General features: G+C 70.0%; 55 protein-coding genes (1 of these 55 running past the window's edge). 26 read left to right on the top strand and 29 right to left on the bottom strand.

The window, feature by feature from the left end:
- From ACFWZ5_RS06900 to ACFWZ5_RS06890, 3 genes are all read left to right on the top strand, one after another.
- Positions 1-1,661 carry the 3' portion of an ABC-F family ATP-binding cassette domain-containing protein gene (locus ACFWZ5_RS06900; RefSeq protein ID WP_384785062.1) on the top strand. It extends 82 nt beyond the left edge of the window, so 1,661 of the gene's 1,743 nt are visible here — the last part of the coding sequence; its start codon lies off the left edge, out of view; it ends in the stop codon at positions 1,659-1,661.
- Positions 1,662-1,703: 42 nt separating this feature from the next.
- Positions 1,704-2,273: a CGNR zinc finger domain-containing protein gene (locus ACFWZ5_RS06895; protein WP_384785065.1), complete on the top strand. Its 570-nt coding sequence runs from the start codon at positions 1,704-1,706 to the stop codon at positions 2,271-2,273.
- Between the two features lie 179 nt (positions 2,274-2,452).
- A complete protein-coding gene (locus tag ACFWZ5_RS06890) occupies positions 2,453-3,013 on the top strand; it encodes a hypothetical protein (RefSeq protein ID WP_384785068.1) in 561 nt (186 codons plus the stop codon).
- A gap of 24 nt (positions 3,014-3,037) precedes the next feature.
- Here the strand turns inward: ACFWZ5_RS06890 and ACFWZ5_RS06885 are convergent, their stop codons facing one another.
- Positions 3,038-3,604: a GNAT family N-acetyltransferase gene (locus tag ACFWZ5_RS06885; protein ID WP_384785071.1), complete on the bottom strand. Its 567-nt coding sequence runs from the start codon at positions 3,602-3,604 to the stop codon at positions 3,038-3,040.
- 58 nt (positions 3,605-3,662) lie between these two features.
- Here ACFWZ5_RS06885 and ACFWZ5_RS06880 point away from each other — a divergent pair, with 58 nt between their 5' ends.
- The gene (locus tag ACFWZ5_RS06880; protein WP_384785074.1) at positions 3,663-4,250 is read left to right on the top strand and encodes a DUF6309 family protein; all 588 of its coding nucleotides are present in this window, start codon (positions 3,663-3,665) and stop codon (positions 4,248-4,250) included.
- Here the strand turns inward: ACFWZ5_RS06880 and ACFWZ5_RS06875 are convergent.
- The 7 genes from ACFWZ5_RS06875 to ACFWZ5_RS06845 form a co-directional block, all read right to left on the bottom strand.
- Positions 4,227-4,682 (bottom strand): hypothetical protein, encoded by a 456-nt coding sequence (locus tag ACFWZ5_RS06875; RefSeq protein WP_384785078.1) that lies wholly within the window; start codon positions 4,680-4,682, stop codon positions 4,227-4,229. The two genes, ACFWZ5_RS06880 and ACFWZ5_RS06875, sit on opposite strands and share 24 nt — an antisense overlap.
- A 61-nt stretch (positions 4,683-4,743) precedes the next feature.
- Positions 4,744-5,274, bottom strand: a complete 531-nt coding sequence (locus ACFWZ5_RS06870) for a TetR/AcrR family transcriptional regulator (protein ID WP_384785081.1) — start codon at positions 5,272-5,274, stop codon at positions 4,744-4,746.
- Entirely contained in the window at positions 5,274-5,462 is a 189-nt protein-coding gene (locus tag ACFWZ5_RS06865; protein ID WP_384785084.1) for a DUF5708 family protein, read from the bottom strand. Before ACFWZ5_RS06865 ends, ACFWZ5_RS06870 begins: the two co-directional genes overlap by 1 nt.
- Positions 5,463-5,560: 98 nt before the next feature.
- Positions 5,561-6,334, bottom strand: coding sequence for a polysaccharide deacetylase family protein (locus tag ACFWZ5_RS06860; RefSeq protein WP_384785087.1), 774 nt, complete (start codon positions 6,332-6,334; stop codon positions 5,561-5,563).
- A 307-nt stretch (positions 6,335-6,641) separates the two neighbouring features.
- Entirely contained in the window at positions 6,642-7,916 is a 1,275-nt protein-coding gene (locus ACFWZ5_RS06855; protein WP_384785090.1) for an MFS transporter, read from the bottom strand.
- A 90-nt stretch (positions 7,917-8,006) separates the two neighbouring features.
- Positions 8,007-8,555 carry a carboxymuconolactone decarboxylase family protein gene (locus ACFWZ5_RS06850; protein WP_384785093.1) on the bottom strand — a complete coding sequence of 183 codons (549 nt, stop codon included), beginning with the start codon at positions 8,553-8,555 and terminating at the stop codon, positions 8,007-8,009.
- Positions 8,556-8,604: 49 nt separating this feature from the next.
- On the bottom strand, positions 8,605-9,543 hold the full coding sequence (locus ACFWZ5_RS06845; protein WP_384785096.1) for a hypothetical protein: 939 nt from the start codon (positions 9,541-9,543) through the stop codon (positions 8,605-8,607).
- A 308-nt stretch (positions 9,544-9,851) separates the two neighbouring features.
- Here ACFWZ5_RS06845 and ACFWZ5_RS06840 point away from each other — a divergent pair, with 308 nt between their 5' ends.
- Positions 9,852-10,613 (top strand): hypothetical protein, encoded by a 762-nt coding sequence (locus ACFWZ5_RS06840; RefSeq protein ID WP_384785099.1) that lies wholly within the window; start codon positions 9,852-9,854, stop codon positions 10,611-10,613.
- A 203-nt stretch (positions 10,614-10,816) separates the two neighbouring features.
- Here ACFWZ5_RS06840 and ACFWZ5_RS06835 read toward each other — a convergent pair whose 3' ends face one another.
- The 3 genes from ACFWZ5_RS06835 to ACFWZ5_RS06825 all read right to left on the bottom strand — a co-directional run bounded on the left by ACFWZ5_RS06835 (position 10,817) and on the right by ACFWZ5_RS06825 (position 13,816).
- Positions 10,817-11,986 carry an NAD(P)/FAD-dependent oxidoreductase gene (locus ACFWZ5_RS06835; RefSeq protein WP_384785440.1) on the bottom strand — a complete coding sequence of 390 codons (1,170 nt, stop codon included), beginning with the start codon at positions 11,984-11,986 and terminating at the stop codon, positions 10,817-10,819.
- 388 nt (positions 11,987-12,374) lie between these two features.
- On the bottom strand, positions 12,375-13,565 hold the full coding sequence (locus tag ACFWZ5_RS06830; RefSeq protein WP_384785443.1) for a MalY/PatB family protein: 1,191 nt from the start codon (positions 13,563-13,565) through the stop codon (positions 12,375-12,377).
- Between the two features lie 128 nt (positions 13,566-13,693).
- Positions 13,694-13,816 (bottom strand): hypothetical protein, encoded by a 123-nt coding sequence (locus tag ACFWZ5_RS06825; protein WP_384785102.1) that lies wholly within the window; start codon positions 13,814-13,816, stop codon positions 13,694-13,696.
- 53 nt (positions 13,817-13,869) lie between these two features.
- Here ACFWZ5_RS06825 and ACFWZ5_RS06820 point away from each other — a divergent pair, with 53 nt between their 5' ends.
- Both ACFWZ5_RS06820 and ACFWZ5_RS06815 read left to right on the top strand, forming a co-directional pair.
- Positions 13,870-14,994, top strand: a complete 1,125-nt coding sequence (locus ACFWZ5_RS06820) for an alpha/beta hydrolase (protein WP_384785105.1) — start codon at positions 13,870-13,872, stop codon at positions 14,992-14,994.
- A 65-nt stretch (positions 14,995-15,059) separates the two neighbouring features.
- Positions 15,060-15,872, top strand: a complete 813-nt coding sequence (locus ACFWZ5_RS06815) for an SAM-dependent methyltransferase (protein ID WP_384785108.1) — start codon at positions 15,060-15,062, stop codon at positions 15,870-15,872.
- Here the strand turns inward: ACFWZ5_RS06815 and ACFWZ5_RS06810 are convergent.
- The 5 genes from ACFWZ5_RS06810 to ACFWZ5_RS06790 form a co-directional block, all read right to left on the bottom strand.
- Positions 15,860-16,576 (bottom strand): haloacid dehalogenase type II, encoded by a 717-nt coding sequence (locus tag ACFWZ5_RS06810; protein ID WP_384785111.1) that lies wholly within the window; start codon positions 16,574-16,576, stop codon positions 15,860-15,862. The two genes, ACFWZ5_RS06815 and ACFWZ5_RS06810, sit on opposite strands and share 13 nt — an antisense overlap.
- Before the next feature lie 223 nt (positions 16,577-16,799).
- Positions 16,800-18,719: a molecular chaperone HtpG gene (htpG, locus tag ACFWZ5_RS06805; RefSeq protein WP_384785114.1), complete on the bottom strand. Its 1,920-nt coding sequence runs from the start codon at positions 18,717-18,719 to the stop codon at positions 16,800-16,802.
- A gap of 134 nt (positions 18,720-18,853) precedes the next feature.
- Positions 18,854-19,495: a nucleotidyltransferase domain-containing protein gene (locus ACFWZ5_RS06800; protein ID WP_384785117.1), complete on the bottom strand. Its 642-nt coding sequence runs from the start codon at positions 19,493-19,495 to the stop codon at positions 18,854-18,856.
- Between the two features lie 9 nt (positions 19,496-19,504).
- Positions 19,505-20,617: an ABC transporter substrate-binding protein gene (locus tag ACFWZ5_RS06795; protein WP_384785446.1), complete on the bottom strand. Its 1,113-nt coding sequence runs from the start codon at positions 20,615-20,617 to the stop codon at positions 19,505-19,507.
- A gap of 135 nt (positions 20,618-20,752) precedes the next feature.
- The gene (locus ACFWZ5_RS06790; RefSeq protein ID WP_384785120.1) at positions 20,753-21,424 is read right to left on the bottom strand and encodes a MerR family transcriptional regulator; all 672 of its coding nucleotides are present in this window, start codon (positions 21,422-21,424) and stop codon (positions 20,753-20,755) included.
- 178 nt (positions 21,425-21,602) lie between these two features.
- Between ACFWZ5_RS06790 and ACFWZ5_RS06785 the strand changes: the two genes are divergently transcribed.
- Both ACFWZ5_RS06785 and ACFWZ5_RS06780 read left to right on the top strand, forming a co-directional pair.
- Positions 21,603-23,069, top strand: coding sequence for a YhgE/Pip domain-containing protein (locus ACFWZ5_RS06785; protein ID WP_384785123.1), 1,467 nt, complete (start codon positions 21,603-21,605; stop codon positions 23,067-23,069).
- 358 nt (positions 23,070-23,427) lie between these two features.
- Entirely contained in the window at positions 23,428-23,661 is a 234-nt protein-coding gene (locus ACFWZ5_RS06780; protein ID WP_384785126.1) for a hypothetical protein, read from the top strand.
- 148 nt (positions 23,662-23,809) lie between these two features.
- On the opposite strand, the gene ACFWZ5_RS06775 is transcribed toward ACFWZ5_RS06780, so the two are convergent.
- Together ACFWZ5_RS06775 and ACFWZ5_RS06770 are read right to left on the bottom strand one after the other, a co-directional pair.
- Positions 23,810-24,811, bottom strand: a complete 1,002-nt coding sequence (locus ACFWZ5_RS06775) for an IS5 family transposase (protein WP_384785129.1) — start codon at positions 24,809-24,811, stop codon at positions 23,810-23,812.
- A 77-nt stretch (positions 24,812-24,888) separates the two neighbouring features.
- Positions 24,889-25,500 (bottom strand): GTP-binding protein, encoded by a 612-nt coding sequence (locus ACFWZ5_RS06770; RefSeq protein ID WP_384785132.1) that lies wholly within the window; start codon positions 25,498-25,500, stop codon positions 24,889-24,891.
- Positions 25,501-25,908: 408 nt separating this feature from the next.
- On the opposite strand from ACFWZ5_RS06770, the gene ACFWZ5_RS06765 reads away from it, so the two are divergent.
- The gene (locus ACFWZ5_RS06765) at positions 25,909-26,658 is read left to right on the top strand and encodes a transposase family protein (RefSeq protein WP_384785135.1); all 750 of its coding nucleotides are present in this window, start codon (positions 25,909-25,911) and stop codon (positions 26,656-26,658) included.
- On the opposite strand, the gene ACFWZ5_RS06760 is transcribed toward ACFWZ5_RS06765, so the two are convergent.
- Positions 26,636-27,157 carry a hypothetical protein gene (locus ACFWZ5_RS06760; protein WP_384785138.1) on the bottom strand — a complete coding sequence of 174 codons (522 nt, stop codon included), beginning with the start codon at positions 27,155-27,157 and terminating at the stop codon, positions 26,636-26,638. The genes ACFWZ5_RS06765 and ACFWZ5_RS06760 overlap by 23 nt on opposite strands.
- Positions 27,158-28,230: 1,073 nt before the next feature.
- On the opposite strand from ACFWZ5_RS06760, the gene ACFWZ5_RS06755 reads away from it, so the two are divergent.
- Both ACFWZ5_RS06755 and ACFWZ5_RS06750 read left to right on the top strand, forming a co-directional pair.
- Entirely contained in the window at positions 28,231-30,192 is a 1,962-nt protein-coding gene (locus tag ACFWZ5_RS06755; protein WP_384785141.1) for a trypsin-like serine peptidase, read from the top strand.
- Between the two features lie 106 nt (positions 30,193-30,298).
- The gene (locus ACFWZ5_RS06750) at positions 30,299-30,874 is read left to right on the top strand and encodes a hypothetical protein (RefSeq protein ID WP_384785144.1); all 576 of its coding nucleotides are present in this window, start codon (positions 30,299-30,301) and stop codon (positions 30,872-30,874) included.
- Between the two features lie 491 nt (positions 30,875-31,365).
- Here the strand turns inward: ACFWZ5_RS06750 and ACFWZ5_RS06745 are convergent, their stop codons facing one another.
- Both ACFWZ5_RS06745 and ACFWZ5_RS06740 read right to left on the bottom strand, forming a co-directional pair.
- Entirely contained in the window at positions 31,366-32,637 is a 1,272-nt protein-coding gene (locus ACFWZ5_RS06745; protein ID WP_384785147.1) for a hypothetical protein, read from the bottom strand.
- Positions 32,638-32,791: 154 nt separating this feature from the next.
- Positions 32,792-33,421, bottom strand: a complete 630-nt coding sequence (locus tag ACFWZ5_RS06740) for a TetR/AcrR family transcriptional regulator (RefSeq protein WP_384785150.1) — start codon at positions 33,419-33,421, stop codon at positions 32,792-32,794.
- A gap of 88 nt (positions 33,422-33,509) precedes the next feature.
- On the opposite strand from ACFWZ5_RS06740, the gene ACFWZ5_RS06735 reads away from it, so the two are divergent.
- The gene (locus tag ACFWZ5_RS06735; protein ID WP_384785153.1) at positions 33,510-33,941 is read left to right on the top strand and encodes a DUF4345 domain-containing protein; all 432 of its coding nucleotides are present in this window, start codon (positions 33,510-33,512) and stop codon (positions 33,939-33,941) included.
- On the opposite strand, the gene ACFWZ5_RS06730 is transcribed toward ACFWZ5_RS06735, so the two are convergent.
- From ACFWZ5_RS06730 to ACFWZ5_RS06710, 5 genes are all read right to left on the bottom strand, one after another.
- Positions 33,933-34,772, bottom strand: coding sequence for an endonuclease/exonuclease/phosphatase family protein (locus ACFWZ5_RS06730; RefSeq protein WP_384785156.1), 840 nt, complete (start codon positions 34,770-34,772; stop codon positions 33,933-33,935). The genes ACFWZ5_RS06735 and ACFWZ5_RS06730 overlap by 9 nt on opposite strands.
- A gap of 212 nt (positions 34,773-34,984) precedes the next feature.
- Entirely contained in the window at positions 34,985-35,884 is a 900-nt protein-coding gene (locus tag ACFWZ5_RS06725) for a GNAT family N-acetyltransferase (RefSeq protein WP_384785159.1), read from the bottom strand.
- Between the two features lie 202 nt (positions 35,885-36,086).
- Positions 36,087-37,319 (bottom strand): FAD-dependent monooxygenase, encoded by a 1,233-nt coding sequence (locus tag ACFWZ5_RS06720; RefSeq protein WP_384785162.1) that lies wholly within the window; start codon positions 37,317-37,319, stop codon positions 36,087-36,089.
- Between the two features lie 70 nt (positions 37,320-37,389).
- A complete protein-coding gene (locus ACFWZ5_RS06715) occupies positions 37,390-38,493 on the bottom strand; it encodes an NAD(P)/FAD-dependent oxidoreductase (protein WP_384785165.1) in 1,104 nt (367 codons plus the stop codon).
- 247 nt (positions 38,494-38,740) lie between these two features.
- Positions 38,741-39,301: a hypothetical protein gene (locus ACFWZ5_RS06710; RefSeq protein ID WP_384890495.1), complete on the bottom strand. Its 561-nt coding sequence runs from the start codon at positions 39,299-39,301 to the stop codon at positions 38,741-38,743.
- Positions 39,302-39,339: 38 nt separating this feature from the next.
- Between ACFWZ5_RS06710 and ACFWZ5_RS06705 the strand changes: the two genes are divergently transcribed.
- The 8 genes from ACFWZ5_RS06705 to ACFWZ5_RS06670 all read left to right on the top strand — a co-directional run bounded on the left by ACFWZ5_RS06705 (position 39,340) and on the right by ACFWZ5_RS06670 (position 49,788).
- Positions 39,340-41,313, top strand: coding sequence for a GTP-binding protein (locus ACFWZ5_RS06705; protein ID WP_384785170.1), 1,974 nt, complete (start codon positions 39,340-39,342; stop codon positions 41,311-41,313).
- A 251-nt stretch (positions 41,314-41,564) separates the two neighbouring features.
- Positions 41,565-42,107, top strand: coding sequence for a hypothetical protein (locus ACFWZ5_RS06700; protein WP_384785173.1), 543 nt, complete (start codon positions 41,565-41,567; stop codon positions 42,105-42,107).
- A gap of 19 nt (positions 42,108-42,126) precedes the next feature.
- A complete protein-coding gene (locus tag ACFWZ5_RS06695; RefSeq protein WP_384785176.1) occupies positions 42,127-43,626 on the top strand; it encodes a hypothetical protein in 1,500 nt (499 codons plus the stop codon).
- Positions 43,627-43,644: 18 nt separating this feature from the next.
- Entirely contained in the window at positions 43,645-44,109 is a 465-nt protein-coding gene (locus ACFWZ5_RS06690) for a peptidase inhibitor family I36 protein (RefSeq protein ID WP_384785180.1), read from the top strand.
- Between the two features lie 198 nt (positions 44,110-44,307).
- Positions 44,308-46,011 carry an amidohydrolase gene (locus tag ACFWZ5_RS06685; RefSeq protein ID WP_384785184.1) on the top strand — a complete coding sequence of 568 codons (1,704 nt, stop codon included), beginning with the start codon at positions 44,308-44,310 and terminating at the stop codon, positions 46,009-46,011.
- A gap of 31 nt (positions 46,012-46,042) precedes the next feature.
- A complete protein-coding gene (locus ACFWZ5_RS06680; RefSeq protein ID WP_384785189.1) occupies positions 46,043-46,807 on the top strand; it encodes a response regulator transcription factor in 765 nt (254 codons plus the stop codon).
- A gap of 93 nt (positions 46,808-46,900) precedes the next feature.
- Positions 46,901-47,938 (top strand): aliphatic amidase, encoded by a 1,038-nt coding sequence (locus tag ACFWZ5_RS06675; RefSeq protein WP_384785192.1) that lies wholly within the window; start codon positions 46,901-46,903, stop codon positions 47,936-47,938.
- A 389-nt stretch (positions 47,939-48,327) separates the two neighbouring features.
- A complete protein-coding gene (locus ACFWZ5_RS06670) occupies positions 48,328-49,788 on the top strand; it encodes an APC family permease (protein WP_384785195.1) in 1,461 nt (486 codons plus the stop codon).
- On the opposite strand, the gene ACFWZ5_RS06665 is transcribed toward ACFWZ5_RS06670, so the two are convergent.
- Positions 49,755-50,285: an HD domain-containing protein gene (locus ACFWZ5_RS06665; protein WP_384785199.1), complete on the bottom strand. Its 531-nt coding sequence runs from the start codon at positions 50,283-50,285 to the stop codon at positions 49,755-49,757. The genes ACFWZ5_RS06670 and ACFWZ5_RS06665 overlap by 34 nt on opposite strands.
- 46 nt (positions 50,286-50,331) lie before the next feature.
- The gene (locus ACFWZ5_RS06660) at positions 50,332-51,219 is read right to left on the bottom strand and encodes a LysR family transcriptional regulator (protein WP_384785202.1); all 888 of its coding nucleotides are present in this window, start codon (positions 51,217-51,219) and stop codon (positions 50,332-50,334) included.
- 197 nt (positions 51,220-51,416) lie between these two features.
- On the opposite strand from ACFWZ5_RS06660, the gene ACFWZ5_RS06655 reads away from it, so the two are divergent.
- The 5 genes from ACFWZ5_RS06655 (at position 51,417) to ACFWZ5_RS06635 (ending at position 55,017) form a co-directional block, all read left to right on the top strand.
- Positions 51,417-51,806, top strand: coding sequence for a VOC family protein (locus ACFWZ5_RS06655; RefSeq protein WP_384785205.1), 390 nt, complete (start codon positions 51,417-51,419; stop codon positions 51,804-51,806).
- Positions 51,807-51,907: 101 nt separating this feature from the next.
- Positions 51,908-53,026, top strand: a complete 1,119-nt coding sequence (locus ACFWZ5_RS06650) for a polyprenyl synthetase family protein (protein ID WP_384785208.1) — start codon at positions 51,908-51,910, stop codon at positions 53,024-53,026.
- 91 nt (positions 53,027-53,117) lie between these two features.
- Positions 53,118-53,771 carry an ABC transporter ATP-binding protein gene (locus tag ACFWZ5_RS06645; RefSeq protein WP_384785211.1) on the top strand — a complete coding sequence of 218 codons (654 nt, stop codon included), beginning with the start codon at positions 53,118-53,120 and terminating at the stop codon, positions 53,769-53,771.
- A complete protein-coding gene (locus ACFWZ5_RS06640) occupies positions 53,768-54,577 on the top strand; it encodes an ABC transporter permease (RefSeq protein ID WP_384785214.1) in 810 nt (269 codons plus the stop codon). Before ACFWZ5_RS06645 ends, ACFWZ5_RS06640 begins: the two co-directional genes overlap by 4 nt.
- The gene (locus tag ACFWZ5_RS06635) at positions 54,574-55,017 is read left to right on the top strand and encodes an SRPBCC family protein (protein ID WP_384785217.1); all 444 of its coding nucleotides are present in this window, start codon (positions 54,574-54,576) and stop codon (positions 55,015-55,017) included. The genes ACFWZ5_RS06640 and ACFWZ5_RS06635 overlap by 4 nt, the downstream gene beginning before the upstream one ends.
- A 34-nt stretch (positions 55,018-55,051) precedes the next feature.
- Here ACFWZ5_RS06635 and ACFWZ5_RS06630 read toward each other — a convergent pair.
- A partial coding sequence (locus tag ACFWZ5_RS06630) for a Clp protease N-terminal domain-containing protein (protein ID WP_384890493.1) occupies positions 55,052-55,397 on the bottom strand: 346 nt, incomplete at its 5' end.

The raw sequence follows: 55,397 nt of genomic DNA, 5'->3' as shown, positions 1-55,397 counted from the left end.
ACGGCGTCTCCCTGACCGCGTCCCCCGGCCACCGCATCGGTCTGATCGGGGAGAACGGCGTCGGCAAGTCCACCCTGCTCAGGCTCCTCGCCGGTGCGGACGAGCCGGACGCCGGGAGCGTGTCGCGCCCCGCCGACCTCGGTCTTCTGCACCAAGAGATGCCCTTCGACGCGCAATCGACCATCGCTGCGGTGCTCGACGACGCGCTGCGCGAGGCCCGCGCCGACCTCACGGAGCTCGAACGGCTCAGCGAGGAGCTCGCCCTCGTCCCCGAAGACGCCCCCGGCCACCAGGAACTCCTCGACGCCTACGGCAGGCACCTCGAACAGGCCCAGGACCGCGAGTCCTGGGACGCCGACCGCCGCGCGGCCCTGGTCCTCGACGGCCTCGGCCTGGGCGCGCTCGGGCACGACCGCACGCTCGGCTCACTGTCCGGCGGGCAGCGCGGTCGCCTCGCCCTGGCCGCGCTGCTCGTCCGGCGGCCGTCGGCGCTGCTCCTCGACGAGCCGACCAACCACCTCGACGACGGCGCCGCCGCCTTCCTGGAACAGCAGGTCCGCGACCTGCCCGGAACCGTGGTGGCCGCCAGCCACGACCGGGCCTTCCTCGACGCCGTCTGCACCGACCTGATCGACCTCGACCCCGCGGTGGCAGGACCGGTCCGCTACGGCGGCAACTACAGCGCCTACGTGAGCGAGAAGCGCGCCGAGCGGGCGCGCTGGGAACGCCGGTACGCCGAGGAGCAGGCGGAGTTGGCGCAGCTACGGCACGCGGCGAGCGTGACCGCGCACCTGGTCGCGCCGGACCGGGGACCGCGCGACAACGAGAAGATGGGCTACGGCCACCGGGCGGGCCGGGTGCAGAACCAGATCTCCCGCCGGGTCCGCAATGCCGCACGGCGCCTTGAGGAACTGACGCGCGCCCAGATCGCCGAGCCGCCGCGCCCGCTGCGGTTCGCGGCCGAGGCACTGGCCGCGGGAGCGGAGGAAGACGCGCCGGTCACGGGTGCGGAGGACGGCTCACTGGCTACGGGCACGGCGGCGGGCGCGCTGGCCACGGGAGCGGAGGACGGCTCACTGGCTACGAGCACGGCGGCGGGCGCGCTGCCCCTGGTCTCGCTGCGGGACGTACGAGTGCCGGGGCGCCTCGCCCTCGCCGCTCTGGACGTGTCGGCCACCGACCGCCTGCTGGTCACCGGCGGCAACGGGGCGGGCAAGTCGACGCTGCTCGCCGTGCTCGCCGGACATCTCGCCGCCGAGGGCATGGTGCGCAGACGGCACCGTCTGACGGTGGGGCTGCTCACCCAGGACACCGTGTTCGACCGGCCCGACCGCACGGTCCGTGACACCTACGAGCTGTCGCTGGGGCCCGCGCGGGCCGAGCGGACACCGCTGAGCTCGCTCGGCCTGATGCACGCGGGAGACCTGGACACACCCGTGGGCCGACTCTCCGTCGGGCAGCGCCGACGGCTCGCGCTGGCCCTCCTGGCGGCCCACCCGCCCCAACTGCTGCTGCTCGACGAGCCCACCAACCATCTCTCCCCGCGCCTGTGCGACGAACTGGAGGAGGCCCTGGGCAGCGGTCCGGGCGCGATCGTCCTCGCGAGCCATGACCGCTGGCTGCGCCGACGGTGGCGGGGACGCGAGCTCCGGCTGGGGTGACGATTCTTGTGCCCCCTGACAGTCACCTGTCAGGATGGTGATGTGAACCTCGACCACGTCTTCGTCTGCGGGCATCCGGCGCTCGACTTCGCGGCCACGCTCCGTGCGCGCCGCTCGACCCGGTTCGAGATGTTCGTGACGCCGGAGCGGCTGAACGCCTGGTATCTGGAGTCCGGGATCGTGGACACGATCACCCCCGGCGACGAGGACGACGTCCGGGCGGCGACGACCGTCCGCGAGGCCCTCTACCGGCTACTCACCAACCGCCGCCTCGGCGAGGAGTTCGACCGCGAGGCGCTCGCCGTCCTCAACGGCGCCGCACGCCGGACTCCCGTGACGCCTCAGCTCTCCGTCACCGGGCGGCACAATGAGGCGACCCCCGGTCAGGCCCTGGCGACCGTCGCCCGGCTGGCCGTCGAACTGCTCAGCGGCCCGGACGTCCCGCTCCTGAAGGAGTGCGGCAACCCGGAGTGCACGCGCGTCTACGTCGACCGCTCCCGCGGCATGCGGCGCCAGTGGTGCGGCATGGAGTCCTGCGGCAACAAGATCAAGGCTGCGGCCTACCGCGCGCGGAAGAGGACCGCGCCCATCACACACACGTCGTCGCTGTGAGGCCATCCCACGACATGTCGTGACGTTTCACATGTGCCCCGTCCGTGCCGGGGCACATGTGCGTTTATGGTGATGAGTAAACATGTTCGACGGGCCGTCCGGCGTCGACACCCTCCTGCACGTGGCCCTCGGCGTGGGTACCATGCGCAGCATCATCCATATCGAGGGAGTGAACGGTTGTGAGCAGCCAATCAGCCGCCAAGCTCCGGTCGCGGTACGTGGAACAGGTCGCGTCGGAACTGGAGGAGAACCGCAGGCGTCAGGAGGAGCTTGCGCAGCAGATGGAGCTGCTGAAGCAGGAGGAAACCCTCCTGACGGACATACTCACCCTCGCCGAGCGGTACGAAGGTTTCGCGGACGCCTCGCGCCTGCCGGAGCAGGCACAGGACACTGCCGCGGTCACGAAGACGAATCGCCGAAGCGGCACCGCTGCGACGGCGCGGGCTTCGGTGCCGAGCGGGACGGCTCCTACAGAGGCCGCACCGAAGCGCGGCGCCAAGGGCAAATCAAGCCAACCTCTCCTCGGGGACCTGCTGTTGACCCTGCTCAACGGCCATGACGAGCCGCGTCTGGCGAAGGAACTCCGGGACGAGCTCATCGAGAAGCACCCGAGTCGCAATCCGACACCTCAGGTGGTGCGGAACACCCTTGAGTCCCTGGTCGCCAAGGGCCGCATCGAGCGCCACAAGCAGCAGCGGTCAGTCATGTACACCGTCGTGGACTCGCCCGACGCCGACTGAGGCTCCCGCTCGCCGAAGAGCCGATCACGCAGTGCGGACTCCATGCCACTGCTCCTGGGTGATCGCGTACTCGACCGCGCGCAGGTCGGTACCCGGCGGGAAGTCATCGGCGTCCGCCTCGAAGTCGCGTACGTGCTGCAGGCCGAGAGCGGTCAGCGTGGCCAGCGATGCGGTGTTGGCCGCCGTCGCCATGGCGCTGATCCGGGTCAGTCCGAGGTCCTCGAACCCGTGCCGGAGCAGCTCGCGCGCCGCCTCGCTGCCGAGCCCTTGCCGCCAGAAGCGCCGCAGGATCTTGAATCCGAGCTCGGCCTGCCCTGGCACCGGTTCCTCGTCGGCGGCTCCCGTCGGCCGCAGGATCCAGTACCCGACGAAGTGTGCCTCGGCGAACCCGGCCCAGTACCCCAGCCCAGCGGCCCGGTCCGCGTCCGCGAGGTTCCCGCGCAGCGCCGCCTCCACCTGCTCGCGGCTGCGGGCACCGCCCAGGTGACGCATCACCTCGGGGTCGGCATCCAGCTCCAGCTGATATTCCAGATGCTCGTCGGACAGCGGGGCCAGATGGAGCCGCTCGGTACGCAGGATCACTTGGGACATGGCGCCAAGCATCTCAAACAGCAAGATGAAAACAAACATACGGTGGAAGACTGCGCGGATGCAGATCATCGGCCCGATCCCCTTCGACGAGGTGCGTGCCCGCTTCCGCCGGGACCACCCCGCCACCCGCGCCCACGCGGCCAACACCAACCAGAGCACGGACAGTGTGCTGCGCCTGGCCGACGCGACCTTCGGCACATGGTCGGCGATCCGGCTGTCCCGCGCTGACATCCGCTCGGTGCTGCTGCCCTGGCACCTCAGCGAGGGCGGCGGCCGCGAACTCGTCCCGCGCACCGGCCTCACGGTCGGCCAGGCGGCGGATCTGCTGCGCGCACACGAAGCGGAGTTCACGGCGGCCAACCCCGTCTGCACCGCCAAACTCACCCTGTTCCGCACCGCCCCGATCACGTCCATCTACCTCACCACGCGCCCGGTGCCGCACGACCACTACGCGGGCCTGCCCACCGACGACGCCTTGGTCCATCTCGACGGACTGCACCGCCTGCTCGCCTGGGAACTGGCCGGTCGCCTTCCCTCACGCGAGGAGCTGACCGCCTGCATAGCCGGTGACCTCACCCCGCGCACCGCCGGCAACGCCGCGCACCGGCCTCACAGAACGAGCTCAGGCGTAGTAGGTCTCGAATGAGCCGATCCACCAGGCCGCCAGCGGCAGAACGCACACCTGCACACCAGCCGTGATCCAGCACCGGCACAAGGCAGCGATCCCGAACGTCCACCATGCCGTCGTACGCAGCGCGCTCACCACCCCGGCCTGATATCCCTGCCCGCTGGGATCCATCATGCCGGGGTAGCCCATCCAGTCCTCAGTGAAGATGCCGTCCGCCCCGAACACAATGGCCCCCGACATCAGCCACAGGTCGACCAGGACGGCCAGCCCGGCAAGCGCCCTGTCGAAGCGCAGATACGCGGGCGTCGGCACCAGCAGCCGTACGGCCGCGGGTCCGTGGTCGCGCACCCAGGCCTGCGGCCAGATGCGAACCAGCACAACAACGGCGAACACCAACGCACCGGCGGCAGCTACCCACCCACCCATGAAGAACAGTCCGAAAAACAGCATCAAAAACCCCACGACGAGCCAGATGACGCACCGACTGGATCGGTTCCATCACGGAAGGGGTTCAACGGCCCGTCATGGACACTTCGGGAAGCGTGGCGAGGAACGGCAGGACCGTGCGGTCGACCAGTGTCCGGCGCTGCGGGCGTGGCAGCACGAGGCACTGCACGGTCACCCCGTCGATGAGGGCGAAGAGTTGGGCTGCCTGTTGTTCGCTGAGGCCGGTGTCGGTGAACCATTGGCGCAGGTCCTGGTCGAGCGTTGCGGATTCCTGCTGCAGGACGGGGTCCGCGGCGGAGGCCGCCGCGTAGGCGAGCCAGACCCGGGCGCGCCGCTCCCGCCGCTCGTCGAGCGGCAGCCACTGCTCGACGAGTTCCCGCAGGGTCGAGGGCTTCGCCGTCCTGATATCGGCCACGAACTGCTCGCCCGCGTAGTCGAATCCCGCGCGGACCAGTTCACTCTTGGTTCGGTAGTAGTACTGCACCTGGGACGGGGAGACGTTCGCCGCGGCGGCGACCGTTCGTACGCTGAGTGCGTCGATGCCGCGCTCGGCCAGGATGTCGAGCACGGCGTCGAGCAGATGGGTGCCGCGCATCAGCGGCCTTGCGAGCGCATCGCCCAGCCCGTCGCGCCCAGTTCGACCACGCCGAGGGCCGCCAGGACGAACCCGGTCTGCCGCAGACCGATGACCGGAGTCTCGGTGTCGCGGAAGACCACGTACAGCACCAGCCCTCCGGCGAGCATGGCGAAGCCCACCACGAGCGACCACAGGTTCTTGCTCATCTCCACCCCTCTGTACAGTCGTACTGCACAACTGCACTGTACGACTGTATTGCATGCAGGTACAGAGACGAGCCTTCGGTCCGGTGCTGCAGGCAGGCTCAGCGCACGGGGAAGCCGAAGGTGTAGCCCTGCTGCTTGAGCTGGGGCAGGAGTCGGCGCAGGGCCTCGACGGTCTGGGTGCGGTCGCCGCCCGCGTCGTGGAACAGGACGGTCGGTCCGTCCGGCAGCTCCCGCTCGACGGTGGCGACGATGGTGTCCGTGCCGGGGCGCTCGAAGTCCTTGGAGTCCACGTTCCAGCCCAGCGGGCGCATGCCACGGGAGGCGGCGAGCTTGCGGCTGTAGGGGGTGAAGGCTCCGCCGGGCGCCCGGTAGTACATCGGCCGTACGCCCCCGGACGCCTTGGTGATCATGCGTTCGGCGTCGCGTATCTGCTGTGACTGGTAGGCCTGGGGCTGCTTGTCCATGGCGGTGTTGTGCGACACCGAGTGGTTGCACAGCCGGTGCCCGGCCTCGACCACCTTCTTCACGAGGTCCGGGTGGGCCTCGGCCTGCGTGCCCACCATGCAGAACGTGGCCTTCACTCGGTACTGGCGCAGCAGGTCGAGGACTTGAGGGGTCCACTTGGGGTCGGGGCCGTCGTCGATGGTGAGGTTGACGCCGCGCTTGCCCTTGTCCGAGGCGTGCGCGATGGTCTCCGAGACCGGCTTGAGCTTGCCGCCCGGCGCGGCAGGCGCGGTTGCCTTGGGTGACGAGTCGTCAACGTCACCGGCCTGCGCGGTCCACACCGAGGCACCGGTGGCAAGCACCGTCACCCCCAGCGCCGCCCCGACCATCTTGCCGTACCAACCCCGCCCGCCACCGTGCCGTGCCATGTCCGCCCCCTTCGCCCTGTCCCTCACACATCCCCGGCCCCCTTGGGGCCACCCAGCAGGACGGGGGACGGCTCACCAGGGATGCCTCCGTTACGGATCACGGACAATTCCGAGAAGGTTCACGGACAACTCACCGCGGCCAGCGGCCGAAACCATGCCAATTGACCTGATCCCGATCCCGATCCCGCCACCGCCACCGGCACCGGCACCGGCACCGGCACCGGCACCGGCACCGGACGAGTACCGGTCTCGCGCGAGAAGGCCGTGACCGCCGCCCGCGCAGAGCGGAGCGGCGGTACGTGGCACGTCACGCGGCCTTCGACAGGGTGGACCGGTCCTTGCTGGGCGTGTGCCAGGCGGAGGTCGTGAGTCCGGTCGTGGTTCCTCGTCCGTCGCGGCGCGGCCAGAGGAGGAGGGCACCGATCGCTCCCGCTGCGGCAAGGGCCGCAAGGACGGACCAGGCAACGGTGAAGCCTGCGTTGGTGCCGAGCCAGCCCGCGATCGGATAGGTGATCAGCCAGGCCAGGTGCGACAGGGAGAACTGGGCCGCGAACGCCTCGGGGATCTCGTTCCGTGTGACGGAGGCGCGCAGGACCTTGCCGGTCGGCGTGATGATCAGCGCCATGCCGACGCCGATCACGGTCCAGATGACCGCCGTGCCGGTCCAGGTGGTGAGGCCGGTCGCGATGAGCGTCACCGCGGCGGTCGTGCCACCGACGAGGACTCCGGCTCCGGTCATCATCACGGTGCGGGCAGCGACCCGGTCGAGAACGCGGGGCAGGGCGAGGGCGGACAGGAGGGTGCCGGTGCCGGAGGCGGCGAGCATCAAGGCGACGTACGACTGTGAGCCGCCGAGCTCGTCACGTACGTAGTTGACGGTGTTGACGACGACGATCGAACCTGCCGCCGCGACCACGAGGTTGAGCGCCATGATGCCGCGCAGGCGTGGGGTCGTGAGGAAGGTCCTGATGCCCGCTGCCGCCTTGTCCCATGCCTTGGTGTGGGTGCTGGGGCGGGCGTCCGGGATGTGGGTGGCCAGGACGAGCAGGGCGGAGATGAGGAATCCGGCGGAGGTGCCGAGGAACAGCCAGTCGAAGCTCATGAACGTCAGGGCGACGGCTGCGAGGACGGGGCTGAGCAGGCTCTCCATGGTGGAGGCGACCTGGGAGGCGGACAGGGCACGGGTGTAGTCGGACTCGTCGGTGACGATGTCGGGGATGACGGCCTGGAACGTCGGGGTGAACGCCGCGGAGGCGGCCTGGAGCAGGCCGATCAGGACGTAGATGTGCCAGACCTCGCTGACCAGCGGCAGTGCCAGGACCACCGCACCGCGGACCACGTCGAGGAGGACCAGGAGGGTTCTCCTCGGGAGCCGGTCGACGTACGCGGCGGCCAGCGGGGCGATGACGACGTACATGACCATCTTGATGGTCAGGGCGGTGCCGAGGACCATGCCGGCGCGCGGGCCCGCGAGGTCGTAGGCGAGCAGCCCGAGGGCCACTGTGGTGAGTCCCGTGCCGAACAGGGCGATGACCTGGGCACCGAACAGGCGGCGGTAGTCGCGGATGGCGAACAGAGACATGACGGGTTCCTTCCGTGTCCATGTCCATGTGGCGGGGCACGGCCCCGGGGTGAGGGCCGTGCCCCGCGCGTACAGGCGGGGGTGTCTTCTCTACGCACCGGTGTCGCTCCCCGCGGTGAGGCCGGCCCCCGGTGTGAGGCCGGCGAGCAGATTGAAGGCGCCGGTGAGGATGTTGAGTGCGACGACGCCGACGACGTCGGCTATCGCGCGGTCGCTGTAGCCGTGCTCGCGCAGCGCGCCGACCTGTTCGTCGGTGATCGACGTCGGCTCGCGATAGACCTGGAGGGCGAGGGTGATGATCGCCGCGATCGCGGGATCGGCCGAGGTGCCCGCGTGGGCCCGCTCGATCTCTTCCTCGTCCACCCCCAGGGCGCGGGCGGCACGGACATGTGCGTCGAGGCAGAGCCCGCATCCCTGGAGGGCCTGGACGGCGATGGAGATCCGTTCGCTGATCCTGCGGTCGAGTTTGGCTCGTCCCATGGCCCGGCTGAGCTGGAGGTAGCCGCCCAGTACGGCCGGTGAGTGCGCCATCGTGGAGACCATGTCACCGATCTGGCCATGGCGGGAGACCAGGTCGGCGAGGAGGTCGCGCGAGGCGCCGACCGCCGTGTCGGGCGTGAGTCGGGTCAGGCGGGGCATGACGCTCCTTCCGGTGTGGGGTACGTACTGGGTCGGCGTCCCTAGACGGTCAGTGGTGTGCGTGGTGGCCGTGGTGGTGGCCGCCGTCGTGATGGTTCGTGTGCTCGGATGCGGCCTGGGGTGCCGCGTCCGCTCGCGGGGTGGTCCGCACCGTGAACTCGGCCGTCCGGACGACGTCGTTGTGCTGGAAGTCCAGGTACAGGCGGTAGGTGCCGGCCGAAGGCGCGGCCGCTATGAAGGTGATCTCGGGTCCCGGTGCGGTGGTGCCGTCGCCGGGCTCGCCCTCCGGGTGGACGTGGAGGTAGCCCAGGTCGCCGACCCGCAGGGCCACCAGGTGTCCGTACGCGGCCAGGTAGGGCTGGAGGTCGGTGACGGGGCTGCCGTTCCGGCTGACGGTGAGGGTCAGTTGCTTCGCCTCACCGGGCACGAGTTCGCCGTCGAGCGCGACGGTGTACTCGCCGATCTGCGCGATCCCGGTGGCCTCGGGGAGCGGCCGCGGGTCGTACGGCCCGGCGACCGCGACGTCGATGCCCAGCGTCATGGTGCCGTCGTGGCCGACCGGGTGGATGTCGGTGAAGAATCTCCAGTCCCCCGGCTCCAGGGCCAGTTCGACGCTCCAGGTGCCCTTCTCGTCCCGCACCGGGTGCACGTGCTGGAACCCGGCCGTGTCGCGCCGGACGGCGATGAAGTGCAGCTCCTTCTCGTGCTCGGCCACGAACTCGGTCACCGCCTGCCCGTCGGGTCCCGTCACGCGGAAGCTGATCGGCTGTACGCCGGCGGTGAGGATCGTCGAATCGAGCTCAAGGGTGTAGCCGTTCTCGGAGACCGACAGGCCACCGGGCCGGGCCCCACCGTGACCTTCATGACCTCCGTGACCACCGTGCCCCCCATGACCACCGTGGCCGTTGTGACCACCATGGTTGCTGTGGCCGCCGTGGCCGTCGTGGTTCCCGTGGCTGCCCTGGTCGTGACCCGCGTGAATCGACATGACATCCCCATTCGTATAGTGCGCCTTCCGGCGCCGCCCGTTCGGGCTAACGATCAGAACCATATACCCCCGGGGGGTACTCCGGCTACCTCGACGGGTGAAATCTTCCGAGGGGCCCTGCCGAAGTGGCTTCGGTGACCGACTGGCCGGTGCATGCCTCAGGTCTCGCACGCACGAGGCGAAGATCCTCTGATGCCCGATCGTGATCCACAGGCGCACAACCCCATATGGACCCCGGCTGTCTGAAAGGCGCCGGAGGAGGACCCTCCGGCGCCTTTCGGTACAGACATACGGAGATCGGAGATCAGGTGGGCAGGAAAGTCTGGAGAGCTGTCGTGGCCGGTGGCGCGGCGGCGGTGTTCACAGGCGTGGCCGCGGTGCCGGCCGGGGCGGCCGAGGGCGGGGTCTCCTTCACCCGCGTCCAGGTGAACGGCGGCAAGCCGATCGTGATCGGGGTGTCCGAGGTCGCGGCGCCCGCCTCCTTCCGGATGGCGACCACCCACAAGTGGAAGTGGCCGGCGGTGTTCCTGTACCGCGGCAATACGAGTGACCGACTGTGGCACGCCATCGAAACGAGCGACTGCCACGAGGTGAGCTCGGGCGTCTGCGACTTCAACGAGACGATGTACTTCGACCCCTCTGTGTGGGACATGCGCAACAGCGAGGCCGGAGCCTGGAAGGTCGCGGCCGAGGTGTCCTTCAAGGGCGGCGGCGGTGACACGGACGGCAAGGGCCTGACCGTCTACGTCAAGCGCAACTCCCGCCTGAGTGTGAACGCCGCGCCCGAGCCGGTGGCCAAGGGCAAGACCATCACCGTGACCGGCAAGGTCACGCGGGCCAACTGGGAGACGAAGAAGTACGCCTCCTACGGAAGCCGCCTGGTGAGCCTGCAGTTCAAGCCCGGCGGAGCCACCTCCTACACCACGGTGAAGAAGGTTCGCGCCAATGGCTCGGGCGCTCTCAGGACGACCGTGAAGGCGTCCAAGACGGGCGCGTGGCGCTGGGCGTACTACGGCAACACCACCACCGGGCCGTCGACTTCGGCCGCGGACAACGTCGTGGTGCGGTAGGAATCCGTCTTCGCGCCTTCAAGCGCTGGTCGATCCCTGTGTCGGTGTCTTGCCCGGGACACCAGGTGTGAATGTCCCGCCCGGGACACTAGCGACGCACCGCTGAAGGCCCGGTCACGGAAACGCCGTGACCGGGCCCCAGGGCCAGCTGCCGCACACGGCACCGACCACCGCCCGTTCCGGTATCGGCAGACGATACGGAATCAGTTCAGGCCGAAGAAGGCGGTGCCCGGGACGGCGCCCGCGTAGACGCCGAGGAACTCGGTGACGCGCTCGGGGTCGGTCCGGGCCGCGTGGAGGGTCTTGAGGAATTCGGTGGACGGCGCGCAGGCAGCGAAGGCCGCGTTGGCCAGGAAGGCGTCCCAGGTCGTCTCGTCGCGTTCGCGGACGTAGGCGGCGGTGGCCGCGTCAAGGGCCGCGGCCCCCTCCCCCAGTGCCGCAATGACGTACCGGGCCAGAGCATCGGCCTGGGTGAAAGCGCTGGTCATGCCGTGCGCGCAGGCCGGATCACGGACCAGGCCCGCGTCACCCACCAGCGCCCAACCGGGGCCGGCCGACCGCCGGTAGTGGTTGGCCAGGTCACCCGCCCCGACAAGGCGTCCATCGCGTCTACCACCCATGACACCCTCATGGAACTCGGGGGGCAGCTCGGCCAGCAGGCTCATCAGCGCGGCCTCGGGGTCGCGCTTGACCACGGGGAACTGATCCCGCGGCCAGCCCGCCGCCACACAGTGCCGCCCCTGGTGCGTGGGGAAGGCGGCGACGAAGCGGCCGTCGCGAACGAAGACCCGCCCGACCTTGTCGGGCAGCCCCGACCAGTAGCCGTAGTACCAGCAGCTGATCAGGCCGAGGTCCCGATACGTTTCCGCCCCGACCAGGCGGGCGAGACTGGAATGCCTGCCGTCCGCGCCGATCACCAGCCGCCCGCTCTCCGTGAAGACGCGTCCTGCGGAGGCGAACTCCACACCGGTGACACGTCCGTCCCGCTCGGTCACCGCCCGCACCGACGCACCCGGGCGGAACTCCACCCCCGCATCGACCGCCGCACGCACCAGCAGGTTGTCCAGGACCGTGCGGCGCGGCGCCAGCGCAAGACTCGTACCGCCGACCGGATACGGGGCCCCGCTCACCACCACTTCCCCGAAGTCGAACGTCATCCGCTCCACCGGCGGGCAACCCGTGTCAAGGAGTTCGGGCAGCAGCCCCCACGCGTCCAGGCGCGCCACACCTGCGGGATGAAGGAAGTGGGTCGAGACGGTGTCACTGGGAAACCTGGCCCGGTCCAGCATCAGAACACGTGCCCCACCCCGCGCCAGCAGCATGGCCGTGGCCGCCCCCGCACACCGGGCCCCGATCACCATCGCGTCGTACATACGGCTCACACACCCATCCGCCCTCGAAAGCGCTGACCCTCACCGGCTCGGCTCCGCCACGACACTGAGGCCACGACCACCCCGCACATACGGCACGGTCACCCGACCACCCCGAGGCGAACCGGCGACGGACCGGCCGCCCACAGCCTGCAAGATCAGCCCATTCTCCGGTCGGCGCGAAACAGCTTCACACCCCTCAAGGCCCCTACAAGATCCGGTCCGCTTCCGAGCCTTGAGGCAGCAGGCCAAGGGCTGTCGCAGTGGGTGCTGGCGACCGTCAGGAGTGCTCACGTTCTCCTGCTCCACGGCGTGCACGCGAATTGCTCAGTCATGCCCCCGGCTGCCGTCAGCCCCCCGGCCTCACAGGACAGCGCCCCCGCTGCTCGCGTCAGAGGGGATCGACCGCGGTGGCCATCCGGCGGACCGCCTCGGTGATCACCTCGGGTGACGCGGCCAGGTTCAGCCGGACGAAGCCGGCGCCGCCGGTGCCGAAGGCGGCGCCGGAGTTCAGGGCGACCCGGCCGCGGTCCAGGAAGACAGCCGCCGGGTCGTCCCCCAACTTCAGGCCCCGGCAGTCCAGCCAGGCCAGATAGGTGGCCCCGCCCGGCTCGTAGCGCACGGCGGGCAGCTGTTCGGCCAGCAGCCCGGCCAGCAGGCGCCGGTTGTCGTCCAGGCCGGACAACAGCGCGTCGAGCCAGTCGCCACCCTCCCGCAGCGCCGCCGTGTGGGCGAGGACGCCGACATGGCTGGGCCCGTGGCTGACCTCTTCGGGGAGACGTGCGAGGTCCTCGGCCGCCTCGGGGCCCGCGATGGCGAGGGCCGCCTTCAGCCCGGCCAGGTTCCACGCCTTGGACGCCGACATCAGCGACAGGCCACGCTGCGCCCCGGGCACGCTCAGGTACGGCACGAAAGCGGTCCCCGGGGCCGTGATCGGAGCGTGGATCTCGTCGACGACGACGCGCACCCCATGGTTCCGGGCCAACGCGGCCACGTCGGCCAGTTCGTCGACCGTGTGCACGGTCCCGGTCGGGTTGTGCGGGCTGCACAGCAGATACGCAGGCCGCCGCCCGCCCTTGCGGGCGCGTACGAAAGCGCGCTCCAGAGCGTCGAGGTCGATGCGCCCGTCCGTACCGAGGGGAGCCTCGACGATCGGGCGTCCCATGTTCCCGACGAAGTGGTAGAACGGCGGGTAGACAGGGCAGTTGACGATGACGGGGTCATCCGGCCCGGAGATCAGCTTGAGCATCTCCACGATGCCCAGCATCACGTCCGGAACGATGGCCGTGCGCTCCACGGCGAGGCCCTCCCAGTGCCAGCGCTCGCTCGCGAACTCGGCCAGCGCTTCGGCGTATCCCGTCCCGGCCGGATAGCCCGTGTCTCCCAGCGCCACCGCGTCCACGATCGCCTGTGCGACGGGCTCGGCCAGCGGAACGTCCATCTCGGCGACCCACAGCGGCAGCACATCGTCCGGGTAGGTCCGCCACTTCATGCTCGTACGCCGCCGCAGCTGCGCCAGCGACAGCTGACGCAAGGGGTTGGCCGGGCCAGGGGAAACGGGGCCACGAGGAAGATTCTCCATGCGCCAAAGATAGGCGGACGGCCACGCGCTCTCCTGCGCGCTTCGACGTGCGGCTTTGGCCGTGGCATCCGCGGCGTTCCAGGTGGTGCCGAGTGCGCCGAGCAGCTCGTCCACCGATGACGTGCCCGTCATGGCTCCTCCAGGTTCGGTGGTCCCGCCGGGCCGTCGGCGTTCACCAGGTCGGCCCGGTCCAGTTCGCCCGAGCGCAGGTCGGCGAGCACCCCCCGGTGCGCTGTTCCAAGGCGTGTCATGTCAGCAGGCCCGTGCTATACCGAGAGGCCGTCGAACCGATGGGAGGAGGACCATGCGGTGGTCCAGATCCGTCAAGGCCTGGTCGGCATCCGTAACTCTGGCCGTCGCGGCGGCACTTGTCGCCGTACCCGCCCCGTCCGCGTCAGCCGCCGTCAGCTGCCCGGACATCGGGGCGGGCGACTCGAACGGCCTGGACATGCAGTACTGGAAGCCGTCACCCGACGGGCTGCTCTGTGAGGCGGAGTTCACCACCGGCGCGCTCTTCACCCCTCGCGGGCCCGGGGAGCCACAGATCGACCCGGTGCGGAAGCCGGTCCGGGTGCGTGTCCACCTCCCCGCGGACTACAGCCCGTCGGCCGACTATCCCGTGCTGTACCTGCTGCACGGCGGCGCCGCCGACTACGAGCAGTGGTCCAGCGGCGGCGGCACCATCACGCAGACCGTCGCCGAGGCCGGGTTCAAGGGCATCGTGGTCATGCCCGAGGGCGGCCAGGTCGGCTTCTACTCCGACTGGCAGGGCTACACGTACGGGAACTTCGCCCCGCTGTGGGAGACCTTCCACATCAAGCAGCTCGTGCCGTGGGTCGACGCGCACTTCGCCACGTCCGGGCAGCGGGCCGTCGCCGGCTTGTCCATGGGCGGTTACGGCGCACTCAAGTACGCCGCCCAACACCCCGACGTCTTCAGCGCGGTGGGCGCGTTCTCCGGCGGTACGGACATCCGCCGCCCCGACCACCAGCAGATCCTCAACAACGGCACCACCGCCTACGGGGCCCGCTTCTGGTGGTACGGCGCCGGCACCGACTCCGGGAACTACTGGAAGTACCTGTTCCCCGGCAACCCCAACGCGCTGCAGCGCACGGAGCTGGTCTTCGGTCCACAGTCCGCCTGGCCCGCGTTCAACCCGGCCCAGGTCGCCGAGAACACCCCTGCCACATACCGGTCGTACGACGGCAGGCTGGCGCTCTACGCCGGCAGGAGCGAGGACCCCTACGCCTGGAACAACGCGTTCCACACGACCCTCCAGCAGAAGAACGTCCCGCACCGGTACTGCTCCGGCCCCGGCGGGCACGACTTCGCCACATGGACGCCCGCGCTCAAGCACTTCCTGCGCTTCGCGTACGGCACGGCCCCCACGGCCTGCCCGGACAGCGGCGGCTGGCAGCAGGAACCCTGACGCGGAGCGGGCCCGCCAGTATGTTGTGCGGCAACTACTGGACTCACACCAGGAGCGTGTTCCGCGTGAGGGATGACGACCCAGGACAGCAGTCTCTGGCCAAGATCGACACCTCAGTGCCGCATTCGGCGCGGATCTGGAACTACTGGGTGGGAGGCAAGGACAACTACGAGGTCGACCGCGCGGCCGCGGACCAGGTGAAGAAGGTGTTCCCGGGCATCGTCGACGACGCCCGCCACTCCCGGGCGTTCCTGGCCCGTGCGGTCCGCTGTCTCGCAAGCGAAGGAGGCATCCGGCAGTTCCTCGACATCGGTACGGGCCTGCCGACCGCCGACAACACCCACGAGATAGCCCAGCGGGTGGCGCCGGAGTCGCGGATCGTCTACGTCGACAACGACCCCCTGGTACTCGTGCACGCCCAGGCCCTGCTGACCAGCCGTCCCGAGGGGGCCTGCGACTACATCGAAGCCGACGTGCGCGCCTCGGACCGGATCCTGGCGGGAGCGGCCAGGACGCTGGACTTCAGCCGCCCCGTCGGACTCATGATGCTGGGGATCCTGGGCAACATCCCTGACTACGACGACGCGCTGGCCGCACTGAAACGCCTGCTGGACGCCCTGCCCACAGGCAGCTATCTCGTCGTCAACGACGGCACGACCACCCACGCGGAACGCAACGAGGCCGTCCGCCAGTACAACGAGGACAGCGGCAGCCCCCACCCGTACACCAACCGCAGCCCCGAACAGATCGCCGCCTACTTCAGCGGCCTGACCCTCGTGGAACCCGGCGTGGTGCCCACCTCGCAATGGCGGCCCGACCCGAACCCGCAGCACACCGCCGACGTCGCCGTGCTGTGCGGCGTCGGCTACAAGGACTGACGTCCCCGTGCCCGGGCGGCGGGGTCGAGTTGGTCGGCCAGGCCGGCCAGATCCTCGGCTCGCAGGTCGAACCGGTCCGAGGAGGTGGGCGGGTCGCCGACGGGGCGGGCGACGTAGGCGGTGCGCAGGCCGAGAGCCTGTGCTCCGCGCAGGTCCCAGGCGTGGGCGGCGACCATGAGCAGCCGCTCCGGCGGTCGTCCGGAGACGGTGACGGCCAGCCGGTAGACCGCCGGGTCCGGTTTGTAGGTCCGGGCGTCTTCGGCGGACAGGGCCTGGTGCCAGCGCAGTCCGGCGTGGGCGTTGAGGTGCAGGAGCGCCTTCCGGCTCGCGTTGGAGAGTCCGATCAGCGGGAACCGCTCGGCGAGCCGGGCGAGGCCTGCCACGGTGTCGGGCCATGGCCGCAGCCTGCGAGCCGACAGCGCCAGTGCGGCGACGGCGGCCGGGTCCTCGACTCCGGCGGCGTCGGCGACGAGCCCGGCGGCCTCCAGGTCGAGGACGTCGCTGGTGACGTACGACCGGGCGCCGTCGAGGATGCGACGTTGCTCGCGGTCGATGTGCCGCTGCCACAGCGAAAGGAACTGCTCGACCTGCGGATCGCCGAGCGACGGGGCGAGTTCACGAATGCCGGCGCGAATACCGGCGGGTTCGTCGACGAGCGTGCCGAGCACGTCGAACACGACGGCATCGATCTCTGGGCCTGACATGGGAGAGGGCTCCTGGACGAGTGGGGGCGGGAGAGTGGCTGTTCGCCGAACGCGGCGGGAAGCCACCGTGATTCCCGAACGCGGATGGCAGTCACCGTGATTCCCGACCCCCACCGCCTGTGCGGCAGCCGCATCCTGGACGCCCGGGTCCGGGCCCGCCGGGCTTCCCGGGCGCGGCGGGCCCTTCCACGCGGCTAGCGCGCCGTCGTGGGGCGCGGCGCCGTCACAGCGTGCGCTCCAGGCGGTCCGCCACCACCTTCACGAAGCGCGCGGGGTCGGCCGGTCGGCCGCCGTCCGCCAACACGGCCAGGGAGTGCAGGAGTTCGGCGGTCTCGGTGAGGCCGGAGTGGTCCTCGCGCTCCTTGAACGCCTGGTTCAGGCCCTTCACCAGCTGGTGCTCCGGGTTGAGTTCGAGGATGCGCTTGGCGCGCGGCACCTCTTGCCCCATCGCCCGGTACATGTTCTCGAGCGCCGGAGTCATGTCGTGCGCGTCGCCGACCACGCAGGCGGGCGACACCGTCAGGCGCGACGACAGGCGCACCTCCTTGATGTCCTCCGCCAGCTGCTCACCCATCCAGCCGAGCAGGCCCGCGTACGCGTCGGCCTGCTTCTCCCGCTCGTCCTCGGACTTCTCGTCCGCCTTCACGCCGAGGTCGATCTCGCCCTTGGCGATGGACTGCAGCCGCTTGCCGTCGAACTCGCCCACCGCGTCGACCCACATCTCGTCGACGGCGTCGGTGAGCAGGAGCACCTCGATGCCGCGCTCGCGGAAGGCCTCCATGTGCGGGGAGCTCTCGATGCTCTGCCGGGACTCGCCGGTGATGTAGTAGACGGCCTCCTGGTCCTCGCCCATCCGCTCCACGTACTGCGCCAGCGTGGCCGTCCCGTCCTCGCTGTGCGTGGTCGCGAACGACGCCACCGCGAGCAGGGCGTCGCGGTTGTCGGAGTCGGTGACGAGGCCCTCCTTCAGGACCGCGCCGAACTCCCGCCAGAACGTGGCGTACCGCTCGGTGTCGCCCGTCAGCATGCTCTTGACCGACGACAGGACCTTCTTCGTCAGGCGGCGCTGCATCATGCGGATGTGCCGGTCCTGCTGGAGGATCTCGCGGGACACGTTCAGCGAGAGGTCCTGCGCGTCGACCACGCCGCGCACGAAGCGGAGGTACGGCGGCAGCAGCTCCTCGCAGTCGTCCATGATGAACACGCGCTTCACGTACAGCTGCACGCCGCGCTTGAAGTTCTGCGAGAACAGGTCGTGCGGGGCGTGCGCCGGGATGAACAGCAGGGCCTGGTACTCGAACGTCCCCTCGGCCTGCAGCGGGACGGTCTCCAGCGGCTCGCGCCAGTCGTGGCTGATGTGCTTGTACAGCTCGTGGTACTCGTCCTCGGACACCTCGTCGCGCGAGCGTGCCCACAGCGCCTTCATCGAGTTGAGCGTCTCGGGCTCGGCGGGCGCGGCGGACTCGGTGGACCCGTCGCCGTCGCCCTCCTGCTGCCCGACCAGCTTGACGGGCCAGGTGATGAAGTCCGAGTAGCGCTTGACGATCTCCTTGATCTTCCACACCGAGGTGTAGTCGTGCAGCTGGCTCTCGGGGTCGGCGGGCTTCAGGTGCAGCGTGACGGAGGTGCCCTGCGGCGCGTCGACGGCTTCTTCGAGGGTGTACGTGCCCTCGCCGCGGGACGTCCAGCGGGTGCCCTTCGGCTCGCCCGCCCGCCGGGTCAGGAGCGTGACCTCGTCGGCCACCATGAAGCCGGAGTAGAAGCCGACGCCGAACTGGCCGATGAGCCCCTCCGCGCCCGCCGCGTCCTTCGCCTCGCGCAGCTCGCGCAGGAACTCGGCCGTGCCCGAGTTCGCGATCGTGCCGATGAGCTGCCCGACCTCGTCGTACGACATCCCGATGCCGTTGTCCCGGACCGTGAGCGTCCGGGCGTCCTTGTCGATCTCGAGCTCGACGTGCAGATCGGAGACGTCGGCGTCGAGCGAGTCGTCCCGCAGCGCGGCCAGGCGCAGCTTGTCCAGCGCGTCGGAGGCGTTGGAGACGAGCTCTCGGAGGAACACGTCCTTGTTCGAGTAGATCGAGTGGATCATCAGTTGGAGCAGCTGACGTGCCTCCACCTGGAACTCAAACGTTTCGGTCGGCATGGTTCGCGATTACCTCACTTGTTCCACGGATCGCCGCTGATGGGCGCGGTCTTGTCACACGAATCATCTCAGGGCGGGGACACCGACGCCGAAACCCCCTGGCGGAACGGCGACTTCAGCCCCTGCTCACTCCCCTACTGCCGCGTCAGGTCCGCCAGCCAGGGATGTCCGGGGTGCACGCGTGTCAGCCAGCCGCTGAGAAGGTCGCGTCGCGTCCGGCTCAGCAGCGGCAGGACCCCGTCGAAGTCCGCTTGGTCCTTGGGCCGTGTGGCCTTCGCTTTGAACAACAGCACCAGCTCCGGCACCAGATAGGGGATGCCGTCCGTCGTCCGCTCGATGATCGCTGCGTACGGAAGGCGCAGGCTCTCGTCCCGTCGGCAGATCCACGTGCCGCCCTCGTGCGGCTCCCGGAAGACATCGAAGAGGAACTGTCCGCTCGCCGGATCCCGCAGCCAGGTCTGGTGCGTGGCCGCGAGCACCTCGGCTCCCGCGCCCGCCCAGACCCGCCCCGAACCCACCGCGTCACACACGTACTCGGGGAAGCGGTCCCGGATCTCCGCGAACCCCGCCGCGGGCACCGCGATCTCCAGATCGCCGTGCGGCCGTGACTGCCCTCCGCGGAACAGGTCCAGCGCCCACCCTGCCGCGACGCACCAGGGCGCGCTGACCCCATCCAATCGCTCGGCGACCTGTTCCGGCCGCCAGGCGTCCGCCCACCGGGCCTCCAGTTCGTCCGCATCGAGGACAGCGCCGCCCGGCGGCGGGGAGTCGGTCATCGTGCCCTCTCAGACGGCGTGCAGGACCCGAAAGCGACCGGGTTCCGCCGGATCCCGGTCAACGACTTGGATCGGCGTCCCGGTCCACTGCCACACGCTGATGCCGGGCGTGCGGGAGAACTGGATCTGCCCGCGGGTGCCTTCGACTGCGACGCGCGGCCACGACGCGGCGGTGCTCGCCCGGTCCGTGCCATGGGAACGCAACACATCGGCGAGGACGGCGACCGTGTCGTAGCCCTCGAAGGCGACGAAGGAGGGCGCTTCACCAAGGCGCTCGCGGAGGGCGGTCTCAACGCGTGCGCCCAGTGGCGTGAGGCGCTCGGGAAGGTAGCGCAGGAACGGGATCCCGGCGCCGTCCGCGCCCAGCAGGGCCGCCCATTCGGCGAACTCCGGCTGCCCGGCCGGAGCACCCAGCGTGATCTCGGCGAGGCGCTGGTCGCGGCGGACAGCCTCGACGATCGGCACGGCCGGCTCCGGGTGGCCGGTCAGAAGGAGGAGGGCCGTCGCGCGGTGGTGGACGAGTTCGTCGCACACGGCCGCGGGGGCGAGCGCGCCCATGTCGAGTTCGATGACGCTGCCGCCGCGTGGAGCGAGGTGGTCGCGCAGAATGCGGGTCCCGGAGGCCCAGTAGACGCTCGGCTGGGTCGCTACGGCGATGCGGCTGTGGCCCGCTCCGAGGAGGAAGTCGGCGTAGAGCCGCCAGCCGCGGGACTGCGGCGGGGCGAGCCGTGCGACCCATTCCGTCGGCTGTTCGGTGAGCGCGTCGAGCACCGCTGACGAGCAGAGGAACGGCAGACCGAGGGCGTCGGCCCGGGCGGCGGCGGCGCGGGCGACGACGCTGTGGTACTCCCCCGCCAGGGCGGCCACGCCCATGCGGGCCAGTTCGTCCACGGCCGCCGCGGCCCGCTGCGGATCGGCCGCGGTGTCCCGGACCACCAGTTCCAGTGGCCTTCCGGCGATCCCGCCGGCGTCGTTGACCTCGCGAACGGCCAGCTCGAGTCCGGCGAGCAGGTGGTGGCCCGCCTCGACCCAGCCGGGCCGAGTCAGCGGTACGAGCACGCCGATCCGGACGTTCGTCTCATCTCGCCGCGGCGGGCGCACCTGGGTGACCATGCCGGACATTGCATCGACCCCCATCGCCGACAGGCAACCGATTATTCGTGCGCCGACTTCTTCGTACGCCGAGCCAGTCGTACATCGAGCTAGTCGTACGCCGAGCTGCCCGGCTCGGCCTCCGCCCTGCCCCCGTCCTCGCGGTCACTCCGTGTCGAGGCCCTCGGGCGCCGAGCGGCGGCCGACCTGGTCCTCCTGGGCGAGGCGCCGCATGAGTTCGAGCAGGGGGCCGGACAGGGCGAGGACGATGACCGCCTGCTCGGCCAGGCCCGGGGACTCGGCGAGGCCCGCCGCGCGCTCCAGGTCCAGGCGGGCGACGGACTGGGCCAGGTCCGCGTAGGCGGCGAGCCGGTCCGGCTGGTAGTCCGCGTCGAGGCGTCTCAGCTCCCGCAGTGCCGCGGTCAGTCCCTCGACGTGCGGGGAGGTGTCGGAGACCTGCCAGCCCATGGCCGCGATCAGGTCCGCCACGTCGGTGCGTGCGGCCTCCTCGGCCGCCGCCTCCCGGGCTTCGTCCGCCGCGTCCACGGCCGGAGTGTGTACGACGGGCACCGGCAGGGCGTAGCTGATCGCCCTCAGGGTGCCGTCGGTGGTGTGGGCCTGGTCGACGGCGGACAGCACCTCGCGGGTGGCGGCGATGGAGAGCCCGCCGAGCGTGGTCAGCGCCTTGATCAGGCGCAGGCGCTGGACGTGTTCCTCGCCGTACTCGGCGAGGGTGGCGGCCGTCGCCCGGCCGGCGGGCAGCAGGCCCTGGCGCCGGAAGTACTTGATGCTGGCGACCGGCACGCCGGTCGTGCGGCTGAGCTCCGAGATCTTCATGCGACTTCCTTGCTGGTGGCGCGCTTCCTCGTGGGCGGCGCGGCCGGGCGCCCGGGTGGGCGTCGGCCGCACCGGGGCCGGGTGGCGACGGGACTCCTCCGTCAGATACTGTCACTATCCAGCACTTGGATACCTTCAGTATCTAGCAACTCAGCGTTACCGCACCGGAGCCTTCTACATGCCTTCCTCCCAGTCCCCGTCCGTACTCCGCAGCCCACAGCTGTGGATCGGCACGGGTGTGATCGTCGCGGTGGTCTCCACCTTGTTCGCCCTGCTCTACGTAGGCGGCAATGTGAACCCCAAGGGCCATCTGCGTGATCTCCCTGTCGCCCTGGTCAACAGCGATCGCGGCGCCGACGCGGGCGGCAAGCACGTGAACCTCGGCGACCGGGTCGTCGCCGGCATCAAGAAGTCCGCCGCGGACGACGACAGCATCGACTGGCAGGTCCTCTCCCAGAAGGAGGCCGAGAAGCGGCTCGGCCAGGGCAAGCTCTACGGCGCGCTCGTCGTGCCGCGGGACTTCACTGCCGCGGTGGCGGGGCTCACGGCCACTCCGCAGCAGGTCGCAGCGCAGGGACAGAAGCAGGCCGCCGCCCAGCAGCAGAAGCAGGACGGTACCCAGCCGCAGAAGCAGGACAGTGGCCAGCCGAAGAAGGGAGCCGCCGCTCAGCAGAAGCAGGCCGCGCGGCCCATCCTCACCGTGCTGACCAACCAGGCCGCCGGCAGCTTCGGCTCGTCGATGGCCAGCAAGGCCACCCAGCAGGCCGCCCACACCGCGTCCGCCCAGATCGGCAAGGAACTCCTCAGCCGCGCGAGCGAGCAGAGCGCGCAGGGCACGAAGGGCGGCCACCAGGATCAGAGCGCCCAGGGCACCGAGAAGGGCCACAGCGCCCAGCAGACCCCGCTCGCCCCGGCCACCCAGCTGATGCTCGCCGACCCGGTGAGCGTGCAGGTCGCCGACGGCCACCCGCTCGGCACCCACAGCGCGATGGGCCTGAGCGCCTTCTACTACGCCCTGGTGCTCCTTGTCTGCGGCATGCTCGCCGCCAACGTCATCAACTCCCAGGTCGACACCGCGCTCGGCTATCTGCACACCGACTTCGGCCCGTTCCGCCGCCGGATGCCCGTCCGGCACACCAGCCGGGTCCGCACGCTTGCCATCAACGGCGCGCTGATGCTCGGCCTCGCCGTGGTCATGGGCTCCCTGGTCGAGCTGGTCTCCGTCGGCATCCTCGGCATGGACGCCTCCCACCTCGGCCTGCTCTGGCTCTACTCCGTGACCACCATCGCGGTCGTCGGCCTCAGCGCCCTGGCCCTGCTCGCCGCCTTCGGCACCCCCGGCATGCTCGTGTCGACCATCGTGTTCGTGGCCATGGCCGTGCCCTCGTCCGGCGCGACCGTACCGCTCGAGGCGCTGCCCGGCTTCTTCCGCGCGCTCGCGGAGTTCGAGCCGCTGCGCCAGCTGACCGGGGGCATGCGCGCCATCCTGTACTTCGACGCACAGGGCGACGCGGGCCTGACCCGCGCCTGGGCATCCATGGGCATCGCCCTGGTCGTCTCCGTCCTGTTCGGCCTCGGCGTCACCCGTCTCTACGACCGCAAGGGCCTGCACCGCATCCCGCGCCCGGCAGCATCCGACTCCTGAGCGACCAAGGAAGAAGGAAGGGGCGGAAGGGACACATCCCTTTCGCCCCTTCGCCGTGCCGCCACGCTCTACGAGCTGCCCATGTGCAAGGCCCGCTATCGGGTGCGCTCCGACGGTGAAGTCCTCGACCGCCTCGACCTCATGGTCGACTTCATCCCACTTGTTCACCGCCCCAACTCGATCCCCGCGGGCGGCGAACACAGAGGCAAGCCCACCGTGGCCACCACCCTCCAGACCCTCGACGAGCTGTCCGCCACAGACACCGATAGCTCCAGCGCCTCCGCCACCACCGGAACCCGATCATCGCCCTCGCCGGAGTCCGCCTCCCATCGACCGCACCACCGGTCGACCCCTGCCCGTGAAGGTCCGCGCCGGAACCGTGTGGCAGCTCCACGGCAACAGCCGCATCGACGTCTTCGACACCTCAGCCCAGCTCGCCGAGCTTCGCGCCCGCGTCGACTCGATCCGCGTCTGGGCGGAGGCGGCGACGCTGACGAAGTCGGCCGTTCCGTACAACGCCGGAACCCTCAACCGGGCCCGCCAGGCCGGCGTGCGCCAGGTCGAGGCCTTCGACGGGGGCGACTGCGGATGAACCTCGCACCAAGACCTCGACAAAGCCGTCGGCACGCTGCGTAGCGTCGAGGAAGCCGCCAAGTAGCCGATCAGTGAGCTCTTTCAGAGTGGCCATCGATTGGGTGACGGGCGTGAATGAGCGTTCTAGGGCCTGTATCGGGTCGTGTTCAGTGTGTGGTTCGCGTGAGGTCGTTGATCCAGATCATTGAGGCGCGGAGATGCAGGCCGGCGAGGTAGCGCTGCGGGGTCTTGTCGTAGCGGGTGGCGATGCCACGCCAGGATTTCAGCTTGTTGATCAGACGCTCCACGGTGTTGTGATCACGGTAGAGCTCGGCGTCGTGGCAGACAGGTCGCCCGCCCCGGCTGCCCTTCTTCTTCCGGTCGGCGGCCTGATCCTTCTTCTCCGGGATGACCGCGGTGATCTGGCGTCTGCGCAGGTGAGCGCGGATGGCTCGGGACGAGTACGCCTTGTCGGCGGCGACCGCGTCGGGCCTGGTGCGCGGGCGGCCGATCGGACCGTGGATGCGTACGTTCTTCAGGACAGGGATGAACTGCGGGCTGTCGGCGGCCTGTCCGGCAGTCAGGAGGAGCGCGAGCGGGCGGCATCGACGGTCGGAGGCGACGTGGACCTTGCTGGTCTGTCCGCCGCGCGAGCGGCCGAGCAGGGCGGCCTTCAGCCGGAGTCGGTGTCGTCTTCGCCAACGGCGTCGTTCTTCCTGGGCCGGGTCCTGGTCTATGGGTTGTCCGCCTTGTCCTTGTTCGATGCCCCCCTTTGGTCGGGTCGCCTCCTTCCCTGCGGCCTTCTCCAGGGCGTCGAGAATCCCTTCGTCGAGTTGCATCCCGGCGGCGTCGTGGTGGGCGCGGGCGGTGGTGGAGTCGACGCTGACCAGCGACAGGTCCACCTCGCCCCGCTTCGCGGCCTCGGCTATCAGGCCCTCCAGCAGGGCCTCGAAGACACCGGCGTCCCGCCATTGCCGAAAGCGGTTGTGAACAGTGGACCAGGCACCTAACTCGGCCGGCATCTCCCGCCACTGCCCACCGGTCCTGAAGCGCCAGATCACGCCCTCGAACTGCTGCCGCAGCCGCTCGGGAAATGGGCCGTACCTGCCGATCGACAGGTACGGCTCGATGAACTCCCACTCGGCGTCCGTAAGTTGCGCTCGCGTCACGTAGGACGATCTACCGGGTCAGAACCCGCCGAGGCGGTGAACCCCGCAGATTGATCACAATCGAATACGCGCCCAGGTCACAGCTCATCGTCGTCGTCGACAGGCACGTGCTGGGTGACGTCTCCTGCCGCAGGCAGCCAGGCCGCGGGTACAGCACGTTCGTTGACTGCGGTGATGACCAGCTCTTCCTTCGCGGTCAGCGTGCGCGCCAGGTGCAGCAGCGGGGCGACGAGGTGGGTGCCGTCCTTTACCGAGATCTCGGTGTAGTTCAGATTCTTCATGCGGTGGAATTGGACGTTACCGGTCTTCACCTCGCGGTCGGCGACATCGATCTTGTTGGCAACCAGGACGCCCGGCGCGTTCAGCGCGACGCGCTCAGCGTCCCTGTGCCAGGAGGGAATGTTCTTGTACGTCACACTCCTGGTGACGTCGAACATGAACAGGATGCCCTGAGCGCCGATGTAGAGCGCGTCCCGCAGTCCGGCGTACTTCTCCTGCCCGGCGCTGTCCCAGACGTTGAGGACGATGTCTCCGTGGCTGGTGGTCAACTTCAGCGGGTAGACCGCCGCGGCGTCTGTGGGCACGTACTGGCTCTCGAACTCCCCACCGGACAGCAGCGCCTTGACGTACGTCGTCTTGCCCACCTCTCCGTCGCCGACCAGCACGACCTTGTACTGCTGCGCGTTCACGCACACGCCCCACTTCTTGATGCCGACGATGATCGACAGGACCCTACCCGTCAGAGGAATGCCTCGCCCCGCCCGGCGCCAGCATGATCACGACTCCGCACAGGTCCTAGTATCTGGTCCTCGCGGGGCGGGGCGGCGGACCCGCCGCCCCGCCCCGGTCACGGCAAGCCGGCCCCGGGCGCGGTGACGGCCCACAGCCGCAAGGACCGGCCGGAACGGCCGCCTCGCCGGCAGGCGACCCTCACCCCAACCCGACAGGCAGCGCTGCCAGGCACTCCCTGCCCTGGCACGGTCAACTCGTCAATTAGGACCCTCGGTCACAACGGTCTGGCGCCCCCGCAACGCGCGAGGCTCCTTTGCCGTTGAGAGAGGTGTTCGACGTCTCAACTCACGAGCGCAGGAGCCTCGTTGGTTCCGTACCCTGCCGTACTCGACCTGCCGCATGCCTTGGTCGAGTGGGTATCGATGCTCATCGTCACCCGTGAGGGTGACCGACGCTGCAAGCTCCCGCCCCACCAGCGTGCCCTCGTGGGCCTGATCTACCTTCGCCGGCACGACACGCTCGCGCAGATCGCCGCCGGTTTCGGCATATCCGTCGGCACCGCCCACGCCTACGTCACAGCCGTCGTCGAGCACCTGCCCCGAAGGGCGCCCGGTCTCGTGCGGGTCCTGCGCGAGACGGATCCTGATCACGTCCTGCTCGACGGGACGCTCGCCGAGTGCGACCGCGTCGGCGACAGCCGGGCCGACTTCTCCCAGAAGCACCGCCGTCACGGAGTGAACATGCAGGTCGTGGCCGATCCCGCGGGCAATCTGCTGTGGATCTCGCCCGCCCTGCCCGGCCGCACCCACGACCTGACCGCGGCCCGCACCCACCGCATCATCCGGATCTGCGAACGCCAGGGCGTCCCCGTCCTCGCCGACCGCGCCTACATCGGAGCCGGCCCCTGGGTGACCACACCGATCAGACGGCCTCCTCGCCGGGACCTCACCACGACCCAGCGGACGATCAACCGGGCCCTGTCAGCGGCACGGTTGCCGGTCGAACGAAGCATCGCGAGGCTGAAGTCCTGGCGAATCTTCCGCCGGGCCCGCTGCAGCCCCAACCGCATGACCGTCATCGCCGCCGCAATCCTCACTCTGGAGCGTCAACGCTGAAAAAGCTCAGTGACCGGCGCTCGGGAGTGTTGTCCGTGTCACGGACGGCCTGCTCGATCTGTTGTCGGCGGCAGGTCCGGAGGCGGAGTTGCCGCCGCGGTGAGCCGGCCATGGGCGCGAGCAGTCGTACAGCGCGTACCCAGCGGCGTGCGTCGTCCCCCATTGGCTGTCCTTCTGCCGCGACTAGGGCCTGGAACTCGCGCTCGAAGATCGTGCACAGCAGTTTGTGGGGGCTGTCCTGGCCAGGTGCAGACTGCCGCAAGAGTTCGGCGACCTCAGGGAACAGGAGGAGCCGTTGGTTGGGTGATGGGTCGATGAGGTCTTCGACCAGTCGGACCAGGGTCGGCGTCACGGCGTACAAGGCGTCGGGTGCTGTGCCGTCCGAATTTCGGTCGATCCCGCAGGTACCGATGATGATCTGGCCCAGGGAGTAGAGATCGGCGTGCGCGTCTGGTGTCTCCCCGGCGCACAGCTCGGGTGCTGCGTACAGCTCGTCCATGCGCTGTGTGCCGGTGGACGTGCGGCCTTGCCCCTGTCCCCGAGACCTTCACGCCTCGTTGGTAACTCTTTGCCTTCGCTGCCTAACATTCGGTGCTTTCTGAAGGTTTTCAGAGGGGAACCGAATCAAAAGCGGCACGTTTCGTCATCTAGCCAGTGGGTTGGCGGCGAGTGTCGAAAACGCCGACCGTCGACGATCAGAGAGCACCTGACAGACGGTGGTGAGCTGGCGAGCCCGGTACGTTGCAGACGGGATTACCAGGCTCCGGGACGCAGACGCCCAGCTGTCGCGCGCTGGCTCCCGGGCCGCGTCGCGAGGCATCAGATCCGAACACATCGACTTGACAGGGAACGCCACCAACATCTCCCCGCGCGTCCGTGCCAGCCTGCTGGCGCGTGCCCGCTACTGGCAACGCCCCGTCATAGCGGCGCTGCCGACGTGCCACTGATCTGCGTGGAGAAGCGGAATGCGATGCGTGAACGCGTCGTGGCCAACCATGTCCGGCATAACCTCCGCGCCCAGATGCCCCCCCCCGGGCAGCTGCTCGCCGAGGGCTTCAGACCTGCGCACCTGGCGCCTGAGTTGACCACGGGCCAAGCGTGCGCAATGACGACGGCCCGACCAGGCTCCGCCTCAGCAGCAAGCCGGTCACCTTACCCTTTCCGCCAGAAAACGAAGTCCCCCTCAGATCCAGCTGTTTCACCAACTACCTGCCCCCCTAGGCATGTTCGCAATTTCCCTGAGGGGCAACGCGTTACAAATGTCGCATTACGCGGCTTCTTTCGTACTTTGACGCATCAGGTTTCCTGGTACATACCAATGACATAGGGTCTTCTGCGGCCCACATGCCCGTATCGGTCATATGTCGCCTCAGAGAACCAATGTGAAAGAACCTGATGACTCGACGAATACGTACTGCCGTGCGTACCGCTGTACTTGGCGCAGCTACGGCAGCCGTGCTGATCTCCGCAACTGGCGCTGGACAGGCTGTGCCCACCCCAGGGACCGCGGCCGGACCGGAGAGCACAACCGCTCCCACCCCCTCACAAGTTCCGCCCAGTGAAACGCCCAGGGTGCCGGATAGTGACGCAACTAAGGCCCCAGGCGATGAAGCATCCAAGACCCCCGACGAGGAACCCACCGGCAGTCCAGGTGACGAACTGAGGGCGACTCCCGAGGAAATCGCCGAAGCCAAGGCCGCGGAGGCCTACTGGACCCCGGAGCGCATCGCAGACGCCGTACCGGTCAACCCGGAAAAGGGGGCAGAAGAGAAGGCGTCCCCCCGTGACATGCTGCGCTCCCCGTCGCATGTGGACACCAAGGGTGTGGCCACGACCGGTGTCTTCCTGATCAAACAGGATGACGACCCCAAGGAGGACCCGGGCAAGCGGGACCAGTTCTGTTCCGCCTCGTCAGTGGCCTCGCGTACGAAGTCCCTGGTGATCACCGCCGCCCATTGCCTCAGCGACAACGACCGGTTTCGAAACCTGGCCTTCGCGCCGGGTTGGAAGGCGGATCCAAGGAATTCACACCGGGGCATCGCCCCCTACGGTATCTTCCCCGTCAAGAAGGGGAAGATCTGGATGGACGGCCGCTACCTGGCCCTGGGAACGGCCAAGGCCGACGACCTCGATTTCGCCTTCTTGAAGACCGGACCCAACTCCAAGGGGCAGTTCCTTGAGACTGCGACCGGCAAGGGCAACAAGCTCACCACGCTGCCCACTTCAGGAAAGCTGAACCAGAAGAACGTCACCCTCATCGGCTTCCCGGGAAGCTCCAAGTCACCGCGCGTGTGCCCGTCAACGTCGACCAAGGCGTTCCACGGACGCTTCCTGGAAATCGCATGTGACGGTTTCAGAGCTGGCGTATCCGGCGGCCCGTTCCTGCGGAATTTCGATGGCAAGCGGGGAGATGTCATCGGCGTCATCGGCGGGTACAAGACCGGAGGCAAGCACGATGACGTCTCCTACTCATCTCAGTTCGACGCCGATGTCACGCGTCTGTACAACCAGGCGGTAAACGACGCCAAGCCGGACACGCCCTCCAAGCTCGAAGGAATGGGTTCCGCAGCCACGTGGACGCATGCCAAGGCCGGCGCCACTGGCCAGTTCCACACCTCGTCGCAGAAGACGAAAGACGGCGACCTCATCGTGAAGTGGTCCGACGGAGAGGTGACGCTGTACCCGGGCGACCAAGCCCAGGGCTTCTACACCGGCTGCAAGTCTGCACAGCCGTGTGAGACAAAGCTGGCCAAGCCGAACAAGATGTGGGCCGAATACGCCGACGTCATCACAGCTGGCGACTACACCGGTTCCAACGCCTTCGACCTGATGGTCAAGTGGATCGATGGTGAAGTCACCATCTACAAAGACATCGACGAACACACCAAGCTGCCCACCACAACCTCCGAGCACCCGGCGAACGAGATCAAGATCGCCAAGGCTGGCTCGGTGTGGAAGCACGCCAAAGGCATCGCGACCGGCAAGTACGGCGGCAACAAGTGGCCCGATGACCTGGTCGTACGCTGGGTCGACGGCGAGGTCACCAAGTACACGGACGTCGACGGCGGTGGCCTCCACGCCGAAAAGCAGCTCTTGGCACCCAACGATCTGTGGAAGAAGCACGCCAAGATCATCGCAGGCGGTGACTTCGACGGCTCCGTCAACTCCGACTTCGACCTGTTCGTCCGCTGGTCCGACGGTGAACTCACCATCTACCAAGACCTCGGCAGACTCGGCCTGACGAAGGAGAACAAGCTTAAGGCCGCGAACAAACTGTGGACCCACTCCCGTTTCATCGTCCCCGGTGAGTTCGGAGGCAACCTCTGGGAGGACGACGTCTTCGTGCGCTGGTCCGATGGCGAGGTGTCGGTGTACGGCAATACTCAAGCCGACGCCATTGGACGCGAGTACCAACTCGTGCCCCCGCCGGCCAGAGCCGCGGCCGCTGCCCGCGCGTCCGGCGCCCAGCACAGCCCTCCGTCGTGTGAGACGGTATGCGGCCCCGAGCTATGGCGCCGTAGCACGGCGCCGTAGCCCTTCAAAAGCACACGACATCATCACCGCGACGGCTGGGGCTGCCCCTGCGGCGTCCCCAGCCGTCGGCACCTGCATCATCCAGCGCAACCCATAAGGTGCATACATGCGCATACGCCCTACAATTCGTCTCTGCCTCGCGACTGCCGCCACGGCCGGTCTCCTGGTCGGCTGCGCCGACGAGGACGACAGCCGCGACGAACGCGGCGAGAAGAAGCCCGCGGCGCAGCCGTCCGCGTCTCGCTCCGACCAAGACACGTCAAGCGGAAACGCCAAGGCTTGGGAACCAGACGACGCCCTGCAGCGGGCAGAGCGAGCTTTGGACGCCTACGACGGTGACGGCACCAACCCCAAGCTCGTCGACACGGACACCTCGTACATCGCAGATCGCCTGACCAAGACCTACAAAGCCCCCGGCGACAGGCCGTATCGCCTCGACATCACCTGCAACACCGACGGTGTCGAAGAACTCACCCTCACTCTGACACGCGGCGACGAAGAACAGGCCTACGGCATCGGATGCGGAGACCCCGAAGCTGACCAGTTCAACATCCCGCCGGGCAAGCCCTTCAAGATCAGCGCTGAACCGGTGAAGGACGGCACCGGCCTGTTCCTTTGGCGCCTGAACACCATCGCCCCAGACGATGTCGAAGGATGCGAGGACGACATCAAGGCCTGCTAACAGGCTTCGGACGGCGTACGGAGTGTCACACCTCAGGCAGCACCAGGGTGTGACACTCCGCGGCTACCGGACCGTCCGCCACCGGGGTGCCGCCCTGGCGTGCCCGTATCAGCCACGTGGACAAGTCCGCGATCGCATAAGCACGAACCACCCCGAAACACTGGCAGCAAGACCTTCGAGTTCGACGGCATCGACTACTCGCGGGTGGTCGCTGCGTACACAATCCATCAACAGGCCGGGCAACCAGTCGAGTTGGTGGCCCAGCGCGCCTCGGGGCGAACGGTCCCGGTGTTCGACGGGTACGTGTGCGTCGCTGCACCCCCGACGAGCCAGGTGAGGCCTCGGCTGGCTTCCTGGTTGCCACAGATGGCCGCACGGCTCAACACCCGCGCCGCAGCCGCTCTGGCCCAGCTCATTCCCCTGATCACCACCGGAGTCGTAGATCCAGAGCGGTGTTAGTGGTGGCCCGTCAACGACGGCGACCTCCCCGGTCAGGCCGCCGGCAGTCGGCGGGCGAAGACCTTGCCCACAGCCTCGTACAGCGCGGTCGTGCCGAGGCCGTCCACGGTGAGGGAGTGGGGCGACCAGGCGGTGCCCGGATCGCCCACGGGCATGCTGATCCGCTTGATGCGTCCCGCCCGCACGTCGTACCGGAAGATGTCCGGGGCCTGGTTGGTGTCGCCGGGCACGAGGTTGTCGGCGTCCGAGGCGAAGAACACCCAGCGGCTGTCGGCCGTCATGGTGCCGCTGTAGGAGTCGCTGACGGTCCGGGTACCGGGCAACGGTTGGGCGGCCCTCACAGTCTCGCCCCGCCACAGGTCGCGGGCGTAGAGCTCGATGTGCGAGGCGCCCGAGTCCGGTCCGTTGCTCTCGCCGGTCCTGAACAGCGCGTACCGCCCGTCGGGGCTCAGCCTCGCGTGCAGGAGCACCGCGCGCATCGCGCCGGTGGGATCGATGCCGGCGCCCTGGATGCGGCCGGTGCGCGCGTTCCACACGTAGAACTGGAAGGTGCGGCGCCGCACGGACGGTGTGCCGTCGGCCGTCTCACGGGGAAGCAGGTTCTCGGCCCTGGAACGGAAGCCGATGGTGGTGCCGTCGGCGCTGATCACCGGGTCGTCGGACGGGTAGTCGGCCCGGGAGCCGTCCGGGGCGGCCGTGACCAGGCGGGTGGTTCCCTTCCAGCGGTCGGTGACGTGGATGTCGTACTGCCGTGAGGTGTACGCCACGTACCGGCCGTCCCCGCTGATGGCAGGGCGCTGGAAGTCCCCGGCGCCGGAGGTGAGCGGCGTGGTGTGTCCGGCACGGCGGTCCCGGACGGAGATCTTCCAGCCGCTGCTGTCCGGCTGCCCCGGCCCGCCGGGCGGCACCAGCGAGCTGAACGCCACGTACCGGCCGTCGCCGCTGATGGCCGCCTCGCCCGCGCCGATCTGCGAGCCGTCGTCGGCGACACTGACGCGCTCGATGCCTCCGGTGCGCAAGTCCCGGAGGAACGCGTCGTAGGTGCCGTTGACGTCATCGGGCACCAGATTGGACGCCGCGGAGACGAAGAGGGCGTATCTGCCGTCCGGGGTCAGTTGCGAGGCTTCCGACCAGCCGTTGGGCTGTGCGCCGTCGAGGCCGAGGTCCACCTGGACGATGTCGTCCCGGCCCGGGTTCGCCGCCTGGGCCGGTACCACCGCCCCCGCCAGCAGGGCGGCCGTCGCGAGCCCGCAGGTCCCGCTCACCAGCCACCGTCGTGTGCCGCTGCCGTTCGTCCGTCTCACGGTGATCACTCCTCCCCTGCGGTCGAGGCGGCTGCCCCCGTCCACCGCCCGATGGGCAAGGAGAGCCAACCGACCGGTGGCCCGCCGGTCAACGAATCGGCTCCGGACGCGGGCGGGAACTCGCCAACCTGCGCCGCGCTTTCCAGGGCAGGCCCTACGCCCCCGCGCCGGGCCCTTGCCGCGGCCAGTCCGGCGCGGGGTCCTCGGCGAGCAGCGGCCGGAGCGCGCCGAGGACCGCACCGACGCAGACATCGCGCAACTGGGTGCGGGTACAGGTCTCGTGGGTGAGCCAGTCGACGCAGAGGACCTGCACGAAGACCAGCCAGCTCTTCAGGACGCCGGACACGGCCTCGCGGGCGCTCTCATCCGCGAGCGGGAGGACGGCGAGGAGCCGCGCACGGAGCGCGTCCAGCTCGTTCGTCATGATCGTCTGGATCACCGGGTCGCCCGCGAGGACACGGTTCGCGGCGAGGACGGCGTTGCGGTTCGCCACGAAGTAGTCGAGGTGGATGTCCATGCCCTGGATGAGCTGTTCCACCAGGGAGTCGGCGGGGTCGAACCGCGTCTCGGCGAGCAGCTGGTCCGCCGCCTGCTGGTACACGGCCGCGAAGAGGGCGTGCTTGCTGGGGAAGTGACGGTAGAGCAGGGCCCGGGAGACACCGGCTTCTTCGGCGACCTCCTCCATCAGCACGTCCGCGTACGGATGCGCGGCGAAGAGCCGTGCGCCGACAGCGAGGAGCTGGGCGCGGCGGTCGGCGGGGGCGAGGCGCTGACGGGGAGGCATGAAGGAAGTTTAGTTGACATGCGTCTACTAGCCCGCCACTGTAGTAGACGCATGTCAACTAAGCTCGCCAGGACGGCTTGGAGGGGCGATGACCAGGGCTCTGCGCGCACTCACCCAACTGATGGGCTGGTCCTGCGTGGCGATCGGCCTGTTCCACGTGGCGCTCGGCAACGCGGCGATCCCCGGGGCGGGTTCGGCCGGTACGACGGTCGACAGCTGGGGCCGGTTCATGGGGGCCTGCTTCGCGGGCTACGGCCTTGCGTGGCTCTGGGCCGCGCGGCAGCGCCCCATCCCGGCCCAGGTGGTGCGGTGGCTGGCCGGCGTCTTCCTGCTGGGTGCCGTGGGCCGACTCCTTTCCCTCGCCGTGCACGGCTGGCCGCAGTGGTTCCAGATCGCGCTGACGGTGATCGAGCTCGTCCTGCCGCCGGTCTTCTTCTGGCTGGCCGACGCGGACGAGGCGGAGGAGCGGGCCCTGCGCAGAGACGCGACGGCCGACAGCCGCGGAAGCGCCCTACGTTAGGTCCAGGTCGGTGTGCAGCATGTGGTGGTCCGAGTACGGGGTGGGCACCACGCGGTGTTTCAGCGGGGTGATGCCTCGCAGGAAGACGTAGTCGAACTTGAGGTGCCAGTCGGTGGTCGGCTTGCAGGCGCCGACGGGCGAGGGGTGGCACCGGGGGTCCGTGTCCTTGGCCAGTGCCCACATTCCGGCGAGTTCGGGAGCGTCCGGCACGGCGTTGAAGTCGCCGAGGACGATCGCGCGGTCGTGCCGGGCGACCGCTGCGGCGAGTACGCCGACCTGGTCCGCCCGCACTGCTTCCTGACGTCGTTGGGCGAGGTGTGTGATGAAGACCCGGACGGGCCGACCGTCCACCGCGGTGGTGACTGCCATGTACCCACGGTCCTCGGATCCGCCGTCGGGGTACTCCACGTTCACGCGGTCCGTCATCGGTGCCGCCGACAGGACCGCCTGGCCGAAGGCCCCCGGACTCCACAGCGTTCCCCCGCAGCGGCCCCGCTTCCGGAGCACCGACCCGTATTCCACGTGGTACTCCAGCCCGTAAAGGCTCTTCAGATGATCCCGGATCCTTTTGACGTCACGCACACATGCTTCTTGCAGACCGACCACCTGCGGCGCATACGTGGCGATCTCCGCCGCCCGGTCCACGTTGCTCTCCCCGCAGGGGTTGCAGAGGTTCCACGTCATGACCCGGTTCGGCACGACGTCCTTGGCGGCATCGGCGGGCAGTGGCCTGACGAAGAAGGCACCGCTCGGTGCGCTGGGGCCGACGAGCGCCATGCAGGCCACGGCCACGGCGCCCGCGAGCAACCACGTACCCCTTCCGAACACCATCGCCTCCTCACTGCGGATGCCCCTGGCATCCAACGTGTCCCTGCACGAGGCTAGGCGACGGAATTGCCTGCGACACATGCGGTGTGCCGGATTTCATTGCTCTCACACGCGCGTACAGAAGGCGCTTCCGCCGCTCGTACAGCAGCCGTTTCCGTGCCGCGGTCCGGCCCTGACCTGGGACCGGACCGCTCAGCACGTGCTACGGCTCCGCGCTAGGCCGCTCGGCCCGCCGGGTGGAAGTTGACGCGCTCACGGACGACCGGAAAGGAGGCTTTGGCGAAGTTTGCCGCCATGGGGAAGTTGCCCTGGTCCGTCGCTCCGGTGACGAATTCCGCGCCCTGCTCGACGAGGAAGTGGGTGCACTCCGCGAGGAGGTCGTAGGCGTAGCCGTGGCCGCGCTGTTCCGGGACGACACCGATGAAGCCGATGGTCGGGCCGGAGGGGTTGTGGGCCGGGATGTGGATGCCGGCCAGGTCGCCCTCCGGCGTGTGCGCGAGCTGCCACCACTCCCGTGGGGAGGGGCACCAGTGGAAGAAGTCGAGCTCCTCCTGGGCGGCTTGTTCGGTGCCGCCCTCCTCGATGGCCTTGAGCGCGTGGGCGTCCAGGGTGACGGAGTGGATGCGGCGCAACGCGTCGAAGAACACCGTGTCGTCGGGTTCGGCGCGGAAGCGCAGACGTCCGGGCCGCTCGGGCAGACCCCGCTCCGGGGTCCAGCGGTAGAGGAAGCGTTCCACCAGGAGTTCGTACCCGGCGGCTCGTGCGGCGGCGAAACGTGTCTCGGCGGCGGCGCGCCGGCCGGGCTCGTCGCGCCAGCCGCTGGGCAGACTCATCTCGAGTTCGACCTGCCAGGGTGCGGAGCGCAGGAGTGCGGCCCCGGCCTCCTCCTCGCCCTCGGCCACGTCGAACCAGTTGATGTTGACGGGCTCCGTGTCGTCGGGGCCGCCCCACCACGCGCCGCGTGCGACGACCTCGCCGTCGCGCAGGGCGATGCGCTTCCAGTCGGGGCGGAACCGGGTACGCCGATGGCCTTCACGGGCGTCCAGCGGGTCAGGGAGTGCGTCGAAGAGATGGGCGTCGCTCGTGGAGAGCGTGCGGATGACCGGATCGGTCATGGATTCCTCCGGAATACAGGCTGCTCGGAGCGCTCCCGGTCAGAATCCGCGAACCACGCCGGGACGGCGGACAAGGGAGCGCTGGAAAGGTGTGAACTGCACGGCACTCGCCTCCTTCCGTCCATGTCAGGGCGTGAAGCCACACCGTACGTGACCTTGTGCGGGTCCGTCCACGGATTTCCTACGCCCAGGGCACGGCGACCTACGCCCAGGGCGCGGCGACATCGGCGTTCTTCGCCCTCATGTCCTTGCTGTCCAGCATCTTCCTGCAGACGGCCTTGCCGAGGCCGGGCACGCGCATCAGGCGACCCAGTCCCGCGCGCACCATCAGCTCCTTGCGGTCCTGCGGGGTGAACATCCGCCGCCCGCTGACCAGCGCGCTGTCCTGCTGGGTGCGGATGAACGGTCTCATCCGTGCCTCCCAGGCCCGCAGGGCACCGGGTATGTCGCCGTGGTGGCGTTGGAGCATGGTGCCGAGCAGTTCCCCACCGGCGATCCCGCTGGAGACCCCCATGCCCGAGTACAGGGTCATGCACCAGGCGGAGTCACCGACCAGGACGACTCGGCCGCGGTGCCAGCTCGGCATCCTCACCTGCTGCACCGAGTCGAACAGGGCGTCGGGGGCCTGCTGGTAGCGAGTGAGGAGGCCCTCAAGGAGCGGGCCGGTCGGCTCGGGGCCGAACGCGGCGCGAATGGACTCGATCGGCGGACGGCCGAACTCGGCGTCGACGTCGTCGGTGCGGTACGAGAACAGCAGGCTCGGCGCCCGGTCGGCGAAGGGGAAGACCCACACCGAACGTCCCGGCTCGGCCAGGATCAGCCCCTCGGACAGGCCGAACCCGTCGACCGGCCTGTCCAGGAGCGTGACGCCGATCATGTAGTTCAGCGGGTGCAGATAGCGTCGACGGGGGAAGGCGAGGTCACGCACCGTGGAGCGCATGCCGTCGGCGCCCACGACCAGGTCGAAGCGCTCGTCGACGGTGGTGCCGGTCGCGGTGTCGCGCAGGGAGACCTGCGCGCCGGACTCGTCCTGGGCGATACGGGTGGGCACGGTGGAGTAGCGGATCTCCACGTCGTCCGGCAGCGCCGCGAACAGCCCTTGTTCCACGTCGCCGCGCAGCAGCGGGCGGGGGCCTCCGTCCAGGGATCCCAGGTTCACCCTGGGACGGCGATTGCCGCCGCGGTCGACGTCGTACAGGGCGATCCGCGGGCCGCCCCGGTCGCCGATCCGCTCCAGCACGCCGAGGCGCCGCGCCGAGGCGACACCCGAGCCGAACAGGGCGATGTAGTAACCGCCCGAGCGCCGGGCGGGCGCCCGCTCGACCACGACCGGCTCCCAGCCGATCTGTCGCAGCCGCACGGCGGTGGCGATGCCCGAGATCCCGAGCCCGACCACCAGTGCCCGGCCTCCCTTGCCTGAACCTGAATGCGACATGCCGTTCCCCTTTCCTGGGATTACGCGTCACGGCCTTGCGTGGAATGCGCCAAGACGAGCTGCTGGTCGGTCACTTCGGCCCGGACAGCCAGGCGATGGTGGCGGTGCGCGAGCCGTACTTGGCTCCCGAGGTCGCGCCTTCCTTGACCACGACGGCGGGACGGCCGGCGAGATACTGCCGCCGCGCGCTGTCGTCGCGCCGGGTCAGTTGGATCACCCCGTCGTGCCGGCCGAGGGTGAGCCCCGTTCCGACATAGCCCATGGAGTACGGCTTGGGCCTGCGGCCCCGGATCAGCCGGGCCAGCGTGTCGGCCGCGTGGGCTCCCTGGGGGCCCGCTGTCTGGCAGGCCGCGCGGGAGCCGGGGACGGCGGCGCAGTCGCCGACGGCGAAGATCCGCGGGTCGCTCACACTGCGCAGATACGGGTCGACGACGGCGCGGCCACGGTCGTCGACCTCCAGGCCGCTTCGCCCGGCGAGGTCGGGAATGCTGCCGAGGATGGCCCACAGGGTCAGATCGGAGCTCAATGCTCCGTCCGCGTTCGACCGCAGGCGCACCTCGTCGGCGCCCTTCTCCCCCGCACCGCCCAGCACTTGCGTCACGGTGTCCTCAAGGACCGACACCTTCAACCGCTCCAGACCGGCGCGCACCCGACGACGAGCGCCGTCGGAGAAGGTGGCCGCGAGTCGGCTGCCCACCAGCCGCACGCACAAGTCGGGACGCGCTTCGGCGACTTCGGCGGCGGTCTCGATGCCGGTCGCTCCCGTACCGATGACCGTCACGCTGGCGCCCTGCGGAAGGCTCGCCAGTCTCGTACGGGCGCTCTCCGCGCCCTCCCACGTTCCCACCGGGACCGTGCCCGGCAGAGGCGAGACCGTGCTCCCCACGGCCAGGACCAAGTAGTCGAAGTCCGTGGACTCCCCCGTGTCCAGGGTCACGCTGCCGTCGCCGATCTTCCCCACGGCCGCAAGGCGCGACCCGATCCCGGCACGCAGCATCTCCGCGAGAGGGGTAGCTGCCCCGCCACTACCAGCGATCCGCTGGTGCAACCGCACCCGTTCGACGAAGTCCGGCCGCGGATTGACCACGGTGATCTCCGCCTCCGGCACCTTCTTCGCCAGCCGGTTCGCCGCCAGGGTCCCGGCGTATCCGGCGCCTGCCACGACGATCTTCATGGTTACCTCCTGGACCGGCATGGGGTGTCTGCCACCGCACGGGCTGCTGTGCCCGGTATCGGGGCTGTTCGTGGGCTTGTGATTGCGTTCTCATGCAGTACGACGACACAGCCCCTCGAATCGTGAGGCGAGGCCCAGGCAGGTCCACTCCGTCCTCGGGCAGCCGAGTACGGGTACTCATGCCTGCCTCACTGCGGGCACCGCATGTGACGCCGGCTCAGCCTCGTCGGTCGGGGGAAGGCGGCTCCTACCCGGCCGAGAGCGACACCGCCGACAAGTGATCGGCCGGAGAAGGCGGCGGCGTCAGCCTCACCGTGGGGTGCAGGTTCGGTTCCACGGCGGCGAGCACCTCGTTCGCCGGGTATCCGAACAGGTCGATGTCCTGGAGAACCACCGGTACGGCGGACGGTTCGGTCAGGCGGGGCCCGCGCCGGTGGAGGTGGACGGCCGTGAAACCACTCACGCCGAGGTCCACGCAGTCACCGTAAGCCAGCAGTTCCAGACCCTCGTAGCAGGCCGTGAAGGCCCAACCCGCCCGGCAGACCCAGGTCCCGCGCACATCCGCCAGCGTCGCGACGGCCCACTGGGCCTCCCGCTCCGACATCCCGAAGCGCAGGACACCCGCGTGGCGCGGCAGGGTGAGGCCGGTCCCCGGCAGCAACTCGAACACCCCTCGATGATGCCGTGCCGAAAACCCCTCGCCACCCTCGTGTGCGCTGTGCGAGGCTGCGTCGAGACGATCTATGTGGTCGAGACGATCCACGCGACGGAGGAGCCCGCTGATGCGCCGAAAGTTCATGTCCCACACGAAAGGAACGCTCATCAACCTGAAGGACATGACACTCAGTGCGCACTACGTCACGCACGCTCAACCTGGGGATCCTGGCCCACGTCGACGCCGGTAAGACGAGCCTGACCGAGCGGCTGCTCTACGCGGCCGGGGTCATCGACGAGATCGGCAGCGTCGACGCGGGCAGTACGCGAACCGACAGCCTGGCGTTGGAACGCCGCCGCGGCATCACGATCAAGTCCGCGGTGGCCGGCTTTGTGCTGGGCAGCGGCAGCTCGGCCGTCTCCGTCAATCTCATCGACACTCCGGGGCACCCGGATTTCATCGCCGAGGTGGAACGCGTCCTCGGCGTCCTGGACGGCGCCGTGCTCGTCGTCTCCGCCGTGGAGGGCGTGCAGCCGCAGACCCGCGTGCTGATGCGGACGCTGAAGCGGCTCGGCATCCCCACGCTGCTGTTCGTCAACAAGGTCGACCGGCGCGGGGCCGACGACGGGCGTGTCCTGCGCGAGATCGAGCGCAGGCTGGACGCGCCCGTGATTCCCATGGGGCGGGTCACCGGCGGCCTCGGCACGAGTGCGGCCAGGGCCGCGGCCTTCGCCCAGGAGGACACCGCCTTCACGCGGAACCTGCTGGATGCGCTCACCCTCCACGACGACGCCCTGCTCGGCGCGTACGCGGCCGACGCGCGCTCCGTCACCTACGAGCGGCTGCGTGCCGCGCTCGCCGCGCAGACCAGGAGCGGACGGGTGCATCCGACGTACGTCGGCTCGGCGATCACCGGCACGGGCATCGCCGGCCTCCTCGACGGCATCAGGGAGTTGCTGCCCGCCGAGTACGGCGATGCCGACGGGCCGCTGTCGGCACGCGTGTTCAAGGTGGAGCGCGACGAGGGCGGGCAGAAGATCGCGTACGCCCGGCTGTTCTCCGGCGAGCTCAGGGCCCGCGAACGCGTCCCGGTCGCGGGCGTACCGGCCAAGGTCACCGACCTGGCCGTCTTCGACCGGGGTGGGCTCGAGCGCCGTACGGTGGCGCGGGCCGGTCAGATCGCGAAGCTGCGCGGTCCCGCCGCCGTCCGCATCGGCGACGTGATCGGCCGGCAGCCGGACGACCGCCCGTACGACCACGTCTTCGCGCCGCCGTCCCTGGAGACCGTCGTGGTGCCCGCCGCCCCGGCCGATCAGGGCGCCCTGCACCTCGCCCTCACCCAGCTCGCCGAGCAGGACCCACTGATCGGGCTCCGCCAGGACCCGGACGGCCGGGACCTGTCCGTCTCCCTCTACGGTGAAGTGCAGAAGGAGGTCCTCGCGACCACCCTCGCCGAGGAGTACGGGCTCGCGGTCGCGTTCCGGGAGACCACCCCGATCTGCGTCGAACGCGTCACCGGGACCGGCGCCGCCCACGAGATCCTCGACCTCGACGGGAACCCCTTCTTCGGCACGGTCGGGTTGCGCGTGGAGCCGGGTCCTGTCGGCAGCGGAGTCGTCTTCCGCCTGGAGGTCGAGCTCGGCTCGCTCCCGCCGAGTTATATGCGGGCCGTCGAGGAGACGGTCCATGGCACGCTGCGGCAGGGCCTGTACGGCTGGCAGGTGCCCGACTGCACGGTGACCATGACCCACTCGGGCTTCTGCAGCATCCGCAGCACCGCCGGTGAGTTCCGCGGCCTGACCCCGCTGGTCCTGATGACGGCGCTGCGCCGCGCCGGAACGGTCGTCCTCGAGCCGATGCACCGCTTCCGCCTGGAGCTCCCCCAGGACGCGTACGCCCCGGTGTCCCTCGCCCTGGCCCGACGCAACGCGCTCCCCGACCCACCGGAAGCACGCGGCGACACCTACGTCATCGAAGGCCATCTCCCCGCCGACCAGGTCCACGGCCTCGAACGGGACCTCCCCGAACTCACCGGCGGCGAAGGCGTCCTGGAGACGGCCTTCGACCACCACCGCCCGGCCACCACCCCACGCACACGCCCCCGCACGGACCACAACCCCCTGCACCGCGAGGAGTACCTGCTGCACGCGCACCGCAGGATGTGAGCCACCGTGCCACCCCCCACCGGCCCTCCCGGGAAAGCACAGCCGTCATCGATCACCCGCGCGTCCCCGCCGCCTCCAGGGCCGTAGGGAAGGCTGCGCGGGGATCGGGCCAACCTGCGACGCGCCCGCAGCGTGGGCGTGACCGGAATCGGGCTGACCGTCCAGCTGCTCCCTGAGGACTCTGGAAAGCGCGTGGCGGCATGTGTGCGAGCTGCTGCGCGAACCTGCAGAGACGCGAGAGGGAGGAGCCGATGGCAGCACGATTACGGTCCCTGGGCGCCCTGGGGGCGGCCCTGGTGTGCGTTCTGGGCCTCTGCACGACCCAGTCGAGCGCGGGGCCGGCGCGGGAAGCCGGCCCCGAAGCCCCCATCTCCCGCTACTTCACCAACGGGCGCGGCGGGCAGGCGGACGGCACCATCACCTGGGATGCGGGGAAGGTGGGCATCCGCTACGAACTGATCAACAGCAGGGCCGGCTTCTGGCCCTGCGCCCAGCTGTACTTCGTCACGTTCGACGCGTCCGGTACGCCCCTGAACGACCGTCGGGTCACCCCGCAGACCACGGACACGTGCGTGTACGACAGTCCGGGCGGGACGACGCCCGGCAAGTGGAGCGGTACCGAAGAGATCGTCGCGCCCGGCAACGCGGACATCCGCGTCGTCCGCGTCGGCCTGCTCGTCGGCCACCAGGTCGACTCTCATGACCACGGCCCGATCGTGTCGGTGCTCCAGTGCACGCCGGAGGCCACGCAGTGCACCAAGATCTCCGGCACCCTGCCGGACATGGACAAGTGACGTGGAGGAGGTGACTCACATGCGTATGCCCCTGCGTCACACGAGCCGCGTCGGTATCGCTCTGGGCGTGAGCGGATGCCTGCTCGCCGCTGGTGCCGCCGCGATGTCCTCCGGTACGGACGACGGCCCGGACAGGAGCAGCCAACGGCTGCGGACAGCCCGGGCGGCCGCCGCCGTCGGCTATGTGACCGAGCGCTTCGGCGTCGACCGCGAGGAAGCCGCACGGCGCCTGGAACTCCAGCGCGATCTCCCCGCGCTCGACCGCACGCTGCGCCATCGGCTGCCCGGCGAGTACGCCGGTCTGTGGTTGGACCAGAAGCACGGCGACGTGGTCGTGTCCACCACCCGGCCCGAGCGCCTCCAACAGGCGGTGCGCGGCCTGGCGGGCCGGACCAACTTCCGTCCTCGGCAGGCCCGCTGGTCACTGCACGACCTGGAGGCGGCTCAGCGGCGCCTGTCGCGGCACCTGCCGACGGGCCCCGCGGACCCGCTCTCCCTGACGGTCGACGAACAGGCCAACAAGGTCGTCCTGTACCGCGACGGCACGTCCGCCGCCACCGCCGCCCTCGCCCGGCCCGCGGCCCGGCGCGCCTTGGCGGCCGAAGGAGCGCGCGCCAGGGTCGAGCGACTCCCCCGGCCGGGCGTCCCGCTCGCGGGCGGCCGACCGGCGGCGGCCCGGCCCGGGCCGTGCTACGTGCTGATGTGCTCCCCGCCCATGCGTGCGGGCCTGCGCCTGGAGGTACCCCGGCACAAACAGGACGGCAGTTTCCAGAGCTACGGCGTGTGCACGGCGGGCTTCAACATACGGGGCATCAAGAACCGCAGGCCCTACGTGCTGACGGCCGGACACTGCCTCGGCAAACCCGAGACGCACACCGGCCTCGACCACACCTTCCACATGGGCATGGCCGTGAGCGTCGAGGATCCCGACCTGCTCCACTACGACCTGGAGCAGTTCTACGACTGGGCGATCATGCCGTACGAGAACGCGAACGCCCAGAAGTACTGGATCGACGACTACGACGCCAAAGACCAGGCCCTGTTCACCGCCTGGTGTCGTAGCGACTCGCCCCAGCCGTGCCGCAGCGGCAGCGCTCCGCACACCGTCTCGGGCATCCAGTCCGACATCAGGAACGGCATGGTCGTCTGCGCCACGTCCGCGGCCACCGAGTTCGCGGTCAAGGACAACAAGGACTGGTTCCCCGGGACGCGCTGCGGAACCGTCAGGGGCAACAACCCCTGGAGCGTCAACACCGACATCTGCAATGTGCCCGGCGACAGCGGGGCGCCGCTCTACGACCCGGCCGGTGACAAGGCCGTCGGCATCCTGCAGTCCGGCGTGGCGCACGCGGGCAAGTGCACGGCCGGGAAACAGGGGCTGTTCACGCGGATGGACTGGCTCCTGGTGAAGGCGTCCGTCCTCGTCGGAGGCCCGGACTCGCCGATCGGCGGATTCGAGGCCATGTGCTGGCGTCCGGAAGGCGCACCGAAGTGCGGCCCCTCGAACCCCTCGAAGTGACGAAAGGCAGAAGGAACGATGCTCAGTCGATCCCAGATCGCAGCTCTCCCCCTGGCCGCGGCGGCAGTCGCCACGGCTCTGACCACCCCGGCGGCCGCGACGCCGCCCCTTTCCTCGGCCCAGGCCTGTGTCGTCCACACCGGCCCGCGCCTGGACTGCTTCGACAGTTACGCGGCCGCCGACGCCTCGGTCGGCGCCGTGCCGCCGCCCGGCTCGGCCGCGTCGCCCAACTGCCCCAGCGGCTGGCTGTGTCTGTACGACGGTGAGAACTGGACCGGCAGGCGCCTGCAGTTCCGGGACGAGTACTGGCAGCCGCTGAGCGCGTGGGCGTTCGACCGCAAGACCTCGTCGTGGCACAACAACCAAGGCAAGGACGACTGGGGCCACCTGGCCGCCGACGGGGACCAGCTCGACCTGCCGCCCGAGGGCGCCGCGGCGACCATGGGCCGCTACAACGTCTGGGCCACCCACGTCAACGGCTGAGTCCCCTTGGCCGCAGGAAGAGACTCGGCCCGGTCGCCCGGGCCGAGGTCGATGACCGCGCCCGCCCGGCGGCCTGCCGCCGCACGGGTGCGCGCATCGGTGAGATGACCGATGTGCGGAGCGCGGGGGCGCGGTCATAGTCCTCAGGAGATCGTTTGCGGGTGGCTGTGGTGCGCCCGCTCTGTGAAAGGACCTTCTGTGGGCACGTATGCGGATCTGGTGTTTGTGGGTGGGCAGGTCGTCACGGTGGACGCGGAGTTCTCCGTCGCCTCGGCGCTCGCGGTGACCGGCGGGATCATCAGTGCCGTCGGCGGGCGGGACGACGTCGCGCCGCTCATCGGACCCGACACCCGCGTCGTCGACCTGCGCGGGGCGACCCTGCTGCCCGGGATCAACGACTCCCACCTGCACGGCTGCGCGTTCGGCATGGCGACGCCGCCGCTCTCCCTCGACCTCGGCCACCCCGCCGTCTCCTCTCTCACCGACGTGGCCGAGGCGGTGCGGGAGGCCGTCGGGCGGGTCCCGGACGGGCAGTGGATCACCGGGCACGGCTGGGACCCCGGCTACCTCGACGAGTGCGTCGCCGACCTCTCGCGCCAGCCCTCGCGGCACGACCTCGACGCCGTCAGCCCGGACCACCCCGTCGTCCTGTACTCGTTCTCCGGGCACGCCACCTGGGTCAACTCCAAGGCGCTCGAGCTCATCGGGATCGACCGGGACACCGTCGCCCCGCCCGGCGGCGCCATCGTCGCGGACGAGGCCGGGGAGCCGACCGGGCTGCTCCACGAGGGCGCCCAGGCCCTCATCCAGAACGCCCTGCCGCCGCTCAGCCGCCAGGAGCGCATCGACGCGGTCAAGTCGGCCCTCGGGGCCCTCGCCCAGCTCGGCATCACCAGCTACACCGAGCCCGGCCTCGGCCCCGGCGGCGACGGCATCATGCGCGGCGCGCTCGGCGCGGGGACCCTGGACGTCTACCGCCAGCTGCTCGCCGACGGCGAGCTGACCGCGCGCGTCGGCGTCCTGCTCCTGCCCACCGGCATGGCCAGCACCGCCGAGGAGTTCGCCCGCACCCTCACCGCGCTCGGCACGCCGGACGACGCCGATCCGCGCCGCCTCGCGATCCTCGGGGTCAAGGTCTTCGCCGACGGAATCGTCCCCAACAAGACGTCCTGGATGCACGAGCCGTACGTCGGCGGGGGCTGCGGCTCCCTGTGCGTCGGCGGCGAGACCGACGCCGAGCGGATCGCCGAGATCGACGCCATCATCCGGCACGCCCACGTCGCCGGGTACCAGGTGGGCGTCCACGTCACCGGCGACCGGGCGTGCGACACCGTCGCGGACGCCTTCGCCGCGGCCGTCGCCGAGCACCCGCGGCCCGACGCCCGCCACTACATCATCCACGGCGACCTTCTCACCGCGCACAGCATGAAGGTCCTGGCCGCGCACGGCTTCGGCGCCAACATGAACCCGACCATCAAGTGGACCGTCGCCGACATGGAGGAGGACTTCGTCGGCGCCGAACGGGCCGCGTACGCGTGGCCCTACCGCGATGCCATCGACGCGGGCGTGCGGGTGGCGAGCGGGTCCGACGCCCCCGTCACCCACCCCGACTGGCGCCAGGGCGTGGCCACCATGGTCCTGCGCGAGTCCAAGGCCGCCGGCCGCGTCAGCGGTCCCGAGCAGCGCATCGGCCTGGCCGAGGCCATCCGTACGTACACGATCGAGGCGGCGTGGCAGGACTTCGCCGACGACTGGAAGGGCTCCCTGGAGCCGGGCAAGGTCGCCGACCTGTGTGTTCTCGACGGGGATCTGCTCACGGCCGATCCCCATGACATCCCGCGGATGCCCGTCGTCCTGACCGTCGTGGACGGGCAGGTCGTGCACGACACCCTGCGCGATTGACGTATTCCGGTCGCATGATCATCCTTGGGGGATGACAGCGCAGCGGAGCACGGCGGACATTCTGGACGCGGCCGTCCACGTCCGTGCGGCCGCCAGGAACGCCACCAGCGGTACGGCCGGTCTCGAGACGGTCCTGGCGGCGCTCTCAGAGGTGATGGAGTACGACCACGCCTCCCTGACCCGCTGGGATCCGCTGCGCCGGCGGCACATCACCCTGGCCGGAAGCTACCCGGACGACGCCACGGCGTACATCGAGACCCGCCTCCACCAGGACCCGGTGTTCCCCGTGCTCCGCAGTCCGGCCCGGGGCGGCCTCTGGCTCAGGGACGTCCCCGGGCCGCTCCTGGCGTCGTCCCCGGGCTTCCAGGACGTGCTGTCTCCCCTCGGCATCGAGGACGGCGTGGCCCAGTGCCTGTTCGCCGCCGACGGCCAGTACGTCGGCATGCTGAACGTCAGCACCCGTCGGCCGCGGCGCGCGCCCGACCCGGCGCGCGCCGTGGTCACCCTGCTCACCGAGGCCCTCGCGGCGGCCGTCGCCCACCGCGCGTCCCCGCCGCCCGAGGAGCCCTCCCCCACTGCGGACAAACAGCGGCCCGGCGGACTCTCGCCACGGGAGCTCCAGGTCCTTGCCGAGCTGACCACCGGCCGCACCAACCGGGAGATCGCCGAGCGGCTGTACATCACGCCGCGCACCGTGGGCACCCACATCGAGCACATCCTCGCGAAGCTCGACCTCCCCAACCGCGCGGCCGCCGCCGCGCGGGCCGCCGCCTGGGGCATCGAGCCCTCCCGCTGACGCGAACCCGACAGTCGCGCTTGTCAAGCCGCCCGCGCGGGCGGTTCTCTGGGCTGAACACCCCGCAGGGCAACGCGACGGAAGGATCCCACGATGCGCCATGGCGACATCGCCTCCGGCCCGGACACTGTCGGAGTCGCAGTGGTGAACTACAAGATGCCCCGCCTGCACACCAGGACCGAGGTGCTGGACAACGCCCGGAAGATCGCCGAGATGGTGACGGGCGTCAAGACCGGCCTGCCCGGCCTGGACCTCATCGTCTTCCCCGAGTACTCCACCCACGGCGTCATGTACGACCCGGGCGAGATGCTGGACACCGCGTCCCGCGTACCGGGCGAGGAGACCGACGTCTTCGCCGCCGCCTGCCGCGAGGCAGGGGTCTGGGGAGTCTTCTCCCTGACCGGCGAGCGGCACGAGGACCACCCCCACAAACCCCCGTACAACACCCTGGTGCTCATCGACGACCAGGGCCGGATCGCGCAGAAGTACCGGAAGATCTTCCCGTGGTGCCCGATCGAGGGCTGGTACCCGGGAGACGTCACCCGTGTGACCGAGGGCCCCAAGGGCATGAAGATCTCGCTGATCGTCTGCGACGACGGCAACTACCCCGAGATCTGGCGCGACTGCGCGATGAAGGGCGCCGAGCTGATCGTGCGCTGCCAGGGCTACATGTATCCGGCCAAGGACCAGCAGGTGCTCATGGCCAAGGCGATGGCCTGGGCGAACAACTGTTACGTCGCGGTCGCCAACGCCACGGGATTCGACGGCGTGTACTCCTTCTTCGGGCACTCCGCGCTCATCGGCTTCGACGGGCGGACGCTGGGCGAGACCGGCGAGGAGGAGTACGGGGTGCAGTACGCCCAGCTGTCGGTGTCCGCCATCCGCGACGCGCGTGCCCGCGACCAGTCGCAGAACCACCTGTTCAAGCTGCTGCACCGCGGCTACTCCGGCGTGCACGCCGCGGGAGAGGGCGAACGGGGCGTGGCGGACTGCCCGTTCGACTTCTACCGGCTCTGGGTCACCGACCCCGCCAAGGCCGCGGAGAACGCCGAGGCGATCACCCGCGACACGGTGGGCGTCGCGGACTGCCCGGTGGGCTCACTGCCCGTACGGCGCCCCGAGGAGAAGTGAACCTTTCAGTGCGGCGTGACGAGGACGTCGGCGGCGGCAGTGGTCAGGACGTGGACGTAGGCCAGGCCGGGCGGGGGACACTTGGAGAGTCCGTGGCCTGACTGGCGTCACGGCGACCCTGCGGCACTGCGTGAGCACCTTGACTGGCCAGTCGAGGGCATCGTTACGGCGGTCCAGCACGGCTACTGGCACTGGGGCTGGAGGCAGCGGCCGACAGGTGCCGATGCCGCAGTACGTGAGGTCAATCCAGTGAGTGCGCAGGGTCGCCGGACGATCTGTGGGACGCTGAAGTCGCCCTGTTCTTCTGCCAGTTGCCCACCCGAAAGCCGCTGACTCGTCGGCGGCGGCGCCGTCCCGCTCCTGTCCCCCGCCGCTCGAAGGGCTCCCCCATGTCCGTGGCCACCAACGAGCCCCCGAAGAAGGGGGAGCCGTCCGCCACGGCGGGCCTGCGGTCCGGCTCCCTCGGGACCGCCGACATCTCCTTCTTCGTCGTCTCCGCCGCCGCGCCCCTGACCGTGATGGCCGGGGTCGCCCCGCTGGCGATCCTGCTCGGCGGCATCGGTGCCCCGGTGGGCTATCTCCTGGCCGGTCTGACCCTGGCCGTCTTCGCCGTCGGGTTCACCACCATGAGCCGGCACGTCCGCAGCGGCGGCGCCTTCTACGCCTTCGTCACCCGCGGTCTGGGCCGCCCGGTCGGCATCGGCGCCGCTCTGCTCGCGCTCGTCGGTTACAACGGCCTCCAGATCGGCGTCTACGGCCTCCTCGCCACCACCACCCAGGACACCGTCCACGCCCTCCTCGGCGCGGACGTGCCCTGGCTGCCGATCTCACTGGCCGGCGTGCTGCTCATCGGGTACGGCGGCTACCGCTCCATCGAGTTCGGCGCCAAGGTCCTCGGCGTCCTGCTCCTCGCCGAGACCGGGATCCTCGCTCTCCTCGCGGTCGGCGTCCTCGTCGACGGCGGCGCGCACGGCCTGTCCGCCGCCTTCCTCCAGCCCGACCACGTCTTCGTCCCGGGCACGGCGGCCGTACTCGCCTTCGCCTTCGCCGCGTTCACCGGCTTCGAGTCGACCGTCATCTACCGCCGCGAGGCCCGCACCCCCGAGCGCACCGTCCCGCGCGCCACCTATCTCGCCGTCGGCTTCCTCGGCCTCTTCTACGCCTTCACCGTCTGGATCGCCATCCAGGCCTTCGGCAACGACGAGGTCGTACAGGCCGCCGCCAAGGACCCTGACGGCCTGTTCTTCACCGCGACAACCGTGTACGTGGGTGGCTGGGCGGCCGATCTGATGCACGTCTTCATCGTCACGAGCGGCATCGCCACCCTCCTGGCCTTCCACAACGCCATCAACCGTTACGTCCTCGTCCTCTCCGAGGAGGGCGTCCTGCCCGGCCGCCTCGGCAGCGTCCATCCGCGCCACCGCTCCCCGTACGTCGCGGGCATCGCCCAGACCGCCCTCAGCGCCGCCGTCGTCCTCACCTTCTGGGCGGTCGGCGCCGACCCGTACCGGCAGCTCCTTCTCTGGGTCAACACCCCTGGGTTGATCGGCCTGTTGCTGCTCCAGCTGCTCGCTTCGCTCGCCGTGCCCTGCTACTTCCGTCGGGTCAGCCACCGGGAAGGGCTCCTGCGTACGGTGGTCGCTCCCCTCGCCGCGACCGCCCTGCTCGCCACGGCGATCGTCCTGGTCGTGGACCACATCGAGCTGTTCACCGGCGCGTCGGCGGCCGTGAACACGGTGCTCGTCCTGACCGCACCGGCCGTCTTCGCCGCGGGCTTCCCGCTCGCCTGGTGGCTGCGCCGCCGACGGCCGCGCGTCTACGCCGAGTTCGCCGCCGAACCCGCCGAGTGAACACTCAGCTCCGCGAGCAGCGACGGATTGACGATGCGGACGATCGCCTCGATGTCCTCCCGGCGCGCGGCCGGCCACAGTCGGGCTCTCGCGGAACGGTACTTCGCGACGAGGCGCTCCCTCTGGTCCGGCGGCAGTTGGGCGGTCCGGTCCGGGTGGGAGTTGTGCGCGTTGTCGGCGATCTTCACGAGGGTCGCCCGGGGGTCGGCGGCGATGCGGGCGATCTTCTCCGCGTACGACATGCCGGGCACGTTGGTCACCGCTTCGACGATCTCGACGACCCGGGCCGGAATCCCGGTCCCGCGCAGCCTGTCCGCGGTCCAGTCGGTGTCTTCCAGGATGTCGTGGAGCAAGCCCGCCTCGACCAGCTCGTCCCCGAACGGGGCGAGCCCCGCGGCCACGGCGCGGACGTGCTCGATGTAGGGCGTGCCGATCTTGTCGACCTGCCCGGCATGTGCCTGGTCGGCCAAGAGGTCGACCTCACTGACTGACTTCATTTCCGCTCCCTGTGTGCGATCGCGAGCCACGGTCGGCGCCGCACGGTCATTCAGCCGACGGCTGCGCCTCGATGTCCAGCAGTGCGAGGAAGGCAGCGGCCGCGGGCGACGGGGGAAACCGGCTCCAGACCAGGTGCTCCACCCGTACCGGCCCGTCGGTGACCGGCACGCTCCGCAGGCCGTGGAGCTCGGCGGCGTACGCGGCGGGCAGCAGGGCGATTCCCAGGCCGTGGCGGACCATGGGGGCCATCAGCTCGACCCCGGACACCTCGAAGGCGACCTCCCGGTGCAGTCCCGCCGCCGCGAACGCCTGGTCCGACTGGGCGCGGGCCGCGCTGCCCTCGGCGAAGTCCACGAACGCCTCATCGGCAAGGCGCCGGAGGTCCGCCTCGGGCCGCGTGGCCAGGGGGTGGTCCGGGGCGACCACGGCGACGTGCTGTCCGCGCGCGAGTTCCCGGTCGTGGACGCCCTGGGGCCGGAACCCGGGCGGCACGCCGAGGAATGCCGCGTCCAGCAGGCCCTCACGCACGTGCTCGACGAGCCGTTCGCTGGCTCCGGCCCGCAGACTGATCTGCACCTGGGGACAGCGCAGCCGGTAGTCCCGCAGCACCGCCGGGAGGTCCACGGCCGTCACGGTGGTGATCGCTCCCACGGTCAGCGTGCCCCGTATCGCGCCGGTGGCCGCCGCCACCTCCGCACGGGCCCGCTCCGCCGCTTCCAGGGCCTGGCGGGCGGCGGGCAGGAACGCCTCGCCTGCAGCGGTGAGGCGCACCCGGCGGCTGGTCCGCTCGAAGAGACGGGCGCCCAGTTCCTTCTCCAGCTTGGCCACTTGGTGGCTGAGCGCGGACTGGACGACGTGGCACTGCTCGGCGGCGCGGGTGAAGCTCGCGGTCCGCGCCACCGCGAGGACGTAGCGCATCTGTTGGAGGTCCATTGATTCATCGTGGATCGCGATGGATACCGATGACAAGCATGTGTTGGACCGATGGATGTCTGTTCGGCGATGCTGAAGCCAACGCCGGACGAGAGCAGTTCGCGACCGGCCGTCGACCCGGACCGCACCGGTCCGCGACCACCGGCCCCGTCCGGCCACCACCGGCGCCCCGGCGCCCCGACCCCGTGGAGAAACCCATGCGCGTGATCGCCTTCGACCACCTCGTCCTCAACGTCGCCGACATCGAGCGCTCCCTCGCCTTCTACACCGGCCCGCTGGGCCTCGAACCGGTGCGGGTCGACGAGTGGCGGGCCGGCAAGGTCCCCTTCCCGTCCGTGCGGGTGAGCCCCACCACCATCATCGACCTCATCACAGCGCCCGACGGACAGGCGCAGGGCACCAACGTCGACCACATCTGTCTGGTGGTGGAGCCGCTCGACTGGCAGGAGGTCATCGACTCCGGCATCTTCACCGTGCTCGACGGTCCCGGCGAACGCTTCGGCGCCCGGGGCACCGCGCTCTCCCTCTACGTGCAGGACCCGGACGGCAACACCGTGGAACTGCGCTGGTACCCGCAGGACGCCTGAGCGCCACGGACCGCACGCATAACCCCTGATCGCCGGAGTCGTTATGCGGGCGGTGGGGGCGCAGACGGCGGCTGAGGACGACGGGGCGGGACGAGGCAGCGATGACACAGACTCCGCTCCACGGCAACGGGCTCCACGGCGACGATCTCCACGACGACGGGCTCCACGGCAGCGATCTCCACGGCCATGAGTTCCTCGGCCGGAGCGCCGAGAGCCAGGAGCTCCTGAGCCGGGGGTCCGCCCTCGTGGATCCCGTGCTGCACGAGGTCGTCGGCCGGCTGCACCCGTCCATGGCCCTGGTGTGCCGCTACCACCTGGGCTGGGACACCGAGGACTCCCCCGCGTCGCTGGTGCGGGCGGGCAAGCGGGTCCGGGCGGCGCTCGCGCTCCTTTCGGTACGTTCCGTCGGCGCGCCGGAGCGGTTCGCGGCCGTGTCCGGTGCCGCGGTGGAGCTGGTGCACCAGCTGTCCCTGCTCCACGACGACGTCATGGACGGCGACGTCGAGCGGCGTGGCAGGCCTGCCGCGTGGGCCCGGTTCGGGACCGGCGCCGCCGTGCTCGCCGGGGACTCCCTCGTCGTGCAGGCCGTCGCCGCGATCGTCCGCGCGGACGCTCCCGGGGCCCGCGCCGCCACGGACGAACTCATCGACGCCGTGGAGCAGATGGTGGCGGGGCAGGCGGAGGACCTCGCCCTCGAAGGGCAGTCGCCACGCGACATCTCCACGAGCCGGTACGTGAGCATGGCACGCGGCAAGACGGGGGCGCTGTTCGGCTGCGCGGCCGCCCTCGGTGCCGTCCTCGCCCAGGCGCCGCCGTCCGTGGTGCGCGCGCTGCGCGGGGCGGGCAGTGATCTCGGCGTGGCGTTCCAGATCCTCGACGACGTGCTCGGCCTGTGGGGAGACAGCTCGGTCACCGGGAAGCCCGTCGGCGCGGACCTGACCCGCGGGAAGAAGACCCTTCCCCTGGTCCTTGCCGCCACCGCGGACAGCGCCGACGGGCGGCGCGTCGCGGTGCTGCTCGACTCGGCGCCGCTGGACCCGGCGGACGTCCCCCGGGTCATGCGCCTGCTGCAGGCCACGCACAGCCGACAGCGCGCCGAGGAGGCGGCCGCCCACCACGTGGCGTCGGCGGTCGCCGCCCTGGATCAGGCGGAGCTGCCTTGCGAGGCGCGGCGGCAGTGGGGAGCCCTCATCGAGAGCCTGGCCCGCCGCAGACGCTGACGTTCCGCCGCATGCCGACGGCTTCCGCCACATGCCGACGGCTCACGTGCCGACGTCCCACTCAGGAAACCGTGCAGGAGGAATCGTCCCCGTGTCCCCCGGACCGTACGCGCTGCGCGTGCACGACGTACACAAGGCCTACCGCTCGCGCCGCGTCCTGAAGGGCGTCTCGTTCAGCCTCGCACCGGGCACCCTGGCGGGGGTCGTGGGCGAGAACGGCTCCGGCAAGAGCACCCTGCTGCGCATCCTGTGCGGGCAGATGGCGGCCGACGCGGGAGAGGTCGAGCTCCGTGGTGCGCTCGGGTACTGCCCGCAGGAGACGGTGCTCAACGACGCGCTCACCGTCGACCAGCATCTGCGCTGGTTCCGCACCGCCTACCGCCTGGACGGCACCGGCCGCACGGAGGAGCTGCTCGAAGAGCTGCACTTCGCCGAGTACCGGCACACGCGGGTGGCCACGCTCAGCGGCGGCACCCGGCAGAAGCTCAACCTGGCGCTCGCGCTCCTGCACGACCCCGACGTCCTGCTCCTCGACGAGCCGTACCAGGGCTTCGACTGGGAGACGTACCTGCGGTTCTGGGACGTCGCCACCCGGCTGCGCGACCGGGGCCGGTGCGTGCTCGTCGTGTCGCATCTGGCCTGGGACGCCCAACGGCTCGACGTCGTCCACCGGTTGCGGGACGGCGTCGCGACACCGTGGGACGCGGAGGGGCAGCCGGTCCCCACCCCCGGAGCGGCGCGGTGAGCCGGGCCTGGGAGACCTTCCGCACGGGCGCCGCCTTCGCTCTGGTGGAACACGCGCGCAACCGCCTGGCCCTGGTGCTCGTGGTGGTCTACATCCCCCTGTGGCTCACGCTGGAGCACTGGTTCGTCACCCCCGAGCGCGTGCGCTTCCTGCTGCGGGCGACCGGCCGCACGGTGACCGTCGACAGCAATCATCTGACGATGGTCTCCGGCGCCCTCAACACGGTGACGCTCATCGTCGGGTTCATGATGTTCATGACGACGTTCAAGGCGCTCGCCTTCGACCGCAGGCTGGCGCTCGCCGGGTATCCGCGCAGCTGTCTGCTCCTGAGCAAGGTCATCGCCATGACCGCGACGTCGGCGCTCATCGCGGCGTACGCCACGGCCATCGTGTGCTGGTACTGGGACCCGGTACAGCCCGGGCTCCTCGCGCTCGGCCTGTTCACCGCCGCCCTCAGCTACGGCGGCATCGGCATCCTGCTCGGCACGTTCCTGCACAGCGAGTTGGCCGGCCTCTTCGTCATCATCATGGCCAGCCTCCTCGACACCATGCTGCAGAACCCCGTGAGCAACCGGCAGGCCGACAAGGACGGCCTCCAGCTCCTGCCGTCGTACGGCCCCACCCAGACCGGCTTCACCGCCGGTTTCACCCCCGCGGACACGCCGTACGGCCATCTGCTGCTCGGCCCCGCCTGGTTCGCCGCGATGTGGCTCCTCGGATCAGCCACGTTCTTCGTACGCACCCGCAACCACCTCCGCACACAACCGGCACACCGGGTGCCCCGGCCGACGGGGAGCAGCGCATGAACCGCCACGACATCCGCTTCGCCAGCACCTGGAGGTCGCCCCTGCCGCCGGACGCCACGTACGCGAAGCTCGCCGACATCGAGGCCTACCCCCTGTGGTGGCCGGCCATCCGCTCCGTGCGACGCACCGCCGAGAGGCAGTGCCATGTCGTCATCCGCTCTCTGCTGCCGTACGAGCTGGCATGCCGGCTGACACCCGTCGTCGAGGACCCGGTCGCCCGCGTTCTGGAAGCAGCCGTCGACGGTGACATCACGGGCCGCATCCGCTGGACCGTGAGCCCGGCCGAACCCGGTGGCTGCGCCGCCTCCTTCGCCGAGCACGTCACCGTCACCAAGGCCTCGCTGCGGCGCTTGATGCCTCTGGCGCGGCCGTTCTTCCACCTCAACCACGCGATGGCGATGCGCGCCGGACAGCGCGGGCTGGCGCGCCGGACTGGGTAGGTTCCGGGCCGCACATGGGGCTCGGAGGGGGAGCTCACTCCCCGAGCACCCGCACCGCCGCCGCGTACGAAACCCCCTGCGCCCGCAGCACGTCCTGTACGACGCCGGGCCGGACCGTCAGCGCCAGGAGCAGGTGTTCGTCGCCGATGCTGCGGTCGCCCCGCCCCAGTGCGACCCGCAGCGCCTGCTCCAGTACACGTTTGGACTCGCGGGCGAACGGGCGGTGGCCGGTGAGCCCGAGGAGGCGGCGCTTGCCGCGTCGCGCGTCGGGGGCACCTGAGTGCGCCAACACCCCTGCGCCATGCGCCTGTTCGACTCGGGACACGATCGCCCCGACGTCGATGCCGAGCTCGGCGAGGGCCGCCTCGTCGGCCTGTGAC

This window comes from Streptomyces sp. NPDC059003 (assembly GCF_042740445.1).
GTDB lineage: Bacteria > Actinomycetota > Actinomycetes > Streptomycetales > Streptomycetaceae > Streptomyces.
The sequence above is the reverse complement of the archived record's forward strand: the minus strand, read 5'-3'. Positions and strand labels throughout refer to the sequence as shown.

What these genes read in the sequence shown, in the direction of transcription:
- ACFWZ5_RS06810 (WP_384785111.1), bottom strand. Translation starts at nt 16,576, where the DNA reads ATGTCAGGCCCAGAGATCGATGCCGTCGTGTTCGACGTGCTCGGCACG.
- ACFWZ5_RS06885 (WP_384785071.1), bottom strand. Translation starts at nt 3,604, where the DNA reads ATGTCCCAAGTGATCCTGCGTACCGAGCGGCTCCATCTGGCCCCGCTG.
- ACFWZ5_RS06730 (WP_384785156.1), bottom strand. Translation starts at nt 34,772, where the DNA reads ATGGTGTTCGGAAGGGGTACGTGGTTGCTCGCGGGCGCCGTGGCCGTG.
- ACFWZ5_RS06835 (WP_384785440.1), bottom strand. Translation starts at nt 11,986, where the DNA reads ATGTACGACGCGATGGTGATCGGGGCCCGGTGTGCGGGGGCGGCCACG.
- ACFWZ5_RS06725 (WP_384785159.1), bottom strand. Translation starts at nt 35,884, where the DNA reads ATGACCGATCCGGTCATCCGCACGCTCTCCACGAGCGACGCCCATCTC.
- ACFWZ5_RS06715 (WP_384785165.1), bottom strand. Translation starts at nt 38,493, where the DNA reads ATGAAGATCGTCGTGGCAGGCGCCGGATACGCCGGGACCCTGGCGGCG.
- ACFWZ5_RS06690 (WP_384785180.1), top strand. Translation starts at nt 43,645, where the DNA reads ATGCTCAGTCGATCCCAGATCGCAGCTCTCCCCCTGGCCGCGGCGGCA.
- ACFWZ5_RS06650 (WP_384785208.1), top strand. Translation starts at nt 51,908, where the DNA reads ATGACACAGACTCCGCTCCACGGCAACGGGCTCCACGGCGACGATCTC.
- ACFWZ5_RS06855 (WP_384785090.1), bottom strand. Translation starts at nt 7,916, where the DNA reads ATGTCTCTGTTCGCCATCCGCGACTACCGCCGCCTGTTCGGTGCCCAG.
- ACFWZ5_RS06790 (WP_384785120.1), bottom strand. Translation starts at nt 21,424, where the DNA reads ATGAAGATCTCGGAGCTCAGCCGCACGACCGGCGTGCCGGTCGCCAGC.
- htpG (WP_384785114.1), bottom strand. Translation starts at nt 18,719, where the DNA reads ATGCCGACCGAAACGTTTGAGTTCCAGGTGGAGGCACGTCAGCTGCTC.
- ACFWZ5_RS06680 (WP_384785189.1), top strand. Translation starts at nt 46,043, where the DNA reads ATGACAGCGCAGCGGAGCACGGCGGACATTCTGGACGCGGCCGTCCAC.
- ACFWZ5_RS06760 (WP_384785138.1), bottom strand. Translation starts at nt 27,157, where the DNA reads ATGGACGAGCTGTACGCAGCACCCGAGCTGTGCGCCGGGGAGACACCA.
- ACFWZ5_RS06860 (WP_384785087.1), bottom strand. Translation starts at nt 6,334, where the DNA reads ATGGCACGGCACGGTGGCGGGCGGGGTTGGTACGGCAAGATGGTCGGG.
- ACFWZ5_RS06785 (WP_384785123.1), top strand. Translation starts at nt 21,603, where the DNA reads ATGCCTTCCTCCCAGTCCCCGTCCGTACTCCGCAGCCCACAGCTGTGG.
- ACFWZ5_RS06865 (WP_384785084.1), bottom strand. Translation starts at nt 5,462, where the DNA reads ATGAGCAAGAACCTGTGGTCGCTCGTGGTGGGCTTCGCCATGCTCGCC.
- ACFWZ5_RS06820 (WP_384785105.1), top strand. Translation starts at nt 13,870, where the DNA reads ATGCGGTGGTCCAGATCCGTCAAGGCCTGGTCGGCATCCGTAACTCTG.
- ACFWZ5_RS06660 (WP_384785202.1), bottom strand. Translation starts at nt 51,219, where the DNA reads ATGGACCTCCAACAGATGCGCTACGTCCTCGCGGTGGCGCGGACCGCG.
- ACFWZ5_RS06830 (WP_384785443.1), bottom strand. Translation starts at nt 13,565, where the DNA reads ATGGAGAATCTTCCTCGTGGCCCCGTTTCCCCTGGCCCGGCCAACCCC.
- ACFWZ5_RS06635 (WP_384785217.1), top strand. Translation starts at nt 54,574, where the DNA reads ATGAACCGCCACGACATCCGCTTCGCCAGCACCTGGAGGTCGCCCCTG.
- ACFWZ5_RS06825 (WP_384785102.1), bottom strand. Translation starts at nt 13,816, where the DNA reads ATGACACGCCTTGGAACAGCGCACCGGGGGGTGCTCGCCGACCTGCGC.
- ACFWZ5_RS06875 (WP_384785078.1), bottom strand. Translation starts at nt 4,682, where the DNA reads ATGCTGTTTTTCGGACTGTTCTTCATGGGTGGGTGGGTAGCTGCCGCC.
- ACFWZ5_RS06700 (WP_384785173.1), top strand. Translation starts at nt 41,565, where the DNA reads ATGGCAGCACGATTACGGTCCCTGGGCGCCCTGGGGGCGGCCCTGGTG.
- ACFWZ5_RS06720 (WP_384785162.1), bottom strand. Translation starts at nt 37,319, where the DNA reads ATGTCGCATTCAGGTTCAGGCAAGGGAGGCCGGGCACTGGTGGTCGGG.
- ACFWZ5_RS06795 (WP_384785446.1), bottom strand. Translation starts at nt 20,617, where the DNA reads ATGTCCGGCATGGTCACCCAGGTGCGCCCGCCGCGGCGAGATGAGACG.
- ACFWZ5_RS06800 (WP_384785117.1), bottom strand. Translation starts at nt 19,495, where the DNA reads ATGACCGACTCCCCGCCGCCGGGCGGCGCTGTCCTCGATGCGGACGAA.
- ACFWZ5_RS06655 (WP_384785205.1), top strand. Translation starts at nt 51,417, where the DNA reads ATGCGCGTGATCGCCTTCGACCACCTCGTCCTCAACGTCGCCGACATC.
- ACFWZ5_RS06850 (WP_384785093.1), bottom strand. Translation starts at nt 8,555, where the DNA reads ATGCCCCGCCTGACCCGACTCACGCCCGACACGGCGGTCGGCGCCTCG.
- ACFWZ5_RS06750 (WP_384785144.1), top strand. Translation starts at nt 30,299, where the DNA reads ATGCGCATACGCCCTACAATTCGTCTCTGCCTCGCGACTGCCGCCACG.
- ACFWZ5_RS06675 (WP_384785192.1), top strand. Translation starts at nt 46,901, where the DNA reads ATGCGCCATGGCGACATCGCCTCCGGCCCGGACACTGTCGGAGTCGCA.
- ACFWZ5_RS06665 (WP_384785199.1), bottom strand. Translation starts at nt 50,285, where the DNA reads ATGAAGTCAGTCAGTGAGGTCGACCTCTTGGCCGACCAGGCACATGCC.
- ACFWZ5_RS06845 (WP_384785096.1), bottom strand. Translation starts at nt 9,543, where the DNA reads ATGTCGATTCACGCGGGTCACGACCAGGGCAGCCACGGGAACCACGAC.
- ACFWZ5_RS06870 (WP_384785081.1), bottom strand. Translation starts at nt 5,274, where the DNA reads ATGCGCGGCACCCATCTGCTCGACGCCGTGCTCGACATCCTGGCCGAG.
- ACFWZ5_RS06880 (WP_384785074.1), top strand. Translation starts at nt 3,663, where the DNA reads ATGCAGATCATCGGCCCGATCCCCTTCGACGAGGTGCGTGCCCGCTTC.
- ACFWZ5_RS06740 (WP_384785150.1), bottom strand. Translation starts at nt 33,421, where the DNA reads ATGCCTCCCCGTCAGCGCCTCGCCCCCGCCGACCGCCGCGCCCAGCTC.
- ACFWZ5_RS06735 (WP_384785153.1), top strand. Translation starts at nt 33,510, where the DNA reads ATGACCAGGGCTCTGCGCGCACTCACCCAACTGATGGGCTGGTCCTGC.
- ACFWZ5_RS06670 (WP_384785195.1), top strand. Translation starts at nt 48,328, where the DNA reads ATGTCCGTGGCCACCAACGAGCCCCCGAAGAAGGGGGAGCCGTCCGCC.
- ACFWZ5_RS06695 (WP_384785176.1), top strand. Translation starts at nt 42,127, where the DNA reads ATGCGTATGCCCCTGCGTCACACGAGCCGCGTCGGTATCGCTCTGGGC.